Source organism: Aliirhizobium sp. YIM B11859, assembly GCF_057163345.1.
Genome location: NZ_JBXHAY010000005.1, coordinates 56,484 through 114,154 on the forward strand (window position 1 = coordinate 56,484; position 57,671 = coordinate 114,154).

Annotated in this window: 47 protein-coding genes (1 of these 47 only partly in view); 19 read left to right on the top strand and 28 right to left on the bottom strand. The window is 52.9% G+C overall.

Annotated elements, in window-relative coordinates:
- Window positions 1–564 precede the first annotated feature (564 nt).
- From AC2GXZ_RS19810 to AC2GXZ_RS19905, 20 genes are all read right to left on the bottom strand, one after another.
- Window positions 565–1,491, bottom strand: a complete 927-nt coding sequence (locus AC2GXZ_RS19810; RefSeq protein WP_483760929.1) for a glycosyltransferase family 2 protein — start codon at window positions 1,489–1,491, stop codon at window positions 565–567.
- Window positions 1,492–1,521: 30 nt separating this feature from the next.
- A complete protein-coding gene (locus AC2GXZ_RS19815; protein ID WP_483760930.1) occupies window positions 1,522–3,792 on the bottom strand; it encodes a right-handed parallel beta-helix repeat-containing protein in 2,271 nt (756 codons plus the stop codon).
- Window positions 3,782–4,912: a glycosyltransferase gene (locus AC2GXZ_RS19820; protein WP_483760931.1), complete on the bottom strand. Its 1,131-nt coding sequence runs from the start codon at window positions 4,910–4,912 to the stop codon at window positions 3,782–3,784. The genes AC2GXZ_RS19815 and AC2GXZ_RS19820 overlap by 11 nt, the downstream gene beginning before the upstream one ends.
- Window positions 4,913–4,921: 9 nt before the next feature.
- Window positions 4,922–6,286, bottom strand: a complete 1,365-nt coding sequence (locus AC2GXZ_RS19825) for a hypothetical protein (RefSeq protein WP_483760932.1) — start codon at window positions 6,284–6,286, stop codon at window positions 4,922–4,924.
- Between the two features lie 213 nt (window positions 6,287–6,499).
- Window positions 6,500–7,531: a CgeB family protein gene (locus AC2GXZ_RS19830; protein ID WP_483760933.1), complete on the bottom strand. Its 1,032-nt coding sequence runs from the start codon at window positions 7,529–7,531 to the stop codon at window positions 6,500–6,502.
- 3 nt (window positions 7,532–7,534) lie between these two features.
- Window positions 7,535–9,001: a hypothetical protein gene (locus tag AC2GXZ_RS19835; RefSeq protein ID WP_483760934.1), complete on the bottom strand. Its 1,467-nt coding sequence runs from the start codon at window positions 8,999–9,001 to the stop codon at window positions 7,535–7,537.
- On the bottom strand, window positions 8,998–9,603 hold the full coding sequence (locus AC2GXZ_RS19840) for a serine O-acetyltransferase (RefSeq protein ID WP_483760935.1): 606 nt from the start codon (window positions 9,601–9,603) through the stop codon (window positions 8,998–9,000). The genes AC2GXZ_RS19835 and AC2GXZ_RS19840 overlap by 4 nt, the downstream gene beginning before the upstream one ends.
- Window positions 9,600–10,832 carry a WcaI family glycosyltransferase gene (locus tag AC2GXZ_RS19845; RefSeq protein ID WP_483760936.1) on the bottom strand — a complete coding sequence of 411 codons (1,233 nt, stop codon included), beginning with the start codon at window positions 10,830–10,832 and terminating at the stop codon, window positions 9,600–9,602. The genes AC2GXZ_RS19840 and AC2GXZ_RS19845 overlap by 4 nt, the downstream gene beginning before the upstream one ends.
- On the bottom strand, window positions 10,829–11,767 hold the full coding sequence (gene fcl / locus AC2GXZ_RS19850; protein WP_483760937.1) for a GDP-L-fucose synthase: 939 nt from the start codon (window positions 11,765–11,767) through the stop codon (window positions 10,829–10,831). The genes AC2GXZ_RS19845 and fcl overlap by 4 nt, the downstream gene beginning before the upstream one ends.
- A gap of 2 nt (window positions 11,768–11,769) precedes the next feature.
- Complete coding sequence (gmd, locus tag AC2GXZ_RS19855; protein WP_483760938.1) at window positions 11,770–12,900, bottom strand: GDP-mannose 4,6-dehydratase; 1,131 nt, start codon at window positions 12,898–12,900, stop codon at window positions 11,770–11,772.
- Window positions 12,901–12,917: 17 nt separating this feature from the next.
- Window positions 12,918–13,925, bottom strand: a complete 1,008-nt coding sequence (locus tag AC2GXZ_RS19860; protein ID WP_483760939.1) for an NAD-dependent epimerase/dehydratase family protein — start codon at window positions 13,923–13,925, stop codon at window positions 12,918–12,920.
- Between the two features lie 1,095 nt (window positions 13,926–15,020).
- Window positions 15,021–16,382, bottom strand: coding sequence for a TIGR03790 family protein (locus tag AC2GXZ_RS19865; protein WP_483760940.1), 1,362 nt, complete (start codon window positions 16,380–16,382; stop codon window positions 15,021–15,023).
- Between the two features lie 67 nt (window positions 16,383–16,449).
- The gene (locus AC2GXZ_RS19870) at window positions 16,450–18,789 is read right to left on the bottom strand and encodes a Wzz/FepE/Etk N-terminal domain-containing protein (RefSeq protein WP_483760941.1); all 2,340 of its coding nucleotides are present in this window, start codon (window positions 18,787–18,789) and stop codon (window positions 16,450–16,452) included.
- A gap of 127 nt (window positions 18,790–18,916) precedes the next feature.
- Window positions 18,917–20,917: a hypothetical protein gene (locus AC2GXZ_RS19875; RefSeq protein ID WP_483760942.1), complete on the bottom strand. Its 2,001-nt coding sequence runs from the start codon at window positions 20,915–20,917 to the stop codon at window positions 18,917–18,919.
- A 239-nt stretch (window positions 20,918–21,156) separates the two neighbouring features.
- On the bottom strand, window positions 21,157–22,128 hold the full coding sequence (locus tag AC2GXZ_RS19880) for a hypothetical protein (RefSeq protein WP_483760943.1): 972 nt from the start codon (window positions 22,126–22,128) through the stop codon (window positions 21,157–21,159).
- Window positions 22,129–22,628: 500 nt separating this feature from the next.
- A complete protein-coding gene (locus AC2GXZ_RS19885) occupies window positions 22,629–23,234 on the bottom strand; it encodes a transglutaminase-like cysteine peptidase (RefSeq protein ID WP_483760944.1) in 606 nt (201 codons plus the stop codon).
- A gap of 322 nt (window positions 23,235–23,556) precedes the next feature.
- Window positions 23,557–24,753 carry a polysaccharide biosynthesis/export family protein gene (locus tag AC2GXZ_RS19890; RefSeq protein ID WP_483760945.1) on the bottom strand — a complete coding sequence of 399 codons (1,197 nt, stop codon included), beginning with the start codon at window positions 24,751–24,753 and terminating at the stop codon, window positions 23,557–23,559.
- A 283-nt stretch (window positions 24,754–25,036) separates the two neighbouring features.
- Window positions 25,037–25,957 carry a HEPN domain-containing protein gene (locus AC2GXZ_RS19895; RefSeq protein ID WP_483760946.1) on the bottom strand — a complete coding sequence of 307 codons (921 nt, stop codon included), beginning with the start codon at window positions 25,955–25,957 and terminating at the stop codon, window positions 25,037–25,039.
- Window positions 25,958–26,061: 104 nt separating this feature from the next.
- Window positions 26,062–28,140, bottom strand: coding sequence for a hypothetical protein (locus AC2GXZ_RS19900; RefSeq protein WP_483760947.1), 2,079 nt, complete (start codon window positions 28,138–28,140; stop codon window positions 26,062–26,064).
- Complete coding sequence (locus tag AC2GXZ_RS19905; RefSeq protein WP_483760948.1) at window positions 28,133–28,510, bottom strand: plasmid mobilization protein; 378 nt, start codon at window positions 28,508–28,510, stop codon at window positions 28,133–28,135. Before AC2GXZ_RS19905 ends, AC2GXZ_RS19900 begins: the two co-directional genes overlap by 8 nt.
- 686 nt (window positions 28,511–29,196) lie before the next feature.
- Here AC2GXZ_RS19905 and AC2GXZ_RS19910 point away from each other — a divergent pair.
- The 4 genes from AC2GXZ_RS19910 (at window position 29,197) to AC2GXZ_RS19925 (ending at window position 34,311) form a co-directional block, all read left to right on the top strand.
- Window positions 29,197–29,817, top strand: a complete 621-nt coding sequence (locus tag AC2GXZ_RS19910) for a sugar transferase (RefSeq protein WP_483761234.1) — start codon at window positions 29,197–29,199, stop codon at window positions 29,815–29,817.
- A 224-nt stretch (window positions 29,818–30,041) separates the two neighbouring features.
- Window positions 30,042–31,466 carry a phosphomannomutase gene (locus AC2GXZ_RS19915; protein ID WP_483760949.1) on the top strand — a complete coding sequence of 475 codons (1,425 nt, stop codon included), beginning with the start codon at window positions 30,042–30,044 and terminating at the stop codon, window positions 31,464–31,466.
- A 29-nt stretch (window positions 31,467–31,495) separates the two neighbouring features.
- Window positions 31,496–32,923: a mannose-1-phosphate guanylyltransferase/mannose-6-phosphate isomerase gene (locus AC2GXZ_RS19920; RefSeq protein ID WP_483760950.1), complete on the top strand. Its 1,428-nt coding sequence runs from the start codon at window positions 31,496–31,498 to the stop codon at window positions 32,921–32,923.
- A 77-nt stretch (window positions 32,924–33,000) separates the two neighbouring features.
- A complete protein-coding gene (locus tag AC2GXZ_RS19925) occupies window positions 33,001–34,311 on the top strand; it encodes a UDP-glucose dehydrogenase family protein (RefSeq protein ID WP_483760951.1) in 1,311 nt (436 codons plus the stop codon).
- An 89-nt stretch (window positions 34,312–34,400) separates the two neighbouring features.
- On the opposite strand, the gene AC2GXZ_RS19930 is transcribed toward AC2GXZ_RS19925, so the two are convergent.
- A complete protein-coding gene (locus AC2GXZ_RS19930; RefSeq protein ID WP_483760952.1) occupies window positions 34,401–34,826 on the bottom strand; it encodes a hypothetical protein in 426 nt (141 codons plus the stop codon).
- A gap of 485 nt (window positions 34,827–35,311) precedes the next feature.
- Here AC2GXZ_RS19930 and AC2GXZ_RS19935 point away from each other — a divergent pair, with 485 nt between their 5' ends.
- From AC2GXZ_RS19935 to AC2GXZ_RS19975, 9 genes are all read left to right on the top strand, one after another.
- On the top strand, window positions 35,312–35,521 hold the full coding sequence (locus AC2GXZ_RS19935) for a KTSC domain-containing protein (protein ID WP_483760953.1): 210 nt from the start codon (window positions 35,312–35,314) through the stop codon (window positions 35,519–35,521).
- A gap of 482 nt (window positions 35,522–36,003) precedes the next feature.
- The gene (locus AC2GXZ_RS19940; RefSeq protein WP_483760954.1) at window positions 36,004–36,558 is read left to right on the top strand and encodes a hypothetical protein; all 555 of its coding nucleotides are present in this window, start codon (window positions 36,004–36,006) and stop codon (window positions 36,556–36,558) included.
- A 371-nt stretch (window positions 36,559–36,929) separates the two neighbouring features.
- Window positions 36,930–37,721, top strand: coding sequence for a metallophosphoesterase family protein (locus AC2GXZ_RS19945; RefSeq protein ID WP_483760955.1), 792 nt, complete (start codon window positions 36,930–36,932; stop codon window positions 37,719–37,721).
- A 1,120-nt stretch (window positions 37,722–38,841) separates the two neighbouring features.
- On the top strand, window positions 38,842–40,131 hold the full coding sequence (locus tag AC2GXZ_RS19950; protein ID WP_483760956.1) for a DegT/DnrJ/EryC1/StrS family aminotransferase: 1,290 nt from the start codon (window positions 38,842–38,844) through the stop codon (window positions 40,129–40,131).
- A 1-nt stretch (window position 40,132) separates the two neighbouring features.
- Complete coding sequence (locus AC2GXZ_RS19955) at window positions 40,133–40,873, top strand: amino acid kinase family protein (protein WP_483760957.1); 741 nt, start codon at window positions 40,133–40,135, stop codon at window positions 40,871–40,873.
- Window positions 40,866–41,858: a nucleoside-diphosphate kinase gene (locus AC2GXZ_RS19960; protein ID WP_483760958.1), complete on the top strand. Its 993-nt coding sequence runs from the start codon at window positions 40,866–40,868 to the stop codon at window positions 41,856–41,858. Before AC2GXZ_RS19955 ends, AC2GXZ_RS19960 begins: the two co-directional genes overlap by 8 nt.
- A gap of 2 nt (window positions 41,859–41,860) precedes the next feature.
- On the top strand, window positions 41,861–42,556 hold the full coding sequence (locus tag AC2GXZ_RS19965; RefSeq protein ID WP_483760959.1) for a hypothetical protein: 696 nt from the start codon (window positions 41,861–41,863) through the stop codon (window positions 42,554–42,556).
- Window positions 42,549–43,523, top strand: coding sequence for a DMT family transporter (locus AC2GXZ_RS19970; RefSeq protein WP_483760960.1), 975 nt, complete (start codon window positions 42,549–42,551; stop codon window positions 43,521–43,523). The genes AC2GXZ_RS19965 and AC2GXZ_RS19970 overlap by 8 nt, the downstream gene beginning before the upstream one ends.
- 116 nt (window positions 43,524–43,639) lie before the next feature.
- The gene (locus tag AC2GXZ_RS19975; RefSeq protein ID WP_483760961.1) at window positions 43,640–44,449 is read left to right on the top strand and encodes a MurR/RpiR family transcriptional regulator; all 810 of its coding nucleotides are present in this window, start codon (window positions 43,640–43,642) and stop codon (window positions 44,447–44,449) included.
- A gap of 41 nt (window positions 44,450–44,490) precedes the next feature.
- On the opposite strand, the gene AC2GXZ_RS19980 is transcribed toward AC2GXZ_RS19975, so the two are convergent.
- The 7 genes from AC2GXZ_RS19980 to AC2GXZ_RS20010 all read right to left on the bottom strand — a co-directional run bounded on the left by AC2GXZ_RS19980 (window position 44,491) and on the right by AC2GXZ_RS20010 (window position 51,850).
- Window positions 44,491–44,991, bottom strand: coding sequence for an N-acetyltransferase family protein (locus AC2GXZ_RS19980; protein WP_483760962.1), 501 nt, complete (start codon window positions 44,989–44,991; stop codon window positions 44,491–44,493).
- 114 nt (window positions 44,992–45,105) lie between these two features.
- Window positions 45,106–46,884, bottom strand: a complete 1,779-nt coding sequence (locus AC2GXZ_RS19985; RefSeq protein WP_483760963.1) for an HAD-IA family hydrolase — start codon at window positions 46,882–46,884, stop codon at window positions 45,106–45,108.
- Between the two features lie 5 nt (window positions 46,885–46,889).
- Window positions 46,890–47,678 carry a phosphodiesterase gene (locus AC2GXZ_RS19990; protein ID WP_483760964.1) on the bottom strand — a complete coding sequence of 263 codons (789 nt, stop codon included), beginning with the start codon at window positions 47,676–47,678 and terminating at the stop codon, window positions 46,890–46,892.
- A 16-nt stretch (window positions 47,679–47,694) separates the two neighbouring features.
- On the bottom strand, window positions 47,695–48,942 hold the full coding sequence (locus tag AC2GXZ_RS19995; protein ID WP_483760965.1) for an ABC transporter substrate-binding protein: 1,248 nt from the start codon (window positions 48,940–48,942) through the stop codon (window positions 47,695–47,697).
- 24 nt (window positions 48,943–48,966) lie between these two features.
- Entirely contained in the window at window positions 48,967–49,803 is an 837-nt protein-coding gene (locus AC2GXZ_RS20000) for a carbohydrate ABC transporter permease (RefSeq protein WP_483760966.1), read from the bottom strand.
- Window positions 49,800–50,705, bottom strand: a complete 906-nt coding sequence (locus tag AC2GXZ_RS20005) for a carbohydrate ABC transporter permease (RefSeq protein ID WP_483760967.1) — start codon at window positions 50,703–50,705, stop codon at window positions 49,800–49,802. The genes AC2GXZ_RS20000 and AC2GXZ_RS20005 overlap by 4 nt, the downstream gene beginning before the upstream one ends.
- Window positions 50,702–51,850 carry an ABC transporter ATP-binding protein gene (locus AC2GXZ_RS20010; RefSeq protein ID WP_483760968.1) on the bottom strand — a complete coding sequence of 383 codons (1,149 nt, stop codon included), beginning with the start codon at window positions 51,848–51,850 and terminating at the stop codon, window positions 50,702–50,704. Before AC2GXZ_RS20010 ends, AC2GXZ_RS20005 begins: the two co-directional genes overlap by 4 nt.
- 689 nt (window positions 51,851–52,539) lie before the next feature.
- Here AC2GXZ_RS20010 and AC2GXZ_RS20015 point away from each other — a divergent pair.
- The 6 genes from AC2GXZ_RS20015 to AC2GXZ_RS20040 form a co-directional block, all read left to right on the top strand.
- Entirely contained in the window at window positions 52,540–53,325 is a 786-nt protein-coding gene (locus AC2GXZ_RS20015; protein ID WP_483760969.1) for a metallophosphoesterase family protein, read from the top strand.
- 276 nt (window positions 53,326–53,601) lie between these two features.
- Window positions 53,602–54,030, top strand: coding sequence for a helix-turn-helix domain-containing protein (locus AC2GXZ_RS20020; RefSeq protein ID WP_483760970.1), 429 nt, complete (start codon window positions 53,602–53,604; stop codon window positions 54,028–54,030).
- A gap of 53 nt (window positions 54,031–54,083) precedes the next feature.
- Window positions 54,084–55,997, top strand: a complete 1,914-nt coding sequence (locus tag AC2GXZ_RS20025) for a hypothetical protein (protein ID WP_483760971.1) — start codon at window positions 54,084–54,086, stop codon at window positions 55,995–55,997.
- A 30-nt stretch (window positions 55,998–56,027) separates the two neighbouring features.
- The gene (locus AC2GXZ_RS20030) at window positions 56,028–56,246 is read left to right on the top strand and encodes a hypothetical protein (protein ID WP_483760972.1); all 219 of its coding nucleotides are present in this window, start codon (window positions 56,028–56,030) and stop codon (window positions 56,244–56,246) included.
- A 20-nt stretch (window positions 56,247–56,266) separates the two neighbouring features.
- A complete protein-coding gene (locus AC2GXZ_RS20035; protein WP_483760973.1) occupies window positions 56,267–57,460 on the top strand; it encodes a YcaO-like family protein in 1,194 nt (397 codons plus the stop codon).
- Window positions 57,457–57,671: the 5' end (the start) of a TfuA-like protein gene (locus tag AC2GXZ_RS20040; RefSeq protein ID WP_483760974.1), read on the top strand. 493 nt of this gene lie beyond the right edge of the window; only the first 215 of its 708 coding nucleotides appear in the window; the start codon lies at window positions 57,457–57,459; its stop codon lies off the right edge, out of view. The genes AC2GXZ_RS20035 and AC2GXZ_RS20040 overlap by 4 nt, the downstream gene beginning before the upstream one ends.

Consider the following 57,671-nt stretch of genomic DNA (forward strand, 5'->3'; position numbering starts at 1 on the left):
CTACCCTTTGGCGACGCGGGATTTCCAACGTAAACGGTCCATGGATCGAGATCGCGGAAAGTACAGCCGCGGGCTCCCAATACTGCGCCGTCTCCAATAGTTACGCCGGGGCCGACAAAAGCTTCGGCCGCGACCCAAGCTCTCTCGCCAATCCGGATAGGCCGCGCCTGAAGTTGAAAATTCGGATCCTGAATATCATGTGTCCCAGTGCAAAGATGAGCTCCCTGAGAAGCCAACGCGTATGGCTCAAACGAGATCATCGCCATCGAATAGACAGACACACCAGGACCGATACATGCGTACTCGCCCATCTCAAGATTAGCGGGGGACCAAATCCGTGCGGTACCATAAACCCTTGCGGTCGGCGACAACCTGGCACCGAACCGTGCGAGAAGCCATCGCCGCCATCCGTGCATCATTGGAGGCGTCCAGGCCGCAAGTGTCGCCCAGGTTATTGCCCAGGCAAGACGATACATACGGTTCCGAAAAGTAAAACTTGCCGGACCACGCCACGTATCCGTCTCTGTCGCATTGAGAATATCCATGATGCCTCCGCAAGTCTTGCTAGCTCAGACCGGGTACCGAACGCAAGCGGTGTCCAGTTAACTGTTCCAAGCGTTCTAGCCTGCTTTCACTGGTATGACACTCTCGCATAGCGAACTCATATTCACGGACCTTTGCCGCAACAAGGAAGCGATACCAAAAACCCTGTAGCAAATGATAGATAACCCCTTGAGGTCCATCCAAAAAGCCAAGTTGGAAGAAAAACCGGAAAATAAAGTATCCAGCAGGCCCTGCCCAAAACGGTAGTTTGTTGTAGAAATACTCTTTTAAAAAACGCTTCCTAGAAGCTTGGACGGCGGAGTTAGCATTAGTCAGCCGATCCGTTTCGAGAATCCCGTATTTTTGACCTAGAATGTCTATCGCCTCACGCGTGGCGTATTTGTTGTGCTTCTCAGTGAAAAAGGTCAGGTCATTTAGGTTCGCATCGCTGAACCCACCCGAAAGGTGTACCGTAGTCCCGCCGTCTACGATAATGTGCTCGTCCATCCAACGCTGCTCAATCCGTCCGCGGCCATTCCGAAATAGCCGAAGCAACACTAGTGGATATCGTCCCCCATGCCGAATCCACCGGCCCATAAATATGTGTTTTCGGTCGAGTGTGATGGCTGTAACATCGCTCGACAACTTTGGAACTTCCGCTTTAAGACGTTCGGCAAGATCTGGTTCGATGAGCTCATCTGCATCGAGACGCATAATCCAGTCATATTCGAGGGGTATTTTACTTTGCCCCCAGCTGAACTGGTCCGCATAGTTCTTCCAGCTATTCTGATAAATTACCGCCCCTAGATCCTGCGCGATCTGGACAGTGTTGTCTGTCGAGAAGCTATCAACAACGACTACAAGATCAGCAAAGGAAGAAATCGAGCGGATGGCCCTGCCGATATGTCGGCCCTCGTTATGCGTGAGTATTAGTACCGCCATGCTCATTCGTATGCAACCCTTCCTACTGCGTCGGTATTATTTCTGTTGCGGCTTCGAGAAATTATTACGAATGAGCTGCCCCGTAACTCCGTCGTCAGAAACAATATCGACTGGTCCCGCGAATATATTGTCTTCAACGATCACATCGCGCAGACCAGGAAGGCGTCGATTACGTCCAGTCAACTCAATCTGTGCGTCGGCGGCCAACTTATTGTCACGGATGATGATCGACTGCGCGTAAGGCGGCTGACCGGAAGCGTTCGGTAAGCCACGCGCAGCTAAAACGGCCTTGCCTGCAAAGACCGAGTGGTTTGAGCCTGCCCTATAAATACTGCCTTCGACAATTTCATTCCCGAGCAACTGGACGTGCCAATCTGGCTGAAAATGACGATAGTACGATCCTCTTACAATGAATCCTCCCGTCCGAACTGAAGTATTGCCTGCAATGACGTGATCGAGGCCTACCCCATACGTTTGGGCCGCAACACCAGTGTCAACAAAACGATTGTTGATAAAAAGGTAATTTCGCTGCGTTTGGGTAATTGTGATGAGGGTTCTGGCGTTCGGCAAAACGGCAAGAGGAGTTTCCAGAGTCACAGTCCCGCCTCCGGTCAAGCCCGGAGCAGGCGCTTCCCAAGACTTGATCCGCCGCCATTGCCCTTCCCCACGACCACCAACTACGAACATCGTTGCCCCAATCCAATTTGTGAGCGCCGGGTTAGACGGCAATGGAGACGTTAATAAAATCTGATCAGGGCCAATGGATTTTATGCTGCCGAAATAGTAACCAAGTGCTCCGTCTGTCGTTAACGCTTCCCTATCCCAGCCATACATGTCGTGATAATAGTTATTTTTGAAAATAATATTTTCCGAAGTTGAGCAATTATTAGACAAGGTGTTAACGCCACCCCCCGTCCCTTGCAAATCCTGAGAATAGAATTCATTGTTTTCTACTATTACTCTGGAAGAACAGGTTATCGAATACCAACCAAGCCGACCGTTTGCGAGGCGGTTGCCAGAAATATACGCGTCTCTCGCTCCGATGACGACCAAAGAGCCGCCGGAACCGACTACATCGTTGTTAACCACCTCGATGTTGCTTCCGGCAACGCGGATGCTTGATGGCGTCCGAAAAAACCGCTTATTCAACATTTCCGTTCGTTCGGATGCCTCTCTGGGGCTCATATGCCCTCGATAGGCAGATGCGCGAATTCGAACTCCCCGAACCTTAATGTTTTTTGCGCTGACGTTCGGTTGTCTGGCCGACATACCGCCGACGATGATGTCGCCATGATTGGAGGCGTAAATAGTTAAGTTCTCGACAGTGAAATCCGTCTGACCGGTGATTAGTGATTCCAATGGTTCCGGACTATCAGCCCAGACAAGAACTGATTGTGCCGTAGAAGTCCCTCCTAACGTGACACCTGGCGGAACTATCAGCGTGGCGCTAACGAGAAAAATCCCGCTTGGAATCGTGACCCTACTAAAATGCGTCGCTTTCCGTTCACTTTCCGCACCCGCAGCGTTCAGAGCTCTCTGCAGGGCAGCGGTATCGTCAGCAGTTCCGTCACCAACCACACCAAAATTCCGAACGTCGATCGCAGCTCCTGGCGCTGTCACAGATGCTTGACGCACGTCGAAAGACCCAATGTCGATTCCACTACTCGGGCCGTCGCCATTGTCGAGGCGGAGGCTATAGCGGCCCGGCGCGATCTTTTCTGAGAGAGCAATCCTGCCATCCCAAAGATCCCCAGAATTGATCGGTAGTCTTTCTTGTGCCCCACCCGCATCTATTAAGACAACCGCAGCATCCGGTGTCCGCTGGATGTTGCGTCCAAGAATGCGGATCCAACCGCCCGGCGAGGCGGTAGCGCCACCATCACCCGTGATCCAATAAATTGTCGGCTCATTCAGCCTTCCGCCAGCGTTACCGAAAGGCGTCTGTATCTCGTACTGGTAAATTCCCAACGGCAAATCGGACGGAATCGTAAATTTTGCTGATGTCGAAGACAGTTGCAATAAGGGGACTAGCCTACTCGATGTGGGCGAAAGATTATTACGTGGTACCACACTGACCTTCACGCCAGTCGCCGAAAGCAGCTGATCGCCGGTTACTATAACCGACTGATTGGGACCGACCGGATCATTGGCCCAGAATATAGCAGGCCCAGCAACTGCGCTACGCTGTTCCACTGTGAAAACGAGGAGCATTGCTACTAAAAAAGTTACCGCCAGCGAACCTATTCGGTATTCCCACTGCAACACTCGGTGGCAAGTCGCGCCGCAAGTCAAGCAGTCACTCAACATTCAAATTCTCCGGGTATGAGGGAGCGGAAATCGCCGTGCCTTCACGAGTTATCGCTTCGTAGTACCGGCTCATTTGACGCGCAACAGTATCCCAAGCATAGTTCCTCGCTTCATCCTGACATCTTAGCGACATCACTTCGAGTTCGCCCTCGCTAAATTTGGATAGCCGCTGCATCAGGTCAGAGAAATCGCCAAAATCGCGGCGCATTTCGAAAGCGACCAGATGCTTCGCCAATTCAGGAAGGTTGCATTCGGGAGTCAGTATCGGAATACAACCGTGCTGGAGCGCCTCAAGCGCTGCCATAGGAAGCCCTTCACTCAATGAAGGGAGAATGAACCAGCGAGCACCAGAGAGAAGCTCTGATTTCGATTCACCATAGCACGGACCTGCGAACGCGACTTGAACGCCATCGCACAATGCCCTGATCTCCGCCTCATATTGAGGATCGCCCCAACCAGCGACAGTTAGGCGGACACCTGGCAATCCATTTTCTCTCCACGCGCGCACGAGTTCGAGGACCTGTTTCTTGGGATGCAGACGTCCTAGGAAGACTGCACCTTCCTTACCGCGAACCGGTGCAGCAGGATCCACAGCCGGAACGCCGTTCGGCACAATGAAAGTCCGGGCTGCAATCGACGGCATAAAAGCAGTAACCGAGGAAGCCTCAGAATTGTTTAGCGCGTGGACGTTAGCTCTCGCCAAAAGCGGGCGCTCAATCATCGCCCCGTGCAACGCCTTTAATGCTCGCCTCCGGTTAAGTATCCAAGGATCCAGCATGCCTCGCGGCGACACAACGACGCGTACTCCGCGCAAGGCGCTTGCAAGGCCGTAGATTGAAGCGCTGCTCCATATGCCATGGATGTGAAGGATGTCTGGCCGCGACGCTAGAACTTGACGCAGCATTTTGAGATCGAAGCCGTACTCTCCTGCCTGCACTCGATGAGGTAAGAGTGGCATATCTGCCCATATCGCCCGATCTTCGGCAAAATGTGCGTCAGCGCCGCCGGCAACGATCACTTTGTGTCCGAGAGCCGTTAGCCCCTTCGCCAAACCTGAGACGGAGTAATATAGGCCTCCCGCGGATCGTGACAAAGACGACGAGTAGAAAAGGATTTTCATGACGTTAACCTACCCGTGATTATCAAATCGGTACTGGGGGATCGCTCGTCGGCGACTAGCCACCGCCTCGCGCCCACGCCAGAATAGACTAAAGCGGCGCGAGGAGGAGTTTATCGAATCCGCCCCGCCTGAGGAGCGCCGTGCGAAATGGGGCTGAATCAACCTGAAGATCCAATAGATGGCAATTATAATATAAAAATAACGCAAGGAATTTCTGACGGGATACTGCGACGCGTAAGACCACCCGAGCATGAATACCCCGATTAGAACCACCTGAAGCACGCCACTTCTCTGTCCTGCTCTATTAACGAACGCCGCGGCTGTAAAAAGTACTAACCAAAGAAAGAGATAATAGAGCAAGCCGAAGCTCCACGCCTCACCGAAGGCATTGAAGGGGATAATCCACGACACTCTTTGTTCATTTACCCCCAGCACGGCTTGAAATCCGTCAATCCCACCAAAGCTAGGCGCGAAAGAAAGGAGTTTGTAAGTCAGCGAATAGCCATCGGGGGAAGCAGCGTAGACACTCGCAGACATAATAAGTAGACCCGAAACAAAATTGCCTAAAACCCTTTGAACGCTGTCCACCCCAGACAGAGAGGCAAATAGGTATTCAGGTAAATGGCTCAATCCCAGCTCCACGTGACTACGTGCCTCCAAAGAGTACGCAACGCACACAAAGATCATCGCTCCGAAAAAGATGGCTGCCCTTCGGTAACCGGTAGAAAAAAGGCATACCGTAGCGATCGCGCTGTAGATAGCAGCGATGCGGCTTGCTTCTGCCAACCCGATTAAGACACTCAAACTCAATGGTAATGCTGCCAGCAAAGCTAGTCCTGGTTTTCCGGTAACGGCATTCATCACCGTTACGACTATTAGCAGCGCTGTCACAGGACGAAGCATTGGCGCAACTAGGCGACCAACAACATCATCCGCGAAAATTGCGTTAAGATTTTTTATAGCCCCATATCCAGAATAACTGAAGATAGAAGAAATTCCAATTTTATTCAACAGCACAAATGAGGCAACTATACTAAAAAACATAAGCCCCAAAGATATTCCACTATGTATTTCTAGTATTATCTTTTTATTCATGCGCTGCTTCTCATTGTTTCTTTTATAGAAAGCAGAAAATAACGCAAGAAATAGCGTGAATACGGCATTCATCAATTGAGGCGTATCGTCGATCGACGATGTAGGTAGAAAGGACGCTAGAGATAGCAAAAACGTTTCGTCGAAATTATTAGTGGCAACCAATCCATACAGCAAACATGATAAGGACGAATAAAGCGCCATGACTCGGCCCAAGAGAGATAGTTTCGCTGGAAACACACCTAAGGCAAGTGACATTGCAGATATCAGAAAGTAAAACAAACTATTATCCCCACCTGCTCCATCGTCTGTTCGCTATACTCTCTTAGCATATGCTACACCACCGCCGATGGCATCCCCTGCGCTATATATTGTCCGCAAATGACGCAACTTATCTGATGAACCCACATTTACCCTTAGGGTAGGCGAACCAAGATGACGGCACCAATCTCATTCCAAAATATCACCCGTGGGGGGCGACGCTTCCAATTTTTGTTAACGACGTTCACTCGGTAGCGCGATGGTACGCATCAGTATTTTTTCCATTGTCGGTTCAGTCCAGTGACTGCTGGCTAGAACCCGAGTGCGTCCGGCGGCTGCAATTTGAGCGATCCGCTCAGGGTTGCCTAGTAGGTCAAGGCATATGTCCGCACATTCGTCCGCAGACGACCAGAAGACGGCCTCCTCGCCCTCAACATACATGTCAAGATGCTCAAACGTGCGCTCCGCGCAAAGCAAGATTCCCATCGCGGGAATCTCCATTGACCTTGACGTAGCCACGTCTTTATTGCCTTTAGACAACATCGCGATAGCAATTTGGCTGCTACGAACGGCAGCAGAATACTCTTGAGAATTGAGGCGACCGGCAACAAGTGCAACCTTAAGACTGTCGTAATTAGTCGCACGCTCCCATCGGGCACCAACGATCTTTATTGGAACCCCTCGCTCCAAAAGCCTCTGCATAAATGGACCTCGCTCAGGAAACCAGGTGCCAACGAAAGACACGGGCGAGCCGAACCGAGCGAGTTCAACTTCATTAGGCACACAAGGATTATGAAGGGTTTCATCTGCGAAAAAATTGACGGCCAAGACGTTCTTCGCGCCGAATTTAGGAGCAAGTTCAGCGGTGGTAAACCGCGGCGTCGCGAATAAATCGTAATGAGGCAACGCAGCGAGAAACGTGCGCCACCGAGCACCGTCGCGGGCCGCAAATGGATTATCACGATTAAATAGCGCGACCTTTCCGCTGCATCTCCGTAGAAATGCAACGGCCGCCGGGGACACAATCTCACCGTTGTCTACGAAAGCGATGTCGAACTGTCGGCTTCCGACTTCCTTCTGCAAATACTGCATTGATAGCCATGCGACACCAAGCCCACCCGTCCTCCACGCCCACGACGCCAACAGTCTATTTTTCCCCAGCACAGTATAGGGGTTGATCAGGGTGATTTGGTGTCCGGACCTCTCTATCGCCTTAGCCATAAGAAGCGATTGGCCGGTGTCCCTGCCGACGTAGAGCACGCGCATTCTTTATGCTCTCTTCTGAAGCTTGTGTTTCAATAATGATCTCGAAATACCCGAGCGTAAACCGAGAACGTCGAAAACCAAGACGATTGACACATAGGCGACCGCCAATGTCGTAATGATTAAAAACAAGTAGAGGAACTGCAAGCTAGCCGGAGCCAAAAGGCTAATCGTTAGAACGACACCGCTCGAAGAGATTAACCCGATCAAATCGCGCCAGGTCCAAACCAACGCTGAGAGCCGATGCAGTAATGCAAACGCCGCAACAAGACCCGCAAGGCTTCCGACCATAATTTCAAGCCCGACCCAGACCGCCGGCCCGATTGCAATCGGTTGAGGCATCAAAGATATGAGCAGCAATGCGATAATCATCGCGATAGGACCTAGAGGCGCACCGGACGTCCGTCCAAATATCAAGAACAGCGGATCAATCGAATACTGCCGAATTACCATCACCCCTAGCCCAGCAAGCACAAGACCTCCCCCTTCGGTGAAGCTTCCCCGATAAGCTGCGGGCACGGCAAATTCTGCAATGGGGCCAATAGCGAAAGGAAGCGAGCAAAGTGCCGGTAGAATTAAGAGGGATAGGGACAGCATTTGACGGCGGGCATGCTGGCCGCCACCCTGATTAGGATGATAGTCGCGTTCCCGAATTGCTCCCTGAACGAGCGCCACACTCACAGCGCTTCCCAAGGTCGTGAAAATTCGTTGTCCTAGGTCGATTGCGAGAAGAAGACCACCGGCCTCGTTTAGATCCAGACGAGACACTAAGCTGGCCCTTATTACGGCCGGTACAGCGACTGACAAATTACTACCTATCGCAGACATACTACCAAAGCCAAACAGAAACTTAAGTTCCTTCATGTCGAGACGAGCTTCCGTTAAGAACTTGTAGCTAACCCGCACCCCAACCAGCATCGATAGAGGCAATGCCAAAATGAACCCCCAAAGCGCACCCTCTATGTTTTTAAACAGAAAAGCCCCGCCAAGTCCCAGCGTCAACGTGGTTACGGCTCGAAGCAAAACAGAGATACAAAAGCTTCCGTTGTTAAACTCTGCCCGAAGTAGGGCCAATTGCCCGGAAAGCAAACCCTGCAAAAGGGTTGCTATAGCACCTAACGCAATCAAATCTGCATAAGGAACGGAGCTAAAAGCTGTGAGAACCGCAACGACAACCAGAGCGGATGACACCGCAATATAGTAGAAGGCTGCGGTGGCGCGGCTTCTGTCTTTCACTTCAATGTCCGGGCTACCGCTAAAGCGTACGATCCCCACTCGCGCCCACTCGTAGCAAACATTGGCAGCCAGTTGAGAGAAACTTAGAATGATCGAAAACTGCGAATAGTCCGATGCGGATAGTACGAAAGGAAGGGCAAGACTAAACACCAAGCCTATCGCACTGCTGGCTATAATGGCGGTCGATAGAGATGCTCCGCCCGATCCGCGGAGGAAACGGGATCGAATGGTCTTCATGCGACGGAGTTCCGTATTACTCGCGCCGGAACCCCGGCCGCGGTCGCGCCAGGTGGGATATCATGATGCGACAGGAAGGCGTTTGCCCCTAAAATTGCGTGTGCGCCGACGATCGACGAGCCGACAACGACAGCACCGCTATAGATAGTCACGCCTTCCTCAATGGTTGGATACCCGTTCTCGGCACTACTCCCCAGTGTAACGTTCTGAAAGATTGTGACGTTGTCCCCAATCCGCACCCCACGACCTATAACGATGCCAGTTGGGTGGGGCAGTAAAAGGCCTTTACCCAATTGCGACATCACACTGACGTGGCACCCCCATGCTTTAACGTTTGAACGCCAGATAAAGTGCGCCACGATACGTGCGATCTTCCCCTTTTTTTGGAGGGAAACAGCAATCCGATGTCGAACAAGAAAAGCAAAGCCAGAACGGAGAATATAAGTTTTAGAGGCAGCAAAAAAACCCCGGGCTCCTGGATTGTATCTATCCAAATCTGCGGCGAGCACTTCCCACAAGGTTTCCTGCCTTTCAAGGTCGGGTAGCTTGGATGAACACTCACTTTCCAGTACAGCACGGTCTTGCTTTGATGGAGACATCATTTATCAACACTCGCCACCACTTTGAGTTTCGTAAGAAATTCTTGCAGAACCTTATCTCCGCTCCATCGGACGTCACCGCGGCGGCGGGCAGCCTGACCAAGATCGGAACGCAGCTCAGTTTCCGAACACAACGTGTCTATCGCACGCGCGAAGGCCGCGCCGTCTTCAGGGGGTACAATCAGACCGCAACCTTCAACCTCAGCAGCGAGTCCTGTCCCTGGAGCCGCAGTCGCAACCACCGGGCGGCCAGAAGCCAGCATGTTCGTTAGCTTCGACGGTAGGACTAGATCCGCAGCGCTTGCAAGCTGCGGCAACAAGTGAACGGTCGCCAAACCTACGAGTTCGTTGAGCCGTTCTTTCGGCTGAAGGTCGTGGAATTGAATATTCGTCAAGCCAGCAGCTTGTTTTTCTAGGTTGGCTCGGTTTGGCCCCTCGCCGCAAACAACAAATGTCAGATCATTGCGATCCTTCAGTCGACGAGCCGCCTCAACCACGATCTCGATCCCTTGCTTGTTTGCGATATTTCCTGAATAGAGCGCAACATGTGGTGTCGTGATGCCCCATTCGGCTTTGTAAACAGATGGACGAGACATGGGGCGAATTGCATCGAGATCGGCCCAATTTCGGAATTCATATACGGCATTACAAGCAACGCCTTTTTCGATCACCTTTCGGCACATTTGCGGAGAAATCGATGAAACGGTATCAAATAGAGCGATCACAAATCTTTCAACAACTGTAGCAACCCTCGCGAATACGCTGTCCTTTGAAAGAAGCCCAGTGGCAAAGGAGGCCTCGACCTCAAAGTCTTGAATGTGCAGCCATGCCTTAGCTCCCCCGAGCCACGCTGCAAGTCTGGCGTTCGGAGCCGCAATCAGGGAGGGGGCGACTGTCAGCACGACATCTGGCCTCCAGAACAACCCTTGCGTTAACATTGGGAAAAAACTAGACAGCGCGAAACTGGCATGATGAAGCAGACGCCGGGACGTGGTCGGTACCTTCGGTATGTAGTGCGGCGTGCGTGTTACTCGAACGCCTTTCTCGCGACTTGTCTTGTAAGACCAAGCATTTTGACCATCCATAATACGCCAAGACGGATAGTACGGACGGCCGGCAATGACGCGAACATCGATGCCCATACCCGCAAGCCTCTCCGCCATTTCGGCAGTATAGACCGCAATTCCAACCTTCTCCGGCGCGTAGTTAAGACCTAGAATGAGTAATTTCATGGCGCTATGCTATCGAGGAAAAACCGATATGCGTCTTCTATCCCGGTTTCTAGTGGGATGCGCGGTGACCAGCCAAGACCCCGTATCTTTTCGCCACTCATTAACTTCCTAGGCGTGCCGTCCGGCTTCGACAGATCATGGACAATATCTGCATGAAGCCCCACAACCTCACATACCAACCTGGTCAATTCGAGGATTGTAACATCCTCACCCGAACCTACGTTGACGTGTTCGAAATCCGAATAGGACTTCATCAGATGAACGCATGCCTCTGCGCAATCATCTACGTGCAAGAATTCTCGACGTGGAGTTCCAGTGCCCCAGACAGTGATCGTCTGATCACCCCTAACCTTCGCCTCATGCGCCTTGCGTATGAGCGCTGGCATCACGTGACTGGTATTTAAGTCGAAATTGTCACCGGGACCGTACAGGTTGGTGGGCATTGCCGAGATGTAGTCAGCGCCGTACTGCTTGCGATAGCTTTGCGCAAGTTTTATGCCTGCGATTTTGGCGATTGCATACCACTCATTAGTCGGCTCCAGTGGCCCACCAAGGAGCGAGCTCTCTACGATAGGCTGCTCAGCAAGCTTGGGATAGATGCAAGAGGAGCCAAGAAAACAAAGCTTCTCAACACCCGTCCTAAACGACGCCTCAACAATGTTTGCTTCGATCATTAGGTTATCATAGAGGAAATCCGCCGGAAAACTATTGTTGGCTAATATGCCCCCGACCTTGGCTGCCGCTAGGAACACAGCGTCCGGCTTCTCCCGCGCAAACCATCCTCTAACCGCAGCTTGGTCCTTTAGATCTACCTCTGCCCGCGGGACAGTAAGAATCTCGCAGTTTTCATAAGCAAGTCGACGGACTAAAGCAGCACCGACCATCCCACGATGACCTGCCACCCAAACTCTTTTGTTCTCCAGAGAATAGGTCACGCTCAGCCCTCCACACCCACTGGAAGATCGAGGCCGTGCTTCTTTAGAAGGGAATAGCGGCGTGCCGACTTGTGATCTTCGGCAACCATCTCGCGGCACATGTCGCGAGCGGAGATTTCCGGTACCCAGCCCAGCTTCTCCTTCGCCTTAGTGGGATCGCCGAGCAACGTTTCGACTTCTGAGGGTCGAAAATATCGGACATCGATACGAACAATGACGTCACCGACCTTTAGCGCCGGCGCCATGCCACCTTCGATCGCAGCTACAATCCCTACTTCATCAGTCCCCGTACCCTTGAACTCTATCGTTATACCGAGATCAGATGCGGCCCACGCGATAAACTCGCGTACCGATTGCTGCACGCCAGTGGCGATAACGAAATCCTCCGGCGTGTCTTGTTGGAGCATCATCCACTGCATTCGAACGTAGTCGCGAGCGTGCCCCCAATCTCGTAGGCTGTCGATATTTCCCATATAGAGGCAAGGTTCTAGCCCCATGGCAATGTTGGCAAGCCCCCGCGTAATCTTGCGAGTTACAAAGGTCTCGCCGCGACGCGGCGACTCATGGTTGAAGAGGATGCCATTGCAGGCATACATGCCATAAGCCTCTCGGTAATTCACAGTGATCCAGTAGGCGTACAGTTTGGCTGCAGCATAGGGCGATCGAGGATAGAAAGGCGTCGTCTCGCGTTGCGGCGACTCCTGCACCAAACCATAAAGCTCTGACGTAGACGCCTGATAGAAGCGCGTTTTATGTGTTAGACCTAGAAACCGTATCGCCTCTAGTAGGCGCAGCGTACCGAGAGCATCAACATCGGCGGTATATTCTGGCGCCTCGAACGACACCGCAACGTGCGACTGGGCTCCGAGATTATATACTTCGTCCGGCTGGATGTCTTGAATAATCCTGGTTAGGTTTGAAGTGTCGCTGAGATCGCCGTAATGCAGTCTGAAGTGCGCATTGTTGACATGAGGATCTTGATAAATGTGATCTACGCGTTGCGTGTTGAATAATGAAGCGCGGCGTTTTATCCCATGGACCTCATATCCCTTCCCAAGCAACAATTCTGCAAGGTAAGATCCATCCTGCCCAGTAACGCCAGTGATAAGTGCGACTTTATTTCTATCGGTCATGAACTGGTTTCCATTACTCAACGGGTATATTTCCCATACCACTCCACAAATGCGCTAACGCCTTCTTTGACAGAGACCGATGGAGTGAAATTCGTTAGGGCGTTGAGAAGCGCAGCGTCTGCAAAGGTTTCGGCTACGTCGCCGGTCTGCATCGGCATCAGATTACGGATTGCCTTTTTGCCGACTGCAACCTCAACTATCTCGATGAACTCTAGAAGGCCTACAGGCTGGCCGCCGGCAATATTGACTACACGCCAAGGTGCGACTGGCGAGAGGCTGTCGTCGACATCGGCGACGGTAACAGGCTTTCCCATTTCGGGAGGAACGGCCATCAACCGAACTATTCCTTCGACAATATCATCGACGTAAGTGAAATCTCGCCGCATCTCACCGCCGCCATAGATATCGATCGGCTCGTTGTTGGAGATGGCCTTCACGAACTTAAAGAGCGCCATATCCGGCCGGCCCCACGGCCCATAGACAGTGAAGAAACGAAATGCAGTTGTAGGAATTTGCCAAAGATGCGCATAGGAATGCGTCATCGCTTCGTTAGCCTTCTTTGTCGCGGCATAGATTGTCAGTGGCCAGTCCGCGGAGTGCGTCTCTTTGAACGGCATCACTGAGTTCCCGCCGTATACCGAGGAGGTGGACGCGGTGAGAAAATGCTTTGGCTTGCAAAGGCGCGCGATCTCCATCAAATTAAACGTACCGTCAAGATTGGAAGACACGTAGCTTCTTGGCTCTTCGAGGCTGTAGCGAACGCCAGCTTGAGCCGCCAAATGAATGATAATTTCCGGGTCACAGTCTTCGGCAGCCTTCGCCAAGGTGTCACGATCCTCCAGCATCCCACAATGGAAACGAAAGCCATTAGAAGCGTGCAGCCTGCTGAGCCGTGCCTGCTTGAGTTTTGGGTCGTAATAATTCGTCATCCCGTCATAGCCGACTACGAGGTGCCCCTCATTTATCAGGCGGAGAGCAAGATGATAGCCGATAAACCCAGCGGCCCCGGTTACTAGAATACGCATTGGTCTAGTTTTTCCTTCAACTTGTCTATTAGATACATAGCGCCCCACACCCACTCATAATAATCTACTAATAATCTACGTTCTAAACGCCGTTATCGAATATGTTCAGAACTCACAAATTACTTCAGAGCCACTCGATCACTAGTTTACCCTCGAAATGTTCCTACCCTCCAAAATCAAACTGCAGAAACACATCGAGGCATGAAATGATCACAAACAAAGCCCGATCTTGCCCCCCCGGCTAGTGACCGGCATCAAAACCATACTCCCGCCATAAAAGAATATTGAGTAGCAAGGCTTAAGAAGACAAAGCAAACCGAATTCACTTTTTGTCCGCCCCCTCCTGCCGAAAGCCCTTGCTAGTCCCATCCCTCCGCAAGAGTCTCACGCCCTCCGCAACTCCGATCATTGACTAGCCTCTCGCCGCTTTCATATCCGTCACCAATTCCATTGAAAACGAACACCCGCGGCAATTGACTTAATCCAAACGCGTGATGATCTTTTTTCAAAGCCAATGTTCCGCGAGGACTTTTGGGGACGACGCGGCTACACTGCCAGACCGCCCTGCTATATCCGCATCAAACCAATACCCACTCCAATCAACGCTCTCCTTATAAAACTTCAACCAAAACAGACTGCTTTGGCACAGCCTGCCGCAACGTTTAACGGAGGAAACCAAATATAACTGGGCAGTTGTTGCGCTGCACTATACCCAATTCCACATACCGCACAACCGTCCGTTCATCCGTTCGCAAAGCAAAAGCATCAATATCGCTTCCCGATTTATTTCGTGGTAAAGATTTAAACTTTACGAGAAAGCATGCATCAAACGCTGATTTTATGTTTCCGAAGCACTTTTAACGCCCAATTAACGCGCCTTTCCTAAATAAATCTCCCGCTAACCTTGACATTTCGCAGTGCTGGTCAGCATCCCAGCAATACCATCCTCCTAAACCATTGGCCGATTATATGTAGACTCCTAGGTGCCAATTGGTCATCCAAGGCAAGAACCTCGTCATGCCTCCTGCGGTTATCATTTCGATGATATCGGCAGCTATACTCCCTGCAAAATACAAAATAAATACAATTAATATTTTACTTGCGAAACAAAACACCAAACATAATATTGTTCGCTGTATTAGGTATCGAAATTTTTGCGAATACATCACCTGGCTTTGAGTTGCTTGGGATGCAAATATCTTGAATGAACTCAGGGCGCCCTCTTTGGACGAAAAAAAGACCTGCAGGGTAACCAGCGCCTGACGATGAGGTTAGGCATCTTGAAGCGGATAGATCGGATGGATTTGGACTTATCAAAAGTAGTGTTTGCCGGTTAATGCTTAAATCAACGACATCATCGTTATAGTGGGCATCTAAAACAGGAAATGGGCGAGCAAGCGGCTCCCCCACGAAGAGACCTTCCGTGGCCCATGAAACGCTCTTCCAGTATGCCTCAAGCAACGAATCACCACTCAGATAATTTTGTGCTATCAGTTCCGGATCCGGAAATTTGGCTGCAAAGTTGCAAGGCTCGCGGACATTTCCAAAAGAAGCTGTAGCTCCTGCGGCCATGATTTCCGTCACTGTGGTCTGACCCCGCCCATCGTAAAGCGCTCCGCCATACGATGTCAGATGATCAACATACGCCCCTGGCAAAAAGATGAAGCTGTCAAGACCAGTGAGCTTTGCTGCCCCGGTTTGCAGGCCTATCAGCGGCCTTCGGCTCTGAGGTAATCGATCCGCAAAATTAACTAAGTCGACATAGCCTCCAAACCGCATCGAGGCACGCTCCATGGAAGCCACCCGAGGCAACGAACGAGCCTTATCTGACGTGATCGCGAGCAGTATATCTCCATCAGGCTCACTGTTATCCGAAGCAATTCCACGCTTCACCAATTCAATACTGCTATCAAGTCCGGCACCGCCGTTTAATAAGAAAGAAGGCTTTTGGCTCAACTGCTGACCTGCCCGCGCTCCTCTGTCCGGATTCTCGACTGTTTCGTTGCAGTTGCCTTTCCATTTTAAACCTGCAACATCCTGCGAGAACGCTGACGTAATTGATTGATTTGCATCCACTCTATAGGGCTTGTCGAACGCGAGTACTAAGCCGACAAAGGAGGAATATTTCGGATGCGCCTTCAAAATTGATAACTGCCTTCTAAAAAGGCTTGAAGGAATAAAATTATACTTTGGAAGGTGAATCCAAACAATGTTGTCGGTAGGAATGCCCCGAGCTTCTGCATAGTAGTTTGCGAGAGAAACCGAGTCTGGATCATCCAGGTTCGCCAGAATTCCTAAGGTGGCCGGCACGAGCACCCGCTGATTTTCAGAAACAAGCGGAACTACGGCAAGCCGGTCCCGGCCTTCGGCTCGAAGTGGAGCAACATTCCACCCAAGGTACGCCATAAGCAGGATCATGAAGGAAGCCTGCAGCTTTGCCGACGTTCTGATATTCATTGTCCAGCCTAAAAACACCGATCCAGCTAATACCTAGTACGGCCAAATTCTCTGAATTAAACTCTTCTTATCTTTCCGTTTTTGGAAAATATTTCTCAGCGTATTTTCCATAGCTCGCGGTACCTAACGTTGATCCGTAGCGATTCAAACTCTTCATATCGACTTTATTCAGAGCAAGGCCGATAGTTTTTTCATGAAACGTTGGATTATTGTCAAAGAACTCCTGCAAGCTTTTACGCGGCGTACTTCCCCAATGGGCGACAAAAACGTAGCCATCGACTGTATTACTCGCGGCGATAGCGTCCGTCAAAGCAGCGACAGGTGGGAAGTCAATAATGATCACCTCAAATCGTTGCCGTAATTTCGAAATGAACTGGTGGGTGCGCGGGTTGCTGAATACATCACTTCCTTGCTGACCTCGAGTTGCTCCAGCCAAAAATGCCAAGCCACTTCTTTCTTCGATCGCCAGGGCATTCGTCAAATCAATGCGTTCTTGGATCACGTCGATGAGCCCGAACTTCGGTGATCCGATCAAACTTCTAGTGAGACTAGGATTGCGGAGGTCACCGTCAATCAAAAGTGTTTTTGTGCCTTGGAATGCGAGAGAAGACGCCAAATTTTTCGCGATTGTCGACTTCCCTTCATCGGGGAACATCGAGGCAAGCCCCACCACCATCCCCTTGTGCGCCAACAACCCGAGATCAATTTTGATCTTCAAAGCGCGTATCGCCTCCGAGAACTGAGACAGAGGCTGATTTACAACCTCGCACAGTACGCCCGCATCGAAATTCGTCCTCAATGTAGCCGGAACTGGCGAACGCATGTAGTCGTGCGATTCACGAGGTGATATCGCACCATTTTTTTTGTTCCTGCCTCCGTCGATTGTCGGCACATTCGCCAGAAACTCTATACCTAGCTCTTCCCGAACTTGTGTAGCTGTTCGAATCCCTCGATCGCGCCACTCGCGAAGCCCACCCACACCCGCCCCTGCAGCTCCTCCCATGAACATGAAGGCAATCAATAGAACCATTTTGCTTGGAGCACTCGGGACAATTGGAAGAGATGGCTGGCTAATGATTCGCGCGTCAGTAACTGGAAATGATTGCTGCTGCTGCATCTCCTGCGATTTTTGTAGGAATGTGGAATAAAGAGTTTTCAGCGCATCAGACTCTTGCTCCAATCCTCGAAGCTTGACCATAGCGCTGTCATTGGAAACGGAACGTCCACGAAGGTCTGAGATTGTCTGCTGAATGCTATTGACTCGGCTCTGGGCAATAGAGACATCGCTTTGATATCCAGGCAGCAGGTTCTTTAGCTCCTCAAATATTAGCCGCTGGTACTCCGACATGTCCTTCTGCGCTCGGATTACGACGCTATGATTATCCCCATATCTCGACTTCATATCGCTGTATAATTTAGCCGCTTCGAGATACTTGTTACGAAGTTGGGAAACATTAGGGTTCTCGGCTGTCTCCGTGAGACTTGCGGTCGAATCCTGTTTATCGAATATTTCTTTTAGACGCTGATATCGCGCACTAGCACCGTCCAGGGACAACCTAGCGGCTGAAAGCTGAGTAGTAGCATCCGTCAAAGCCTGCTCATCGACCAACCGTCCGGACGCTTCAATCAGATTGTTGTCAGCTCTGTAACGCTGAACAGCTTGATCTGCCGCCAGTGAACGTGATCTGAGTTCCCGGATCCGATCTTCCATCCAATTCGTTGCCCGTCTTGTCGAATCAAACTTTGAATCTAGCTGATCTTCCAAGTAGGCATTGACATATTGCCCAGTGATAGCTTGAGCCAAATTTGGATCACGGTCCGAATATTCCAAAGACAATACATACGTCCTGCCCACCCTTGCAACCTTAAGGTTGTTTTGCAACCTCACGCTCGCGACGAGGAGCCTTATATCTTCCGGAAGGTCACGGATTTCGGTCGGCGGTGGCGCGTTGGTGGCAAAACGCAGGATTGAACTGAAGGTACCTCTGACCTTGCCAAAAAGGCTTCCCAGAAAAGATGGCTGTGGTGAAAGAAAGTTGTAATTGTTCTGAAGTCCTAATCCTTGGACGACCGAAACTGCTAGCTTGTCCGACTGCATAATTTGCAATTGACTGTCAATTGCACCAGCTTCGAATGCGAGAGATCCTTCCAAGGCGGTGGTAGCGGCCATTCCAACATTTTTCGCGTCGATCAGGATACTCGCAGACGACGAGTAAGTCGGTGTAACTTGGACGATATATCCAATACCTAGCAACGCTCCAACGATTACAGATCCGACAAGAATCCAGAGCTGCCGACGGAAAGCGCCAAGCAGATCAAATCCGACAAGTGAGCGCCGGAATAGGCCCTTACTTGTTTCGGTCTCGCCGTTCGGGCTTTCAAATTGCGACTGGCTCAAAATGTTCATCGAATACCTCACCATGGTGAATAGATGCGACGTTAGTGGTTAGCAGAAATTCGATTAATCAGTTAGAGAACTAGCATAATTCATGCCAGATAACCGACAGAACCAATTCATCGCATTTTTTACACGATTATCGACGATTGTTTGCACTAACCTCGATATTAAGTAGCGACGGCAATCTTGATGGGTCCATTACCCCATCTGCCACATCTTTGAATGAAACGACGCCGACAGGCGTCGCCCCAAAGGTCAAAACCTGCGGACTGTTCAGAAAAGCAATTGCGGCGAAAATGAATTTATTCCTTACGTCAGCAGGGTTGATGGCCGCAAACATATTTGGCACGTTTCTTGAGAGAAGTTTCTTAATCTCATCGACACTTTTACCATTTGCCGAAGCGAGTTTGGTCACGAAGCGTTCGAACAACGAGTCGTTTTGGAACGTTAACCGGAGATTCCTTATTCCGGCTTTTGCAAAGTCCTGCGGGAGAACCAATGTGGGAGACCCGAGCCCTGCACGAGTGATCCCGGCAAATGCTCCAGAGACAGACAATGTCCCTATATCCGTTCCGACAAGGCTCAGATCGTCGATCAAAATTGACGAAGACGAGTCATCCCAAACACCCGAAAAGGTGAGTGACAAATCAATGTTATTGTAACCAAGATCGGCCAGCGATTGCCGGATCGAAGGATTGGCGACTTGATCCGCCAAGAACCTCAGATGACCAAGCTTCAGCTTCACATTTGTCGGCGTTGCGCCGATAAAATAGGCCATTGACAGATCAAGACTGTCCAAACTTGCCGACATTTGTTGAAGTTTGAGTGAGAGCCCATCAGCTTTGATGGAGGCAATGGCCGGCACAATCACTGCATTGGCGGTTTCGCCTGTTCTTGAGGTTTTTTCTCCACCGACTTGAACAGGGACGAGATTTATGTTGCCGACATCCAGGCTGGAAAGCTTCATCTCCCCGGTCGTATCTGCCACTGTCAGCCCGTTGGCGACAACCCGCGATATGCTGTTTGCGGTGAAACTTTCGATCGCAGCTTTGTCCAGACTGAGGGTAACCGCTCCACTTTGATTCTTGCCCTGGACGGTCAGCCCATCAGCCGCCATCGCTTCGATTGCAAAAGCATCACGAACGGCTTGAGCGACTTTTTCAGCATCTTGCGGATTCGCGACAAGAAAGCCTGGATCAAGAGCAGATCGATCGAAAATATCGGTTAGACTCTGGTTAAATTGCTTAACCTTCAGAGGGCCGGCTTTGCCTGTTGCGAGACCAAAATTGATCGCGCCATTGTCGACTTTGAGCCCATGTACCGTCAAGCTCTCGATCATATTTGCCCAAGGACGGGCAGAGCCGCTATCGAGATAGGCACTTGTCTCAAACAAACGGAAATAGGGATCGAAATCGATATTTGTAAATTCGATGTCTTCGGCCGAGACGCTGCCGACGGTTTGTGATGTGGCATCAACCGGCGCAATTTCGGTCTTCAACGCCGACATCTTCACTGACCGCGCCTTAGCGCCAGAGAGATCTTCAAGGCTAACCTGGTTTACGAGCGCTTTGCCGCCGATGTCGACGGTATTGGCGGAAACGCTGCCGATCTTTGCGCTAGCCAGCAATCGCATCAATCGAATCTGCGTCGTAAACGGCTTGGTCGGGTCGGCAACAAAAGATGCAAGGCTTGGGATTTGCCCGTTGGCCGCCTCAAACCGCGCGACCTTCAATGCCGACTGCGGTGCTGCCGGCGAGATCATGGTGAGGCCATCCGCGGTCAAGGACTGAAATGCCAAACCCTGGCTGTTGGATTGGAACGACTTTATCGTGAGGTTTTCGATGCCAAATTGAAAACTTCCAGACGGGTTGCCCGTGTTATCGGCTTGCAGCCAGGACACTGCCAGCCCCTCGACAGACAGTGTGTCGGTCGCCGCATCGTAGCGCGTCTTTATCGGAGCAAGCTTGGCGCCACTTTTTTCAAACGATGATAGCCAATTGCGGAAACCGGCTTCTGCCACGCTTTGCTGGGCAGCGGAGGTGGTCTTTTGCTGCGCATTGGCCGGTGACGACAAGATCGGTGCGAATACAAAAGCTGACATTACGCTCGCAATTGCAAGCTTACGGCTGAATGACATGCAAAGAACCCCGGTTAGCACGACTACTGCTGCACTATTTTTGCTAACTTATTGTGTATCGCAGCAGTTCTTCTCTGCGGCTACACATATCAGATTCAAATATGCCAAATCTTGGATACGATCATGCTACTGCATGGCTAGGTTTATGCGTCGATCTTCGACAGATCGAACATGTCAAATCTAAATCCACATCGCCGTGACCAACCTCAGACCATGTCTGATACTGGATCAATCGCCTGCTACTTCAATGCCAAGCCACGATTGCGGCGCCGCAACCAGTAGAAGGCCCCGCCCATCAGAAGCGCACCAATACCGGCGCCGGCTTCAGGTCCCGGGACAGGATTGATGACTGTGTTGGTGATGTTAAAAGTGCGCGCTCCGTCGCCTGCAAAGGAGTAACCTCCTCCACCTGAACCGGAACCCGAAGGACCGGACTGGGCGACTGAGGAATCGCCGCTGCTTGGGCCACCAAGCGGGCCGGCCGCGCCGCCTGCGATGTTGCCGCCACCAGCTGCTGCACCAGCCGCGGCAGCAGGCGCTGCGGTTTGAACGAAGTTGTCCGTGAAAGCTTTTGTGAGTTCCGCCGGCGCGCTTGGCGAGGTAGCCTGCGTTTGAATGCCGGAAGCAGCACCCGTATTACCTTCAGAGCGGCGCGTATTGGCAGCAAGAGCCAGACCTTCGCCCATCACCTGCGAGAAGGTCGGGGCCTCTGCCGTTCGAGCAATAGAAACGATCGCGGCTGCGTTGGCGGGATTTGAGAGCGCATAAGCGGACGCCTGCTGCGCCGCTGTCACCGGGTTTTGCGCTGACTGAGCCAACCCGCGAACAGCTTCAGTTGCAATTGCCGGTGGCGTGTTCGCATCTGAAGCAAATGCTGCAACGGCCGCAAACTCCGTTGGGGTCGTCTGAACGATCTGAGCGACCAGACCGGAGACGCTTGTCGGATCCGCCTCGCCTGCCCGCGCCAAATAGCTTGCAACGCTTTCGCCGTCATTTCTGGACAGTGGAGAGCTCGACGCCGTTTGTACCTGTGCCGCATCCGGCTCAGTGGTCTGAGCGTTGACTGCTGCGGAGGCAAGAAGGACGCCAGCAAAGGCAATTCCTGCGACACTCAGTACTCTTACATTGCAATACATCTGGGCAAACTCCCCTCGTTCCTTATGCGTTTCATTACATGCCTGTAGAATGTATTCAAGTGCCGGGGATTGCATGTATTAGCATAACCCTTCGTACAAAAGCATATTGTAATATTATATTGACGGAAAGCCAGCACAAATCCGTCCATTTTCCAAGCTTTAACAGAGCATTAACAATTTTAAGCAGTGCGTGCAATGCAGTTTGACGTATTAACCTTATATCAATGTCACAGGACAACGAGGTCGGGAAACAGATCAAGAATTCGATGATCATCGATCAAAAGGGCGATTGGCAATCGAATCTGACGTCGAAAGCCGTAAAGAGCTCCAGTCGGCGGCACTTTCGATTGGCATGGAAGGCCAGAACATTCGGTCATCGAATTCGGCGTGCAAGAGCGCTCAGGAAAAGGCGGCGTCGCACGTCCATACCCTGAAAGAAGACAGGTCAACGAGTCGGGAGGAATTCCATGTTACTACGTAAGGGCCGCTATTCAGCTGGGCGCCTGCCTGGAGCTTAATAAGGGCAGACCGCACGATCTAGCGCAATCGAAGTCGATCTGGAGTGCTGTTTCGAATTAGAATGTCAGCCATTTTCGCGGATCATCCTGGGATTGGATTTTGATCCAATGCAGGCGCGCCGCATACCAAGGCTTCATCACGTTGGTACGGTTATCAAGTACAAAGTCGCCTTCAACGGTGCTGACGACCAGGACTGCATGTCCAATTCCCTCTTCTGTGCGCGCTGTCGCAACACGTAGAGCACTTGAGGGCCATCCGGCATCAAGGAGACGCTGGCGTTTGGTCAACGCATAATCATCGCAGTCACCCGCAGTTACGCCTGCGCGCCACGAGTCCACATTCGAGGGATCATCGGTGTAGCGTATATCGTGATTGACTTGGACATTGATCTTTTGAAGGGCTAGGCGCCTTTCTTTCGTCAGCAAAACTGGGGCTTGGCCTCCCCTGATCTCACACTGGTCCGCCTGATCAGCACAAAACTTGGCGAAGGCAAACGGCGGGATGGTTTCCCGCACGGTCGCCAAATGAATTTGAGCGCGACTTGCCGGGATTGAGCGATTCAGTTCGGCGCGTGGAAGAGCGAACGCGTCGACCGCGCCCGCCAGGACTGCGGTCGCCATCAATGCGCTGACAAATGCGAACCGACGTGCCTTCATGCTCATAACTGCCACTCCTCATCATGGAGATATTTGATGAGGAGACGCTAACACGGGCTGTTTTCTGGGCATTTAAATGGATTGTTCGGATTTTACCGACCTTCCATTTTGATACGGTTGGTTGTCAGTCGCGTTATCTGCAGGGACGAAAGGCTGAAATTTTTCCTAGACCATTTTAAACACCCGGTTCCGGCCCGCTGATAAGGCATCCCGCCGCAGCGCGCCCATCGCCTTGGCTATAAGCGGAAAACGGTTCTCTTTATTGAAAAAGGCCCCGATTGGGGCCTTTTTTGATCCTGATGAAATGCGATAAGGAACACGCCTTCCCTTAGAAAGCTTTGACCGCATCCCGCGTCGACAGTGCATTTCCTGTGATATTTGCGGTTCCAGCTGGTCCAGTGTTGAGCAAGTCGAAAAATTTGCTGAGTTCCGCAGCATCGGAGTTCGTGACGTATAGTACGTCCTTGTCCTGCATCGGGAACTTCGTCGCGGCAAAAAACATCGACGGATCGCGCAGATTTGCTCTGAAGATGACAGGCACATTTTCCGCCGGGAAGCGGGATGTGTCGACACCCAATTGACGAAGGAAATCCTTAGCGACAATGCGATATAGGAAGACTTGGCCGGGATCTGCGCGCGAATCAAGCAGACCGCCAGATTTTGCTAAAGCCTCTGAAAGCGTCAAGTTGGACTCTTCGAAATCGAAACGGCCGTTGAGACCGGCCGCGCCGAAAGCGGTGTAGGTACGGCGTTCACGGTCGATCAAGAGCGTGTCGCCCGGGATCGCGAAGATATTCTCAGTCGGCTTATCGACGAGCGTGTTGTAACGCACTCGAGCTGAGCGCCCTCGACGCTGAAGGGTGATATAACTTTCTTCACCTGAAGCACTTAGACCGCCGGCTTTGGCAATGACATCCAAAATACGATCGCCAGCCTCAGTAATCTGTATTTTTTGCGGTGAATTAACGTCGCCAAGAACTGCAACCTGCGCTGACACGCTGGAAACAATCGAGATCACAACCTGAGGTTCGATTGCGCGATTAGCAAGCCGATCTTCGATATCCACACGGACTTCTTCAGTAGTGCGCCCTGCCGCTGGAACCTTGCCTGCGTAAGGAACCGAAATGAAACCATCCCGATCGACGGTCTGGGCCGGCAAGGTGATATAGTTGCCGGGACGGCTTCCAGCGTCCCCGGGGATAAACAGGCCACCAGCCTGCGATTCGAAAATCGCGACCTGGATAATGTCGCCTCGCCCTAAAGGCAGCGTTGGGACTGGCCCCTTGCCACCACCAAAACCACTGGCCAGGCCCTCGGCACCGACATTGGGTACATATTTGAGGACAGCCGAGCTGATGTCGACCAAAGCGTAGTCGACACCCGCTTTGGCTTTTTCTTTGGCAGGAGCGACTTTGACGCTCGCTTCTGAATCAATGCTTCGTGCCGAAGGTCCGGATGCGGACATTGCGGTGCAACCGGTTAAGGCTGTTGCCGCCAGCAGAATGGATAAATTCAAAGAACGCATACTACCCCTCAAGTGCCCCTCGCTCCCTTTAACGGAGCTTTCTCTTCTAACCGCAATATAAAAATGAAACCTACAATTTTTTCCCTGAATGACTGTTTATGAGACAATGTTGCAGTTGAAACACATGAAGATCGTCCGCAGCAATATAAGACTCAAACAAATATAGAAGCAAATCTCTGCGATCTCTTTTCTATATTAACTATCTATTCCACTGCAATTGCTGACCATTCGCATTCTCATACTGGTGAGGAAGCCCGTCCCTTACTCGTTGATTATTTCTGCATCAACCATGTGCGAGCATTGCCTCGCAAATCTCCTTAACGGTGTTTTCTAAATTTTCTACGCGCTTGACAAGCCATTCAAGCTCATCCGAAGAAATTGTAAAATGAGGAGAGTAACGCGCCTCGACGTAAGCGCGATCAAGCCGCTCAAACGCCCGCCGCGCCAACCGTGTGTCTCGTGGCCAAACTTCGATAAGACGGGGCTCAACCCCTTCAGCTGCCGACCGCAAGACTTTAAGCCTGTGAGACTTGGGGCTGTATAGTGTTTTTACGAGTAAAACGCAGTGATAAAATCGCTCGCTGGCCTGATGGAGGCTGAACGCACTGAGACTATAATTAGACCTTTGGCGGTAAAAATCCGCACCAAGTACAAACTCGTGAGCGTTGGGAAACCATTGGTCAAAATGCAGTTGCGCCTCCGCATGCGTCTCAGTCGCGTCCAGTGGCCTTGGCTTTGCCAATGAGTAGCCGCCATCGTCGTAGAGAACCACTCCATCGCGAACTATGTCGATAAAAAAGGGCTTTCCTCTAACAAGTTGGTCGTTGACATCATGAAGAGTGTGAACAATCACATTGACGGGCGTTTGAATCCCTCTGGTGATCGTAAACTCACGAAGAAAATGTTCCGAGACTTTATGCCAGAGGTCGTTTTCTTCTCCGACGCTTTCTATATTGACCACGACAAGGATATCGTAATCGGACCGGTATCCGCTTTTTCGATCCTCAACCCAGTCGCCTCGCGCGTAAGAGCCGAACAATATTACCTTTAATATCCGCCCAGCGCGCTTCTTCTCAGACAGTTTCGTCTGTTGCGCCGCGTCAAATTCATCAAAGATGATCTTTAAAACCCGAGACAGCTCGCGCCGCTTTCGAAGGGGAAGATGGCTTAGGGCTTCGTCCAGGTGCTCAGCGACCGTTTCCACAATATGTTTTCCCAAAATCCACGATCGTTTAAGCGGCTGGCAATTCGAGGTTCCAGTTTTATGCCGCACGCAATTCTTAAGCTCAGGTATGAGTCGCAACGATTTTATCTATCATAAAAACGATCATGCCGATCATCCCGCTCCCGGTCCTCGTCTCTTTGGACGCTGTGATGCTTTTTTAGAGCTTGCGGCTGATCGGTTGGCCGTTGATCGGCGCGGCGGTTGTCGTCCGCCTCCTGTCTCTCCTCCATTTTACTCCCCAACGTCGCTGCCCCATCATAATGCAGAAGCTGGTCTAATTCCCGAGAGTTATCTTTGGCGGAAACGTCGTGTTCCCAGCGCGAATTGCGGGTAATGCCAGCCTCAAGCTCTTGCCTTGCCTTCAGTCGATCACCTTCGCGAGAGACACTTCCCTTCTCGCGCTCATCCCGCCATGAACGAGCTGCATTTGCCATTTCTGACAAAGCTACACCAATGTTTTTGGCAAATTGCGTCGCTTGAGATCTGGTTAAGTTCGACGACGCCGGCGCGGTTTGGCGTGCGTCATCATCACTCACGCGCTCCTGGCGACTTGAATGCAAATCGGATCTGTCCATGTGGATCTCCAAGTGTTGCAATTCTACCTTTTCCAAACGCTCAGCGACGGCCTCGGTCGGCGAAGAAACGCCATGACGCGTCTCGACCGGAGATATCGGGTGGTGAACAGGCGCCCAGCCAGCAACATTTTCGCGGCCGGTCTCATCAAATCTCAGCAGCATCTGGCCCGCAGCATCTCTGCCCTTTACGGTCGAGCTTTGTTTTGCAATCTCCTGCCATATCTGTCGCGCCATTGACGCTTGCCCTTTGGCCCATGCCGTATCGTCAATATGCGGGCGATCTGACCGTTTGGCGTCATAACGGCGCTGAGCCGGCGGGCTCGTCCCCTCATGTTGGGTGCGCCCGATCGCAGACACTGGACGGACATGTGTATGGCTGTATGCGGGTGCAGCAGCCGTTTCGTGGCGACGCGTGAATTCAAGCGCGATGCCTTGACTGCGTGCGCATTCGGCAAAAGACGCCCGCCAACGATTGAGATCCGTTATCCACACGGTCAAACGCTCACCGTAATCGGAGCGCGTGGCAATCACGGCATGGGCATGGAGATGCGGGCGTTTGCCGCCTTCAGCCTGGCTTTTCGGGTCACTTACCGGGTCATGTATGGCAAAGAGATAACGGTGACCGCCAAACTCCGTTGATAAAAACTGCCTGACAGCGGCCTCAAAGGCATCCGGTCTTGCCGTTGACGGAGCGGCCACTAATAAATGCATAAAGTCGCGTGGTGCGCGGCTTTCAAGCTTTGGTCGCCAAACCTGCTGAGCAAGCCGGTTGGCCGCCTGAAGGCTGTCGATGGGAACGGCTTTTTCGTCAAAAACCTGACCGGCATGATGTTCAACCAGCTTGCGAAGTTGTGACGCTGCAAACCTTACACCATGCCCCTGGCGCCCAAAACGCAAGGCTACCGCATCGATCTCATTGCCCGATAACTTATAGAGCCGATCTTCCAATTGCGCTTTTGTATCCGGTCCCGTCTCGAGGCGCCCTTTGCCGGCTTGATTGAGAACGACCACACCGTCCAGTTTGGCACTGTTGCCCTTGTCTTCAACCGCGAGCGCGAAGGAACGTCCACCAAAAAGATCATTTAGCCTTTTGACCTCCATCTCGGCGGAGATCGGTTTTCCATCTCGCCAGGTCATATCGATCTGGAACAGGGCAAGATCCTTGCTTTTTTCTCCCCCGACAAACAAAGGGGCCCATTCTTTGATCACGTCGGCTGCGGCTTGCCGCCCCAAAACATCGATACCACCTTCATTTTCAAGGCGGAGCTGGCCATCACGGGAAATGTAGGAGACCGCCGCTTTTGTCATTGTGGCGCCGCCACCAAAACCGAGAACTTTGGTGACCGACGGCTGCGCACCGCCTGCAAGCCGTGCAAACCGTTGCCGCATGTCGGATGTGGCCTCTGGGTCCAAGCCTGCCGATCGGAGCCCTCGCCGGCCAATACCCTCACCCGTGCGTTCAGGCCCGCGCCGCCGACGTTTCCACCACTCGTCATCCAGCCCATGCGAACTGGCCTTCAGCAACAAAAGCCGGTCGGTTCGGTGGGCTGACCATTCGTCGATCAATGGCTGGAGTGTCTCAAACATCCTTGCTCCCACCCCGGTAGCTTCTCGGTGGATTGGTCCGGTGTAAGAGCTCGACGCTTAACCCAGCGATCGCGCGTTGCATTGCTAAAATGCTGGCTTTGATCTCGGCATCGTCGAAAATTTTGCTGCGGTTCAAGGCAATCAGCAAGGCAGTGAGGTTTGAACCTTCGCGTTTCAGCTCTTGCCTTAAATAAGCGATCAAAAGCCGATCATCGTCGGTAAAAAACGGACGGATTTCCGCACACTCACACATCGCAGCTCTTAAGAAGGCCGAAACGGACAGATGATGGCGCTTGGCTGCCGCGTTAATTTCGGCCAACTCGTTTTCAGTGGTAAAGGCCGACACGTGCTTTTCGCGGGTTTTTGCCATATCCCTCTCCGTAGCTGTAGACGGAACCAGGTCTCCCCGGGGACTAATGCAACACATTATCACATATTCTTGCTGCAACAATCTGTGATTGCGCATTATTTGCTATGCGTTTTCGATTGAGGTCCGCAAATATCGGTAGAATATCGCTGATATTGTGGATCAATCCGCTACTCCGCCCAAAGGCACTATCCTCACCCGGTTACTATTTTTGTGCGACTAGAAGCAGTTTTGCCGCAACCGGCGGTGACCCAGGCAACCCTGATCGCTGCCTTAGCCTTACGCCCGGTCCTCCAGGACGAATCCCCTTAATTTGGGGCGTCATCCGGCTTTAAAGCAGGAAACAGGTCAACGCCTCAAACAAGGCAAATCTCAACCCTGAATAGATTCATATGCCCAATACTGAATGTATATCGGATGAAAAACCGCGCCGCCCGTGAGTAAAAAGGCGGCAAGACATGTATCATCTGCACTCAATAGGTGCATAACAACCCGAACGACTGTTCCCCAAAATGATATTTAACCAATTATTAAATTCAACGCTGACAAAGTTCTGATTGTGCGCTAATAGGAAGTTTATAGTCTATCTGAATTATAGGTCGACCATGGTTTCTTTGAGTATCTTACGGGCGGAAGATGCCGACATGCCAGCGTCAGTTGATTCTGGCAAAGGGCGTGATTTTTTTAGCATGAAGGCCGGACAATCTTGGCAATTTGCATCGAAGAGGGCCTTCGACGTGGTGATGGCGGCGATGGCGCTGATCATATTGGCGCCACTGCTCCTGATTACTGCAGCCGCAATCAAGCTCGACAGCAAGGGACCCGTTCTGTTTTATCAGAAACGTTGGGGCAAAGGCTGCAACCAGATCAAGGTCTACAAATTCAGGTCGATGTATGTCGATCTTGGTGATGAAAGCGGCATTGCACAGACGATTGCTGATGATCCGAGGGTAACCCGGGTTGGGCGTCTGATCCGTCGCTTAAACGTTGACGAGCTGCCTCAGCTTCTGAACGTTCTCAAAGGTGATATGTCTCTGGTTGGTCCGCGCTGCCATGCCGTCGGTATGCTTGCTGCAGGGGTTCTTTATGAGGAGCTCGTACCAGAATATCACCTTCGCCATACGGTGCGCCCGGGCATGACCGGTCTTGCCCAGATGCGCGGTCTTCGCGGCCCGACAGACCGGGCTTCCAAGGCGCGCGCTCGTATCGCTTGCGACCTTCATTATGTTTCGAACTTTTCATTGCGGCTTGATCTTCTCATCATTGTCGGAACGATCAATTCCGAGCTACGTGGTGGCAAGGGATTTTGACGGCTGGCGCGCGCCATCATCTTTCGTCGATGTTTCCGCATACGCATAGCCACCAAATCCGTTTTATAATTCTGCGAACCTCATAGTCGCGGTGGTTGGTCTTCGACCGACTGTCAGGCCGATCCCAAGATTAAGATTAAATCGAGAATTGGCTATGGTTCCGATGAAGATCATTTAAACAAGACAAATCAGATCATTTGAGCAGATCAGTCGGAAGGTCATTCATGAAGTTCGGCACGAGTGGCCTCAGGGGCCTGGTTACAGATCTCGAAGGTCGAGCATCATCCTTGTATACGCAGGCGTTTGTTCAGCACCTCGTCCAGGCCGGGCTGCTTCAGCCCGGTGGGGACGTTCTTGTCGGCCGTGATCTTCGTCCTTCAAGCCCGTCGATCTCCGCAACTTGTATCGGCGCGATCAGAAAGGCCGGATTTAACCCGATCGATTGTGGTGCGGTTGCAACCCCGGTACTTGCTCTTTACGGCCTGCATATCGGTGCACCGTCGTTGATGATCACCGGATCGCATATTCCAGGCGACCGCAACGGCATTAAATTTTACCGCGCTGACGGCGAAATCGACAAAACCGATGAGGTTCAGATTTCAGCGATCGCCGCTCAGCTTGACCAAGGCGTAGTTGATGATGCGCCAGACGACGCTCCTTCCTGCGCAGAGGATGCAATCGCCCTATTTCGCCAGCGCATACAGTCTATCCTGCCAAGCCACGCGCTTTCAGGTCTGAAGATCGGGGTTTATCAACATTCGACAGTCGCGCGTGACCTGCTTGTCGAAACCGTTCAATATTACGGTGGAGATGTCGTTGAGCTCGGCTATTCTGAGATTTTTATTCCGGTCGATACGGAAGCTGTCTCGCCAGACACGATTGGCCTTCTCAAAACCTGGGCGACCCAGCATCATCTGGATGCAATTATATCTGCCGATGGTGACGGCGACCGACCGCTTGTTGCCGATGAGACCGGCACTCCTTTACGGGGCGATTTACTCGGACTTATCGCTGCCAAAGCACTTGATGCCCAGGTTGTTGTCACACCGGTCACATCCAATTCGGCTATCGAAGCAAATGGTGGGTTCGAGGTTTTCAGAACGAAAGTGGGTTCACCCTTTGTAATCGCCGGTATGCAGCAAGCGCTTGATGCGGGAAAAACAAAGGTGATGGGTTTTGAGGCAAATGGTGGGCTGCTGACGGGGTCGGCCTTTGATCTGTCGAGTGGCACCCTTTCACCTTTGCCGACACGCGATAGCTTTTTGCCGATCCTTGCGGTGCTTTCTTTGTCGGCAAAAGCCAAGCGGCCTTTGTCGCAGGTCGCCAGCGAATTTAATCTTAGCTATGCAGCAGCGGATCGGTTGGAAAATTTTCCAGTCGAGACCAGCGGCGCGTTGATGGCACATCTGCGGCAATCGCCAGCGCAGCTCTCTGAGTTTCTTTCATCCGTTGGATCGCCGCAGCAGACGAGCGACATTGATGGATTGCGGGTGACTTTAACCGATGGCGCGGTGGTTCACTTGCGCCCTTCCGGCAACGCCCCCGAAATGCGGTGTTATGTCGAAGCCGATAGCGAAGAAGCAGCCGATCGGCTGCTCCACCAGAGCCTTGACCTTGTTCGCCGCTTTGCGGCCGATGTCAAACATTGAATGTGCGTAGCGCGTATATGGAGAGTGTGATGAGTGACAAAATCATTCCAGTGATCATGGCCGGTGGGAAGGGAACTCGCCTTTGGCCGCTTTCCAGAGCAAGCGCGCCTAAGCAGTTTATCCAGTTTGTCGGCGATCGTACGTTGTTCCAGGCGACGCTTGAACGGGTTTCCGACGCCAAAATCTATGAAGCGCCGATCGTCATCACCAATGAGGATTTCCGCTTTCTTGTCGCTGAACAGGCACGCGAATTTGGCATTGCCCTTTCCGGCGTTCTGCTTGAGCCATCGGCGCGCAATACGGCACCGGCCGTTGCCGCTGCAGCAAGTTATGCGCTGAAGACTTTTGGCGACGGTGCCGTCATTCAGGTTTTGGCCTCTGATCATGAGATCGTTGCGGATGAGAGTTATTTCAAGGCGATCGAGACGGCACATAAAACGGCACGGGCCGGCAAGCTTGTGACCTTCGGGATCACGCCAACGGAAGCTGCGACAGGCTACGGTTATATCGAGGTCGGCGGTTCGCTTGCGTCGGGCGCTAGTTCTGTCAAACGATTTGTCGAAAAGCCCGATGAAGCCAATGCAAAAAAGATGCTCGATACTGGCGGCTTTGTCTGGAATTCGGGGATTTTCATGTTTGGCGCCCAGCAGGTGATGGACGAGATCAAAGATCTGGCGCCTGACGTTTATAGCGCGGCGATCGACGCTGTCGCTCTGGCCAAGGGCGACCTTGATTTCGTGCGGCTGGATGCGTCAGCCTTTGATAAAGCTCCCAATATCTCGATCGATTATGCGATCATGGAGAAAACCAAAAACGCAGCCGTCGTGCCGGCTTCGTTCACATGGTCTGACATGGGGAGTTGGGACGCCGTATGGAAGCTTGGCTCCCAAGACCCGGCCGGCAACGTGGTTCTTGGTCAGACCACGCTGGTTGATACCCGCAATTCGCTGGTTGTGTCCCGCCATAGCCACCTTGCCGTTCAAGGGCTTGAAGGCGTCGCGGTGATTGCCTCGGAAGATGCCGTTTATGTCGGCCGGCTGGACGACAGCCAAAATGTCGGCGCTTTGGTCAAACATCTGGCTGCAAGCAAGACGACTGCGGCGCTCACCCAGACCCATCCGACGTCCTATCGTCCTTGGGGCGGTTATACATCGATCCTCAATGGCGATCGTTTCCAGGTGAAACGTCTTTTTGTTACGCCTGGCAAAAAACTTTCTTTGCAGAAACATCATCATCGCTCGGAACACTGGATCTGCGTTAAGGGGACGGCCGAGGTGACGGTTGGTGAGGAGATCAAGACGGTGCGCGAAAACGAGTCCGTTTATATCCCTCAGGGCGAAGTGCATCGCCTCGCCAATCCGGGCAAGATCATGCTTGAAATGATCGAAGTCCAGACAGGCTCCTATCTTGGTGAAGACGATATCATTCGTATTGTCGATGAGTTCGGACGAAATTAACGCAACAGTAATGTCATTGGTTTGCGGCCTTGACGTACAGCACACCAAGACAAGGATTTAAAGAGGAAAATGATTAAATGCGTATTGTGATGGTCGGGTCCGGTTATGTCGGCCTTGTTTCCGGTGCATGTTTTGCAGATTTCGGTCATACCGTGGTTTGCGTTGATAAAGCCGCTGAAAAAATCGAGGCCCTGAAAAACGGCATTATGCCGATTTTCGAGCCGGGTCTCGACCAGTTGGTTGAGAGCAATGTGAAGGCCAATCGCCTGTCATTCACCACCGATCTTGCCGACGAAGTGGCAGATGCGGATGTGGTTTTCATCGCCGTCGGCACGCCGTCGCGTCGCGGTGACGGTCATGCAGATCTCGGTTATGTTTATGCCGCTGCAAAAGAAATCGCCGCAGCGCTTAAGGGCTTTACCATCATTGTGACCAAATCGACCGTGCCGGTTGGCACCGGAGATGAGGTCGAGCGGATCATTCGCGAAGCCGACCCGGAGGCGGATTTCGCGGTTGTCTCCAATCCGGAATTCCTGCGCGAAGGTGCAGCGATCGACGATTTCAAACGTCCCGATCGTATCGTCGTTGGATTGACGGATGAGCGTGCGCGCTCAGTGATGACGGAAGTGTATCGGCCGCTTTATCTCAATCAGTCCCCTCTCCTGTTTACCGGTCGCAGAACCTCAGAACTGATCAAATACGCGGCCAACGGTTTTCTGGCGATGAAGATCACATTCATCAATGAAATCGCCGACCTTTGCGAACGTGTTGGTGCAGATGTTCAAGATGTTTCAAGAGGCATTGGCCTTGATGGCCGTATCGGCGCCAAGTTCCTGCATGCAGGTCCCGGATATGGCGGGTCGTGTTTTCCGAAAGATACGCTGGCTTTGGCCAAAACGGCTCAGGACAATGAAAGCCCAGTGCGCCTGATCGAAACGACGATTGCCGTTAACGACAGCCGCAAACGTGCGATGGGGCGCAAAGTGATTGCCGCGGTGGGCGGCGATGTGCGCGGCAAAAAGATCGCGGTCTTCGGGCTGACATTTAAGCCGAATACCGATGACATGCGTGACAGCCCTGCTATTTCGGTGATCCAGACCTTAAAAGACGCGGGCGCAATCGTTGCCGGTTACGATCCAGAAGGTATGGAAAACGCCAAGCAGCTTCTCGATATCGAGTTTACAAATGGGCCCTATGAGGCCGCCGACGGCGCCGATGCGGCCGTGCTTGTCACTGAATGGAACGAGTTTCGCGCCCTTGACCTTGAACGGCTAAAGTCGGTCATGCGGGCGCCGATCCTTGTCGATCTGCGCAATGTCTATCGCAAATCCGAGCTCGAGGCGCATGGCTTTAGCTACACGAGTATCGGAAAACCCTCCGACCTCTAAGAACAGCGCGGCTTTTGTTTTTATTTACAGCTATTGCGATCAGCAGCAAAAAGGGGCCTCTTGCGAGGCCCCTTTTCAGTTTAATTGCTTTAGGCAGCGATGGACTGCTCATTGCGGCGACGTTTTGCCCAATAGGCAACGCCAAGCATGGCAAGGGCGCCAAGCCCTGCACCAGCCTCTGGTCCAGGGACAGCGACGGCTGGCAGGTTGTAGTCGGCAAACTGGGAACCGGAAGTCCACAGGAACGACTGCGTAGTACCAGGCACAGGATTAACGCCAACAGTCTGAAAAATCTGTCCAAAAACAGACCTTCTCGTGCTCGACGAATCGAAGTCCCAATTATCCAAGTAGGTCGCCTGATAGACCTCTGACCATGCAGCCAGCCATTGGTTATATAGGTTGGTAGCCACGGTAGCATTAGCGGCCGTCTGGCCTGCAGGTACAGATGCCGGAGCAGCAAGAGCAGGCGTCGAAAACGCCAACGCTGCCACTACGGCGAGATGCTTAAGTTTCATGATCGTCTCCTTTCGGAAATTATGCTTACGGCATTGTAAACTATCTATCAGAAGTCAAACTCTGTCTAGAGGTCAAGCCGAAACAGAATACGAAAAAGGTCAGAATTTCTATGCCAAGCGCTAGAAATTCCGGTGCAACAATCACATTAGAAAGTACAATAAGCCTAGAATGCATTTCTATTAAAGTAAACATGACAAAAAGGCAGAATATTACCCCGTATTTTTAACAGTCATGGTCACCGGCAACATTCATCGTTGCATATTTGATACATCCGCAAAACTTCAATGGGCTCATTCGACAGAAAAACCTATTTCGGCCCGGCCACGATAACAAAACAACGCAAAGCGAGACGGCTTTGCGGGATATGCGCCATTCCGACACACCACGTTTGACCGGTTCGTTTTAACAGATCTATCACCAAATCTTTTGACCAAATCCTAGACGTTTCGCTTGTACCCCTATTGCCGAGAAGAAGGAGTAAGACGTGCAGAACTTACCTGTCACATCACGGATGATCGAAAGCGTCTATTTCAGCCAGGAAGACGGAGACCTGTATATCCGTTTTAAAAATGGCGAGACACGTCGTTTCACCGGTGTCCCGGAAGACGAAGCGCAAGCGCTTTGCGCATCGGCCTCCCCCGGCCAACATTATCTTGAACACATCCGCCGGCAATTTCGTCGTCTGGCAGCGTAATGGCTGGTTGGATAAGGCGGATATACCGCTTCCAGAATTAAACTGTCGCGACACAGCGCTCCTGCGACCTTGACCTTTGCTTGCGCGCAGACGCCTCTCTCCCGCGTTGGGCACCGCTGGCGGGCATCACAGCGCACATATTTTTCAGATTGGCACCTCGAGGCTTCAAAAGGCCATAGCGCCTGACCGCACCGCGCCGACCGTTTTTAGTGATCGACAAAGCGACACAGGATGCATCTTGCGTATATATGGTGCATCGCAAAACACTCTTTAAATATTACTTCTCGCCACAAGAACCTAGATCAAATTCCCTCAGTCGTATTTATCCATAAAATGCGCCTGACTTGTGCGTCATAATGATACATATTTCCATTATCTTGCCTCAATTAATCTTGTTACTCATCAATACATCGCCAGCAATAGACAAATACAACTTCTCGTGTTTATTTACACTTCGTTAATGATTTCAGGAGGGAGAAACCATGATCATTAAGAAGTATCTCGTCGCAGCAGCACTTTGTGTTGGCCTCTCATCGCAGGCTTTCGCAGCTGAATCTGTCACCAATGGTGGGTTTAATGGTCCGCTCACTGCCTGGAACTTTTCCAGCGTGGTCAACCGGATCGCATCGAATGTCAGCAATACCGGCATTGTCGACACGATTTTGCCCGGCAGCAACTCTATCAGCCAGTCGCTTTCGCTTGCTGCGGGAACCTACAAGCTGGTGTTTGACGGCCTGTTTTCCGGCAACAACACGACGCTCAGCTATTCTATCGCAGGCCTTACCGGCACATTGACCGGCTCGCAGATTTCTGCGCCGCACGGCTACGAGTTCACTGTTGGGGGCGGCAATTACACTCTCTTGTTCGAAGGCATGGCGCGCGGCAGGCTCTCGAGCTTCGTTTCGGTCGACAACGTCTCCGTGACCAACGTCACAGCCGTTCCAGGCCCAGAAGCGGGCGCCGGCCTTGGCGCGCTTGCAATGGGCGGCATGGCCATGTGGGCACGCCGTCGCCGGCTGGCACAGGCAAACGCCTGATCACGGCCTGACGTAAAAAGGGGCTTCCAGTGCTTTTCCGGTTGAAAGGCGGCTGGAGGCCCCACTTCGTCCAAATACCCACTGCTTGCCACGCGACAACACGCCCCTGCCGTCAAAAACCTCAGCGACAAACACGTTCGCGGCTCAATCGAGACGTTCGAACCGAGCGATGATTTGCTCTTACAGTGCGGCTGATCAAAGCCGCCTCTTTGGTTTATCGCCAAACATGCCTTTCCCGATTGCGCGGACTAAGGTAAGCTTAATCTTTATTTAGAAGATGTTTGCGCATCTATCGCTGTCCCAAGATGATTTGGGACGACTGTCTTGGTGTCGATATTGTCGGTTAGGACGGATGTGACGGGTCCGCGTGCATGAACAAAATCCTCCGCCGTCTGATGGGCGGGCGCCGAACACCGTCGAGGACATACCCTTCCCGACGGCGCATCGATCTGGGCGAAAGGCATCCCAATTACTCCATCTACGCAATTGGCGACGTTCATGGCTGTCTCGACCAGTTGCAACAGGCAGAGGACAAAATTGCCCGTGACATAGCCGCGGTCGGCAAACCTGGCCTCACCATTTTGCTTGGCGACTATGTTAATCGAGGCCCCCATTCCTCACAGGTGATTGAACATCTGGTGAAGCCCAGCAAGCTTGGACTGAGGCGGATCTCGCTTTGCGGCAATCACGACGACCTGTTTGGTAAGTTTGTCCGCGACCCGGATGCCCATCTGGACTGGATCGACATGGGTGGCCATCGAACCCTGTTATCTTATGGGATCGATCTGCATCATATCGGTCTGAAGCGTAAGGGTAAAAACAGCGATCTGAAGGCGCTGATGGCGCGGCATGTACCTTCGGATCACCTGCAATTTCTCGACGATCTACCGATCAGCTTAAGGATCGGTCAGCTTTTTTTCGTCCATGCCGGTATCCGTCCAGGGATTGCGCTCGAGGCACAAAAGGACCGGGATATGCTCTGGATCCGCGAGCCTTTTCTGTCGCAAGGCGCAGGCCTCAAATCTGTTTTTGTCGTCCATGGCCATACGCCCAACCCGACCCCTTCGACCGGGCCGCAAAGGATCGGCATAGATACCGGGGTGTTTTATTCGGGTAAGCTTGCCGTTTTGAAAATTGATGGCAACAGAACCCAGTTTCTGTGACGCTCACATACACCGGTATCGGTTTGGGCCATGCCTCACCTCACTGAAATCTCAGCGCATTCAGCTTAATCCTATCGATATGCCTTGCGGGCGTCAGCACCGGGTTCAAGGAAACAGGTGGTGGATGTTTAGACAAATACCCTGCCCCGCCCAAAAAACCGAAGCAAACTCTAATTTTATCTCTGATCGGTTGCGCGACGCGTCTTAACACCGGGCGACGATAAAAGCGGACCTGGTGGTCTTTACGCCTCATCATTTGTTCGCCTTGAGGCCGCGTGGCGACTGTCCATCATCAAGAAAGAACAGCCGCCGATTGGAAGCCGAGGGGGTAATAGCTTCCAGCGTGTCTTCTAGAATAATTCCACGTCAGAATTGTGGCGTCGCAAACTAGTTTAGGATTTGATCGGTGAAGGTGAGCAAGCTACCCCTAGCCCGCTCGAACCTTCACCTTGTCGACGCACATCTTTTGAAGTTAAGACGGTTCGACGGTGCGTAAGTAGGCAATAATCCTTACAGTTCCATAACTTTGTCCAAATAAAAAGAGCTCAATGACAGCGAGACATTGAGCTCTTTTATCGCAACAGTGCAAACAGTTACAACAAACTCAGCCTCACCTCATTTCAGACTAAAGTAAAGCGTGAAATTTGTACGATATCGTACGAAGGTGGATAAGAGCGATCCGCCTTCATCGGCCAGACCTCCCCACCTTAGGCGACTTTCCCAAGATTACGATGGTTCGCGTGCCGAAGCGATTTTCGAGCGGCGCCGATAGTTCAAAAACACACTCGCGTTTTTTTTAACACGCCCCCGTTTTGCGCGCGCGGTGACGCCCCTGCCAGCCGTTTGATTTCCCATCGATAACAAAGTCGATCTCGTCCTGCATTGGCTGATCGAACCCGTTCAAACGCCGTGGAGCGCGAGCGCAGCGTGAGCCTTGATAAAGGCACGGCTCGTGCACCATCCCCAAAAACAAAATACACGTTTAGATGGTATTTTTCTTGACGGTTTTATGACGCCGCGTTAGGTGTAAGGACAGCCCACACACGCTTATGACGAAAATACGCCGCGCAGATCCACGCGCTTTGGCGATCGGTTTTTTGCGCCTAGGATGGAGATCGATATGCGAAATATCGTCGATATATCAACGGATATGACGCCGCATGCTCATGTCTTGATTCAACAGGGTCAGCTGGCGCTCCATGGCGGATCGCCACGTGTGTTAAGCGACCGGATCACGCCCTGGCCGGCCGCCGAGGACGGACACATATTTCCTCTTAAAGTTGTAATTGATAGTGGTCGGTATCATCGGGTCAATCACCCGGTAGTTGTCGCGCTGGAGCGTCATATATCGGAGTTTGCCGGCGGCCGCAGAGCCCGAGCGGTCGGCAGCGGCACGGCCGCGATCCACATCGCCGTCGACTATTTTAAGTGCCGGGGACAAAAAATCGTCACGGCAGCGCTGAACTGGCCAGGTGCCGTCGGGCCGATCGGCGTTGCGGGCGTGGAGCCTGAATTTGTCGATGTTAATCTCACCGATGCCGGACTGGATGAAGAGGCAAGCCTTGAGCGGATCGATGCGCGAACGGGTTCTGTGTTGATCACCCATTTATTCGGTGGGGCGATAAAAAGCCCGACGCTGCGGCAGACGGCCCGGCGCAAGGGCGTGGCGTTGATCGATGACGTTTGCCAATCGATCGGGGCGCTGCAACCTGTCTGCGGCGTGACGCTCGACAGCGATGCTTTTGCCCTTTCGGGCAATGGCGCCAAACATTTGGGAGCCGGCGAACTTGGCCTTTTGATTACCAACAATGACGATCTGATTGACCATGTCGATCGGGTTTCATTGACCAGTTCGTCGCGCAATGGCGAGCGGTGTTTTTCCCCAGACACGCTCGGCTTAAACTACCGTCCGAATGTGTTTTCGGCCTCGCTTGCCGATGCGCGCCTTTCTGGCATGCAAGATCAGCTCGCAGCCCGCCGCAAAAATGCAGCCAGCCTTTGGCGCATTTTAAGCGATTGCGATGGTCTGGTTCCTGTGTTTGACCCGCATGATGATCAGCATTCCTTCCTCAATGTGCCCCTCAGACTTGATCTTGCAGCACTCGATCTGCCCAAAGGACCGGCCGCACGAGATCTGATTGTCGAGGCGCTTCGCGCAGAAGGCGTGCCGGTCTGGGTGTGGTTGACGAAACCCGTGTTTGAATATCTTCCGGCATTTCGCGGCAAATGGTCGGCAAACCAGTTCCCCAACACAATGATGCTGCTCGATACGATGTTTTACGTGTCGGAGATCGCTCCACCCAATGATCAATCGCTGATGCGCGCTTACGCCGACGCGTTTTGCAAAGTCTGGGCGGCTCTGCCTCAGTTGCGCCCAGCGATACGCCTTTCCGCGTCAGATCGAGGTTGAGATGGGCAAGGCAATCGATGGTTTTCCGCCATTTGACATCGATGCGGTGATCAAATTCGGCGGCAGTCTGACCTTTGATCTTAACGCCACACGGTTGATGATTTTGGAGATCGCCGCCATTGCTGCACGTGGTCATCGGCTGATCATTGTTCCAGGCGGCGGACGCCCCGACAAGGTGATCGAGGCGATTGATCACGATATGCCGCTTGAGGCGCAGACCGCGCATGAGGCGACGGCTTTGGCGCAAGATCAGACTGGACTGATCTTAAGCGATCCTGCCTTTTGCCGATCGCTTCGGGCCTGCCGAACGCTTCGCCAATGCCGTGCAGCCCTTGACCAGCATCTTGTGCCGGTTCTTTTGCCCTTTCGGATTTTGATGGATCTCGATCCGGTTTCGATGAGCTTTGACGTGACATCTGATGCCGTGACTGCGTGGTTTGCCTGGCTTGTCGATGCCCCACGGCTTGCCATCTTAACCAATGTCGACGGCGTGTTTGAGAAAGGCCAGATCGGCATCGGTGATGCCTTGATCCGAAAAATTGCAGCGGATGATCTTATCCGCATGGGCCATACATCGATTGATCGCTGCGCCGTCGCCTTTCTTGCAGACAAGGGCATCGAGGCGGCGGTGATCAACGGGCTGCATCCACAAAGACTGACCGAGTGGCTGAGCGGATCGGCGTTTATCGGCACCCATATTTCCCGTGTCTTTTCAAAAACGAAGGGGGCGCGCGATGTTTGACCAACAGGCGCAAGCGCTGAGCGTTTATGGGCCCGAAGTGATGGTGTCGGGGCTGATGCCATCACTTGACAGGTTTATTTCATCGGCGGGCAACCTGGTTTTATGCCATCGTTTTTATGCGGTGCATGACGCAGGCTCGATCACCGCCTTTTATGATCTTACCGCATCGACATGCGGCGCTCATTTCCCGCTGGTGGTCGATCTTTTCGAGGCGCGACCGTGTTGCGTGTCTCTTTGGGCAAACGGGGATGGCAAAGGTGATGCCCTTTTAAAACTGCAGGCGCTTAAAGGCGCAACACAACCTTGCAACGCTCTTTCGAACACCGTTCGCTCCAGTTTTTGGTGCGATAATCCGGTCACCAACCTCTTGCATGTAAGCGACAGCCATGAGCTTGCCGCAGAGGAATACACGATATTGGAAAGACGGTGGTTGTCGGGATGCGGCAAGCCGGCAGAGGTTCTTCCAAATTCGATCCGCCAAGCTCCTCTTCATAATGGCCTCTTCCAGTTTCTCTTGGCGATGTGCAAGATCGATCCGGTCGCGACGAGGCTTGTTAGTGGTGCTTTTGACCGCAGTCTTTCTCCGCTCCACGACCGCTGTGGCGTCTTGGATCTTGACCAGGATGCGACGCGATGTGCGATCACCCTGATCAGGCGGCTGCTGAGCCTATCGGAAACCGTACCGAATGCGCTGCAGCATCTCATCCATGCTTTTTTGTCGGGTGACGCTGCGTTTTTCGACAGCAATCTTTTCCGTCTCGGCCAGCTACCAGCATGGCAAGTCCTGATGATCAAAAGCGCGCTTTATTCCAACCCGCTCTGGTTGGGCAAGATCACCGATTGCGCCGACCTTCATCAAGCCCGGAGGGCGTCCACACCAGGCTCTGCAAAGGTCCCCATGGGCGCGACGACAAAAGCCACACGAGAAGTGACAACGGGGGCAGCAATGGGTTCGACCGTGGAGGGGATCATCAAGGGGAGATGACGATGGACAACACGATAAGGCAAAGCTCAAGGGATGCGATGGGCATGTCAAACCTGCAAAACGCGATCGTTTTGGTGCTTGCCGCTACGCGGGGACCGACCCAGTTTTTCAGCGGGTCGGTTGTTCTTCGCAACTATCTTCAGCGCCCGGTCGGCGATCTGGACATCCATTGTGTCGGCGCAAACGCCTATGCGTCATGCCTTGTTGCCGATCTTGATCGATTGCAATGGGCTGGCATCGTTGCCGGCTGCGACAACCGATCTGAGAGAGAAACCGAAATCACGTTCCATCGTGGAGATGAAACAAGCACTGTCAATTGGGTGGTCACGGGCGAGCCGCGGTTATGCCAAACGCGTTATGACCAAACGCTTGGATGGCGGGTGGCTGTAGCGGACGCCGTTTTTGAAAAGCTGCTGATGGCGAACAGTACCAGCGACCGTGACAGTGATGAAGGTGAAAGTGAAGGTCAAAGTGACGACCAATCGAAACACTGGAATGATCTTGCCAGCTGCGTCAATGCCGGCATTTGCGGACAAGAGCTGATCCTTTTGGCGGCACATAACCTTGGACCTTTCGCGGTTTTTGCCACCGCAGAGGCGATGATGGACAAGCTCATAACAACCGAAAAGCTAAATCTGGACGCGGCAAGGGTCATCGACTTGGCGCGGTCGTATCTGACGCAGATCGGTAATGTCTGATCGTGATGACGACCATCGGCGCTTTTTACAAATGGGTATTGGCCTTGGTTGTCTGTCGTCGCTTTTAAGTGGCGCGACGATGGTCGCTGCCAAGCAAGTGTCACAAGAGATGGACGGATTGCTGCTGACCACGTTTCGGGTCGGCATCGGGATCTTGTGCGTCTTTCCGTTTGCTGCAAGCGGTTTATGCCGGGTGTCTGTTTCATCGGCGGTCAAGATCATTTTAATCGGCAGCGTCATATCTGGGCTGGTGCCATTGATGATCACAGAAGGGCTGATTTTCACCGATGCCTCGACCACATCTGTGGTGTTGTGCTTGACCCCGATCTTCACACTGGTTGTCGCTCGGGCAAGCGGCCGAGAGATTGCCTCCGGTTGGCGATGGTTAGGGGCGGCAATCGCAGTGCTTGGGCTTGGTATTTGTATGTCGCCCGATTTTTGCTGGGACATGACGGGCATGACATTGAGAATGACCGGAATCGGTCTTCTTTTATCGGCAGCGGTTATCAGTGGGATCTATAATGTCGCGGCGCGGCCTTTGGTCGAAAAAGCCGGCGCCTATGTGGTGACCTGTCTGACCCTGCTGGGGGGATGGATCGTTTTATCTTTATCGATGGTGATCAACAATCAGGACCTCAACCTTTCCGCGGTGATGGGGACGACGGCTTTATTGTTGGTTTTTGTCGGTGGCGGTGGGGCGGCCCAATCGCTGTTATGGCTAATGGCAATGCGCCGAGCGCCATCGGGGCAGATCTCCGTGTTGATGACGCTCAGCCCAATGTCGGCGCTGTTGCTGGAAGCCGGTTTGTTTCATCGCTCGGTTTCGCTTTATGTGGCAGTCGGCGGTGCGGTGATCATCAGCGGGGCGATTTTGGCGTTGAGTGCCAATGGCCAATTGACGGGAAGACAGAAACGCCGAACCGATCAGCGGTGTTTCTCTGATAATGACCGATCCGTTTACCGTTGATTGGTCGAACCTCTCCACTCTCCGGTTCACGGCGAAAGCCAAGCCGATTATATATTTCGGGTGCGCCGCGCATGTCGATCAGCGCTCAAACATGATGTGGTACGAAAGTGGTGACAATGAATTCTCAACGCTCTGTCTTGCCGATGATCCGGGCGCATATGCCGCAACTTCCCATGGCGCTCCGGCGGATCGGCAAATATGTGGTCGAAAATCCCGACCTGATCGTCAAGCAGACGGCAGATCAGGTTGCCACCTTGTCGGGAAGCGGCAAGGCAAGTGTCGTGCGGTTTTGCCACCTGATCGGGTTTGAAGGTTTTCAGGATTTCAAATTTGCCCTTGCCGGAGAACTTGCGACCCGACCGGTGCAGGCCTCAGACACTCCTTCTGCCAGCCGTCAATTGTCGCAACAGTTGAGCGAAACGCTTTCGGGCGCGTTGCGGGACAATGCGACTTTGCTTGATTACGCCAATGTCGAGACATTGGCTGTCCGTCTGATTGAGGCCAGACGCGTGGATATCTATGGTGCAGGTGCGTCGGGAATTCTGGCGGGACTGTTGGCGATGCGGCTGCTTCGGCTTGGTATCATGGCGTTTGCTTTCAGTGATCCTAAAATTGGCGCCGAGATGGCACACGGGCTTGATGATCGCTGTGTTGCGATCGGCCTTTCGGAGACCGGCATTACGGCCGAGACGGTTCAGGCATTACGCCGCGCGCGCAGTGGCGGGGTGTTTACGGCAGCGATTACGGCAAGACCCGACAGTCCGATCGTCGCCCAAGCGCAAACGGTTCTTCTCGCCGCGGCTGCTGAAACACCGTTGACGGGCGGGGCCTTGACGGTCGCTTTCACCCAGCTTTTTGTCATTGAGGTTCTCGTGTCGGCCGTTGCGATCGAAATCAACCGCCGAACAGGGTCTACAAAGACCTGACGCAGACCATGCTGGACGATCATAAGCGCGCGCGTCTTGGATTACGACGGACAAAGTGCCATTAAAAACTCGTCACAATAGCTGTCGCCAATCTTCAAAGCGCGCGGTTCGCGGCCATATTCGCGAAAACCGAGATCGACATAAAGGCGATAGGCAGAGGGGTTGTCCGTGGATACGGTCAAGCGGAATTCGCTTACGGTCTTTTGAGCCTCATTTATGAGCGCGGCCAATAGGCGACGTGCCAGGCCTTTGCCGCGAGTGTCAGGGGCAAGATAAACGCCCCAAACCATCCCCTTGTGCCGGGTTTTTAACAGCGGTTCTTGAGAGACGGCCGCGATGCCCTTTAATGTCGCCCCTTGGAAAACACCGAAAACGATATTGGTGGCAAGGCGGTGTTTAAAAAAGGCGGTTGGTTTTTCGAATTCTTCCTCGAAGGAAAAGCCGAAATGGCGTGGTGTGGTCTGCAGGCCTTCAAGCCGCACTGACCTGAATTGATCCACGTCATCGACAGTTAATTGGCGGATGGAAAATGGCAGGGGCATTTGCACAAACTTCCGGTGAGAGACTTGGTTGTCGCAAAGTTTAGAGCCAATGCGGGCCACCAAAAATAGAGTCAAAATTCCACATCAGGCACCTCATGGCGGATCAATGGTCCATCATGGGGAAAATTTTTTAAAGTCGGTTTCGTCGATGCCATCGGACAACACCTCGTCCAACAAAACGGGCCGGCCTTCGGTGATGCTTTTGATCGTCGCCTGGATCATTGCGGTGACAATCAAGCCATCGCGGCCGGTTGCCTCATGTTCTTCACCCGATTGGATACAGTCGATGAAATATTTGATCGGCTCATATTGGAAACCCCATGCCTTGCCGTAACGGGTCAAAGCTTCTGAAGAAAATGGCGTATGGAAGCGATCGGTATAGACCCATAAATTGGGTTCGTTGCGCAGATCAAGGCCGCCTTCGGTTCCATAAAAGGTCAGCCGCTGGTCAACAACATTGGAGTAAGATTCGGGCAGGATCCAGGAGCTTTCCAGGGTAAAAACAGCATCGTTTTCGAAGGTGAACATGGCCTGGATTGTGTCGAAACAATCGATACCGCTGGCGCTCAGGACGCCTTTTGATCCTTTGGCGTAAACCTCACGCGGTTCGGACTGGAGGAGCCAGCGAACAATGTCTGCCATATGCGGCATAAGGAACCATTCAGGACCCGATCGCGCGCCCCAGCCCAACATTTTGGTCGGCACCCAGATTGTGTCACTCAAACGGGCATAACCCATGACCGGTTTTCCCAAGCGACCAGTCTCAATATAGGATTTTGCGCTCATAAAAAGCGGGTGCCAGCGCGCATGGAAATCAACCATGAGGCGCCCTCCCCCTGCCTGTGCTGCGGCAAGGATCGCATTTGCATCGGCAACCGTGGTTGCGATCGGTTTTTCGATCAGCACATGTTTTTTCGCCAGCAAAGCGGCAACGGCTGGATCACGATGCAGATGGTCCGGGGTGGCGATGGTGACGGCCTCGATATCGGAGGACAAAACCGCATCAAGGTCTGTCGACCAATCGCAACCGAAACGCTCGCCGGCTGCTCTTGCCCGCGTCTCATCGAGATCGCAAATGACACAAAGCTCGGCTGATGGGTGCGATTTTAATGCCAAAGCGTGATTGGCCCCCCATATACCGGCCCCGACAATGGCGGTTTTGACCGGTTTTTCCTTAAACGACATGCTGGTCTTCTCCTTTTGTGTTCGGGCAGGATTTCGCGTTATGCGCAGATGGTCGACAATTTCGGTCAGGTCGAAGATGATCGCATCGGCACCGGCCTCTTTAAGGCGGTCTGGATGTGTCGGGCCGCAATGGCTGCCACCGCAAAAACCAATCACATACATTCCCGCGCGCACGGCTGCCGTGACACCGGCTACGCTGTCTTCAACAACCACGACGTCTTCCGGATCGACCTGCATTTTATCTGCGGCGTAAAGGAAGATGTCGGGGGCGGGTTTGCCATTTTCGACCATAACGGCGCTGAAAATATGCGGCTCAAAGAGCGGCAGAAGATTGGTCGTTGCAAGATTACGCCGCAGCTTGTCTGGAGCACTGCTGGAGGCAATACAGATCGGCATGTCGAGATTTTCAATCAGCCTCGCTACTCCTTTGATCGGGCGCAGCGCCGAGCGAAAGACCAGTTCGGTTTGACGTTTGACCCGCCCTTCCAGATCTGGTGGAAGCTCAAAATCGTAATCTGCGCGCAAGATGCGCGCCATTTCGGTAAAATTGATGCCGCTGAAGCGCAGGATGACCTCGTTTAAGGTGATGCCGCAGCCGACCGACTGCAGCGCATCACACAGGATCTGGCATCCGAGATATTCGCTGTCGATCAAAACACCATCGCAGTCGAAGATGATGAGCTTCAAGTGCCGGGACGACAGTGCCATCAGTGTCAAACTCCCTTGGAGATCGCCAGAACGGGATGGGTCAAAGCCTCGACCTTAAAGACCAAAACCCCATCACGATCGATTGCGGCAATGTCGAACTGCGGTGCCATGGCGACGAAGCTGACATCGCTATTTTCGAGATCGGGTACGATATGGTGGCCGGTCCCTGAGGAGACGGAAAAGGGAATGCCATCCCATTGTCCCGACATGGCAACATGGGCATGGCCGCAAAAAATATGGCGGACACGACCATGCGCCGTGAGAAGGCGCATGACCGGATCCGGATCGGCAAGCAGCATTTTATCGAAATGCGGCAATCCTAGAGATCTGAACGGATAGTGGGTGAAGACGACGACATCCCTGTCGCGTGCCCCCTCGAGCACGCCCGATAACCAGGAGAGCCGACGATCGCACAACCGCCCTTGCGGGGCACCTTTTTCGAGCGTGTCGAGATAGATGATCCGCAGCCCGAAAAAATCGTCAAACCCTTGAACAAATCCATTGGGATCAACGATCGCCTCGGGGAATACGGAGCGGAAAACATCGCGATCGTCATGGTTGCCAAGCATGAGACGTGTGGGGATTGGGAAGGCCGCCAATCTCTGTTGCAACAGCCGATAGGCCTGGCTTTCCGCACCATCGGCAAGGTCGCCACTGATCACGCATAATCGCGCCGCGGAAAAGTCTTTTTCGATTTTCTGCAGGACCTGATCGAGCCGTTTCATCGGATCGATGTCGAACAAGGTTTGGCCGGGGCAAACGAGATGCGGATCGGTGACGTGTGCGATGATCATGGCAAAAGCCGCCGGTTCACTTTGGCAACATGGCGCGCGTCTCTTGCGCCATGCGTGACAGGGTTTGGTCCGCGTCAGCGCCTTCGGCAATCCGCGTCATCCCGTCGACGAGGTTTCGGGCAATTTTCACCCCGTTTTGGCCAGGCCAGGGAGCCCATTTGCGGGCCAGCGCAATTTGGCTCGAACTTGTCTGCCAATTGGGATGTTTTTCGAAATAATCGCCGAGAAAAGCAGGCTCCAAAGCCAATGTGTTGGCGGGCATGTAACCGGTGGCCTTTGCAACGATGGTTTGACCGATCGGACCAGTGGCAAACATCAGATAGTCATAGGCTGCTTTCTGCTTGTTTTTGTCGGTGGTGATAATCACGCCGGCCATTCCACCCGTTGGCACGCCGGCCTGTTGCGGATTGGCGAGTGGCATCTTTGTTGTCTGCATGACGAATTTTCCGCCAATCTGACTTTCAAAGGTGCTGATGATGGATGGCGAGGTGAAATAGATACCAAGTGTTCCGGCGGCGAATTGTTGTCTGGCGGCCCGTTGTTCAATCGGCTTTTGTCCGGCCTCGGTGAAAAACCGCTTGTAGAGATGGAAGGCGGCTTTGCCTTGAGGGCCATCAAAGGCGACATCCTTGCCGTCGGCTGACATCAGCTCACCGCCCTGATTGTAGATCAGGTTCTGGAACATCCAGTCGTCGGTCCCGACATCGTAATACATCCCGTCTATCCCGGCGCCCAGGCCATCGATCGCATGGGCAAGAGCGATCACCCCGTCCCAGTCGGTCGGAAGTTTCTGGGGATCACCACCGGCCTGTTTGACGAGGTCGAGATTGTAAAACACAATCGGTGTCGAGGTCGCATAAGCGAGCGCATATTGAACCCCGTTAACCTGCCCAAGCGACAACAGCCGTTGCGAATAACCAAGGCTTGTCAGGTTTTGATCGGCCAAAAACGGCGTCAACGGTACGGCAAGATTTTTGGCCGCCAAGTCGGGGACCTTTTGCAGGCCCGATAACACGATGTCTGGCAGGTCTTTGGTGATCGACTGGCGCAAGACCGTTTGTAAGGCCTCGTCATAATCGGGTGCTGCGGCGCGGAAGCTAATCTTCACATCCGGATTTTGTGCCATAAAGGCATCGGCAACCGCCTGGTGGAAGGCCTGGTGGGAGGGATAGGCGTATTGGATCGCCAATTTGGTCTCGGCGAAGGCGGAACTTGCAAACACGAAAGATGCAAGAGCTGCTGGAATGAGGCTGCGATACTGCATGTCAGTGACCTCTTTTTTGGGTGGTTATTTCAGACCGGTGACCGTCAGTCCCCGGATGAACTGGGCTTGTGCAAACAAGAAGGCGAGTACGAGGGGGGCAATCACAATGGTGCCGGCCGCCATCAGTGCGCCGATATTTCCGCCGGCCTGGCTTGATTGGCGAAACATCATCAAACCGAGTGGTGGCGTGGCAAGGTTCGGATCGGTGACGACGATCAGCGGCCAATAAAGGTCGTTCCAATGGGCGATCACCGAAAATATCGAAAAAGCGGCAATCGCTGGAAAGGCACTTGGGACAACGATCAGCCAAACGATACCGAGCTCGGAATAGCCGTCGAGCCTTGCCGCCTCGATGATCTCGTGGGGAAAGGTCTTGAAATACTGACGCAGCAGAAAAATACAAAAAACCGAGATCGAAAACGGCATGATGAGGCCGGTGTAACTGTTGAGCATGCCGAAATAGGCAAAGGCGATATAGATCGGCAGAGCCGGGACCTGGATTGGGATCATCAATCCCAAAAGCACCAAACCCATCAGCAGAGAGCTTCCCCGAAAGGGGATTTTGGCCAAAGCGTAAGCGCAGGGCGCCGCGATGATCACCTGGATGATCAAGATGGCTAAGGACACAAACGTGCCATTGAGCATGAGCCTCAACAAAGGTGCCTGGGTGAACGCGGCGATATAATTGTCCGTGCCGCCCCATTTGGTCGGCAAGAACTGGAAATCGGCCAAAAACACCTCATCCGGCGTTTTGATGGAGGTCAACACCATCCAGATGAAGGGGGTCAACATGAAGACAGCCCCAAGGCCCAGGATCAGGTGTGCAAAAGCGCTTTTGATGCGTGAGCGACGGCGGATCATGAATAATGCACCCTTTTATCACCCAGCCGCATTTGCACGATGATCAAAGTGACGGTTGCGGCCAAAAAAACGACGGTGAGCGCCGAGGCATATCCGGTGCGGAAATACTGGAAGGCTTCCAGATAGATCGAAAAGAGGATGACCTCTGTCGATTTGTCCGGTCCACCTTGGGTGATCACGGCAACCAGTTCGAACACCCGGATTGCGTTAATGGCGCTTGTCAGTGTGACGAACAGGGTGGTTGGTCCCAGCAAAGGCCAGGTGACGACAAAAAAACGGTCCAAGCCACCTTCTGCGCCATCGAGTGCGGCGGCCTCGTCGATTTCTTTGGGTATGGCGGCAAGGCCTGCGAGAAATAAGATGAGATTAAAACCAACGGATTGCCAGATACCGATGATCGCCAGGGAGATCATCGCCCAGTCTGGATCTGACAAAAACCGAATAGGAGCGATGCCAATGGCGCCGAGGAGATGATTGGCAAGGCCGATATTGGGGTGGAGAATGAATTCCCAGACCGTTGCCATGGCAACCAGGGTGGCGGTCACCGGAAGAAAATAGGCTATCTTGTAAAACCGCGTGAACCGGCTGCGTCGCTCGATCAGCAATGCGGCAAAAAGAGCGATCAGGATCGATCCGGGGACAACCAGCACGACATAAAAGGCAGTGTTGCGGATCGACAGCCAGAATGCCCTGTCGTTGATCATGTCGCCATAGTTGGAAAGGCCGACGAGATGAAACGACGGCATGCCGAGCTCATAATCGGTGAAGGATAAAAACAGCACCATCCCCGAGGGGATCAGAAGGAACGCCAGGAGCAGCAGTGTGGCGGGCAGGACCAGAACATAAAGCGTGTACCAACTATATTGCCTGACCGGTTGTTCAAGGGCTGTGATGGTCATCATGCCACCGCCCTCGTCTTGAGGGTGATACGCGCACCATCGGCCGCAAAGAGAAACAGTTTCGTTGTGTCGAACCGCAATCGAACGGTTTGATCGGGACAAAGATTAGTGGCAGTGGTCGGGTCTATTCTTGCGATAATCGGCGCCTTCACGTGCTCTGTCGCAATATGCGCGAAGGCTTCGGCCCCAAACCGCTCGCAATAGATAAGTCGACCCGACAGGTCAGCATGATCGCGTGCGGATGCCAGGCTGCAGGCTTCTGGCCTGAACCCGACGATGGAATTGTCTGTCGCATGAGCGTCCTTGACGCCGATTTGACGTGCCCAGATCGTGTTGGCAAGCGCAGAAAACGGCAGCGTGTTTAGTCCCGGATTGGAAATGAAGCGTGCCACGGTCAGGTGCTGAGGGTTGTCGTAGACCTCATCGGGCGCACCGACTTGAAGGATTTCGCCGGCAGACATGACAGCAATGCGGCTGGACATGGTCATTGCCTCTGCCTGGTCGTGGGTCACATAAATGAGTGTGACACCCAGCCTGCGATGGAGCTGTACAAGTTCGCTGCGCATATGAACACGCAGTTGCGCGTCGAGATTGGAAAGCGGTTCATCGAGAAGAAATACGCGTGGTTTGCGGACGATGGCACGCCCAAGAGCCACCCTTTGTCTCTGCCCACCTGAAAGCTGCGCGGGTTTTCGAGACAAAAGCTGATCTATTCCAAGCGCTCTGGCGGCGGCTTCAACATCCTGGCCGATCTGATCCAAGATGCCGGTGGTCTTGGGCAAACACGCGCCGATGATCGGAAGGCGCTGGGCGAGCGACAGGCGGCGCATTCTCAACGGCACCGCCATATTTTGCGCGACCGTCAGATGCGGATAAAGCGCGTAGTTTTGAAACACCATCGCCACGTCCCTCTGGCTCGGTGGCATGTCGGTTATCAATCGGCCAGCAATTTTGATCGCACCGCTTGTTGCCGTTTCAAGCCCGGCGATCAGGCGCAAAAGCGTCGATTTCCCACAGCCCGAAGGCCCGACCAATGTCAGGAATTCTCCAGGACGAACCGACAGATTTATGCCTTTGAGGATGTGTTGCGTGCCGAATTGTTTCACCAGGCCGAGTGCCTCGATTGCGGCATTGTCCAAATCACTCACGCTGCCCCTCCAGAATTAAAGTCCGCATATCGTCCATATAGTGGACCATGGTTCCATTTTTATGACAAGCGTTAATTTTTGATAAGGCCTTGGTTTATCTGACATTGTATCTTCTTTTGAGCCGCAGAGCCGCTACAATGTTCTTTTTACGTTCTCATTTTCGTCTGCGGATTAATCGCTGAAATTGAAACGCTGGAGCATGCGCCTTTAAATACACGCCTGGATTTCATCCGTTAAAATTGCTTTTTTTCCTGCCGCAACCGTTGCGACCTGGGATTGGCCGCCCTTTTGCCAAGTTTGCTGGCGACGATCATCGTTTGGCGCGCCAAGGGAAGGATCAACGGATTAGATAGGCCGTGTGACCAGCGGCTTTGGCACCGCAGACGCGACGTGCACGCACGCGTGGCCGCGTTTCAAACGCTTTCGGCAAAAGCGCTGCAGGAGATCTAAGACGTCGCATCGTTTCGGCAGTCAGCGGGCAGCAACGCGGCAAGCTTGTTTGGACCTGCCTCAGATGCGCACACTCACCCTCGATCGAAACACCGACAGTCCCGCATCGCAACATTTCCTTCATAACACGGGGAAGAAATGGGGCAATTGCATCATCTGACCTTGGCGATTAACCCTCCGTTATCCAGCAGGTTCGCATTGTCATTCCATCAAAACAAAAAGCCGAAACGGGCAAATCGATGCGAAATTTAATCGGCTGGGTGAAGCGACGGCAGGAGCGTGTAGTGGTCGCGCCGTCATCCCGCCGACGGATCGCGCTGGGCGATACACCTCCCCCCTATCCCATTTATGCAATCGGGGACGTCCATGGTTGCCTCAAAGAATTGCGCGAGGCGGAGGCTCGAATTGCAAAAGATGTCGCTCGTAACGCACGACCGGGCCTTGTCATTTTGTTGGGCGACTATGTCGACCGGGGGCCGAAATCGGCCCAAGTTCTTGAGCACCTCATTCAGCCAAGTGCAATCGGGTTGAGACGGGTGGCGCTTTGTGGGAACCATGACGATATATTCGGCAAGTTCATTGCCGAGCCGGAGCTTTACATGGAATGGCTTGACATGGGCGGCCAGCAGACGCTGACCTCCTATGGGATCAATGTTCACCATTTTGATCTGAGGCGGCCAGGACGTGAGGGGCTCAAACCGATCCTCTCAAATGCTATTCCAGCAAGACATATCGACTTTCTGTCGAACCTACCGATCTCTCTGTCAATCGGGGATATGGTGTTTGTTCACGCAGGCCTGCGCCCCAAAATCAGCTTTAATGAGCAGGCCGATGAAGACCTGATGTGGATCCGTGAGCCATTTTTGTCGTCCGGTTGGGGTGGACCGGGGCTGGTTGTTCACGGCCACACACCCTCTCCGACCCCAAATATCGGACCGGGGCGGGTCGGTATCGATACGGGCGCATTTTACACCGGAAAGCTGACCGTTCTGAAGATAGACGGTGGCGAAAAAAGCTTCATCTGATTAATGATCGCAGCGGGTGATACAATGAGATGACCATCGTCAATCCGCTTTCTGGACACTGCCATCTGGAGTGGGGGAACCCACGTTAAATCGCCTAACCACGCTCCGGCATCGGTCTGAGCGAGATCACGATTATCGACCCGAACGACGATCGTAGTCGGGCATACGAGCGGGCGACAATTCGCTAGCGACTTTCAAATCACCAAAACTTTTGGTTGCATTAACCTCAGCCTTACGTCACATTTGCATGTATAAGGGACGACGGGGGAGATTAAAATGGCAACCGTCAAACATCCAAGCGAGATCGACGTTCAAGTTGGTTTAAAAATCAGGTTCCGCCGAAAATTATTGAGATTAACCCAAACGCAATTGGCAGAAGGGTTGGGCGTAACCTTTCAGCAGGTTCAAAAATACGAACGCGGTACCAACCGCGTTGGCGCCAGCCGCCTTTTGATGCTGGCCAACATTTTGCAAGTAAAGCCTGCTTTCTTTTTTGATCAAGACCGCAATGTCGGCGCGTCAGGCGCAGTCACCATTCTCAACGACCCCTATGGTCTCACATCATTTCTGGCAACAAAAGACGGGCTAGAGATTAATCGCGCTTTCGCAAATATTCGAAATCCCAAGACACGTCGATCGATCGTCGCTCTGGCCGCCGCATTGGCCGACAGCGCTGAAGACGCCACCGATTTCCCGAGCAATTAGCAAGACACAGGCCTTCCAAAACTATCACGCCGATCTGTAGAGGCTGATGAACAATGGCTTATCATCTGCAAACAATGGGCCAATTGCGCCTTCTTGATAAGGCCGGTCATCGCGTTGTTTTCCCCGAAAAGGGCCTTTTGATCCTGGCATTCCTATTTACCGAAGATGTAAGCGAGACCTCACGGCGACGACTGGCGGGCCTCTTATGGGCCGATAGTCCTGCAGAAACCGCTTTTTCCAATTTACGCCAGACGATTTTACGGATTTCGGCGCGCCAGACGCAGGCTGGCACCCATGTTTTGACGTTTCTTGCGAACTCGGTGGGCTTGGACAAACATCAGATCAGTTGTGATTTTACGATCATTCAGGAGCGTCATACCGCACATAGTCCGTTTTTTGATCTTCAATGCATCCTTGATGTTTTCTCCGGTGCTTTCCTGGAACATATTGATGTGGCCAGCGGCCCGTTATCCCTCTGGCGCGATCTCCAAAGACGCAAGGCGAATAACCGTCTTGCCGATGCCATCGCTTCCTGTTTACCGCTTGCCAAAACGATCGAAGAAAACAGGCTGATCAAAGACGCCACCCGACATTTATTCCAACATGATCCTGGCAATGCCACGGCCCAACTCCTGCATAACTCGTGCGATCCCGGCACGTCACTCAGCGTGTTGCAATGTTTGTTCGATCTGAACAAACCCGATGATGGGCATGGTGCAATATCAGCGGTCCGCGCCGCCCGCCAGATCTTCGATACGCAATACAGCCAGGCCAAGATGTCGGATAAGCCAGTGTTTGGAGAGGTATATGCGGGGCCTTTGCCGCGGGTCGCGCTGCTCCCGCCTGAGGTCATCCCTCACGCTCGTGACGCAGTGATTGCACAGTCTCTGGTTGAAGATATTACGATTGCGCTGGCGGCGTCGCGCGATCTTCAGGTGATGGCTCCTTATACATCAGCAAAGATTGGAATTGCGTCCGACAAGGCAATTCTTTTTGAGAAACATCGCATCTCCTACGTCATGGACACGCGTCATTCGACGGACGGGACGCAGCCATGTCTTTTCGTGCAGCTTATCCATTTTGCCAATGATGAGGTCATCTGGGCCGAACGCGTTCCGCTTGGAGACACAACGCTTGCCATTAGGCGTGGGGATCTTGCCTTGCGGCTTTCGGTCACGATAACCGATCAGATTGGCCGAGCCGAGCGAACACGAGAATATTTCGAACGCTCGCCCAAGGCCTATTATCATTACCTTCTTGGACAACGTTACCTTGGCCATTTGACATTGCCGAACCTGAGGCGAGCGCGGCGTGAATTTCGGGCTGCCCTTGGGCAGGCTGTGGACTTTGCTCCGGCATTAAGCGGTATTGCACGGACCCTGACCAAAGAATGGCTGTTGACGGCACGCGGGGATCAAGACCTCTTAAAAGCTGCCGAAAGCCATGCAAGCCAAGCGATCAAGCTGGGCCAGGACCTTCCCGCAGGTTACAGAGAGTTCGGTGTTGCCCGGCTCCTTCGCGGCGCCATCGACGAAAGTGTTGACGCACTCAATCTAGCCGAGGCGATGAGCCCGCATTATGCCGATGTGATCGCGGATCTGGCTGACACACTCGTTCACGCATCGCGTCCCCAGCGTGCGCTCGAAAAGATCAAATCTGCCATCGATCTTAATCCGATCAGCCCGGATTCTTACCTCTGGACTGCCGCTGGCGCATCCTATTGCTTGCAGCATTATGACGATGCTCTCGGTTATGTCGGCCAGATGCAAGACAATCAGCTCGCAACGCGTCTGGCCGCGGCATCATGGGCGATGCTGGGCAATAGCAAAAAGGCAACGAGCCTGGTTGCCAAAGCGCGTGAAACCCATCCGGATTTTGACCTCGAACGATGGCTTTCTGTCGTGCCCATGCAAGAGCAATGGCAGAAGGATCATTACCGGGAAGGACTACGAAAAGCAGGATTCTAGAGCTTTTACCGCCAGCAAAGGAGAAAACCGATGGCGCAAGTCGTGGTGATAGGAAAACAGGGTGATGACAATCTTTGGATTGCCGATTTCGACAATGGGACATTGGCGCCCATGTCGGCTGCAATGACCGGCACATTCAAAGATATCAACGCTCAAAGGGCATCCGGTTCGGGGCCAATCACGGGTATAGATTTCGCCGTTCCGATGTCGGCAACGACCGCCGTTGCTGCCGGCCATCTTGACGGCTGACTTCAAAGATTGGTCGATCCGTGATTGCCAGGGCGCCGATATCTTACAGTGACCGCAGTTTGGCACCCTCTGAAACGTGGGAGCGGATAAAACCGCTCCTGCTCCCTTTGGGGATTACAAGATTGTCTCGTTTGACAGGACTGGATCGCATCGGGATCCCGGTCTGGAATGCCGTGACGCCGAACGCGAAATCAATTGTGATCAGCCAGGGCAAGGGCATTGAGGATATCGATGCGAAGGTTTCCGCAGCAATGGAAGCGATTGAAAGAGCGGTTGCGGGTGCGCCCCTCATCAAGACTGTGAGGGCCACACGAAGTGACCTCTTGGCTCAGGGATTGCGGGCTTTTGCGCTCGACGACCTTATTGCGCGGGGGGCCCGCGATATTTCAGACGAAGACATGATCGATTGGGTTGAAGCCTATGATTTTGGACAGGATGAGATCTGTCTGCTTCCCTATCACGCTGTGGCCTTGGACCGGACCTCAACTGAACCGCGATTTTGGCAATCCTCAGACGGGCTTGCTTCGGGCAATAATCGAGACGAGGCGATATTGCACGGTCTTCTGGAGCGCATTGAGCGGGATGCCTATACGCTTTGGCAACTCACGCCGCTGCATTTGCGCCGCGCGATTGATCCAGCAAGCCTTGACGATCCGGTGATTGACGCGCTCGTCGCAAAAATTACCGCGGCGGGCTTCGTGATCAGGCTGTTCGACATGACAACCGATCTTGATGTGCCCTGTTTCACCGCGTTACTTGCACCCGCCAATTTTGCCGACAGACGCGCGATAAAGTTTTTCGAAATCAACATGGGCAGTGGCGCCCACCCGATTGCCACACGCGCCGCGATCCGGGCGATTACCGAAGCGGCACAATCAAGAATGACCTTTGTCAGTGGGGCGCGCGACGATATCCCTGACAGCGCATTTGAGCAGGCTTGTCCCCATGAAACGCTGGCTTGTTTGACCCTTGCGACGGGTGCTTTGTCCTTGCGCGCGCAATTGGTCGGTGCAACCGTGCCTTTTTATCTGTCGTGGGTGATGGGAAAACTGAAGGACGTCGGCATCACGGCAGTCTTTTCGGTCGAAATCAGTGGCACACGATTGCCGGTGTCGGTCGTCAAGGTGATCGTTCCGGCGCTCGAAAACCCGGAGGGCGACCGCAAACGGCGTTTTGGCCAGCGGGCTTTGGCGCATGTGTTGGCCATCCGATGAAGGTGATTTTTGTCGGCCCAAGCCTGCCGGATGCAGCCGACCACGTGACGGGTTCGGTTGAGGTGAGGCCGCCTGCAAAAAAAGGGGATATATTGCGCGCCGTCAATGACGGTGCCACCGCGATTGGGCTGATCGATGGGTATTTCGAGCAGACCGCTCCTGTTTGGCACAAGGAGATCATTTACGCGCTGTCGCGTGACATCGCCGTTCT

Excerpts from the sequence above, each read along its gene's own strand:
- AC2GXZ_RS19810 (WP_483760929.1), bottom strand. The coding sequence starts at position 1,491 with ATGAGCATGGCGGTACTAATACTCACGCATAACGAGGGCCGACATATC.
- AC2GXZ_RS19815 (WP_483760930.1), bottom strand. The coding sequence starts at position 3,792 with ATGTTGAGTGACTGCTTGACTTGCGGCGCGACTTGCCACCGAGTGTTG.
- AC2GXZ_RS19820 (WP_483760931.1), bottom strand. The coding sequence starts at position 4,912 with ATGAAAATCCTTTTCTACTCGTCGTCTTTGTCACGATCCGCGGGAGGC.
- AC2GXZ_RS19830 (WP_483760933.1), bottom strand. The coding sequence starts at position 7,531 with ATGCGCGTGCTCTACGTCGGCAGGGACACCGGCCAATCGCTTCTTATG.
- AC2GXZ_RS19835 (WP_483760934.1), bottom strand. The coding sequence starts at position 9,001 with ATGAAGACCATTCGATCCCGTTTCCTCCGCGGATCGGGCGGAGCATCT.
- AC2GXZ_RS19840 (WP_483760935.1), bottom strand. The coding sequence starts at position 9,603 with ATGATGTCTCCATCAAAGCAAGACCGTGCTGTACTGGAAAGTGAGTGT.
- AC2GXZ_RS19845 (WP_483760936.1), bottom strand. The coding sequence starts at position 10,832 with ATGAAATTACTCATTCTAGGTCTTAACTACGCGCCGGAGAAGGTTGGA.
- gmd (WP_483760938.1), bottom strand. The coding sequence starts at position 12,900 with ATGACCGATAGAAATAAAGTCGCACTTATCACTGGCGTTACTGGGCAG.
- AC2GXZ_RS19860 (WP_483760939.1), bottom strand. The coding sequence starts at position 13,925 with ATGCGTATTCTAGTAACCGGGGCCGCTGGGTTTATCGGCTATCATCTT.
- AC2GXZ_RS19865 (WP_483760940.1), bottom strand. The coding sequence starts at position 16,382 with ATGAATATCAGAACGTCGGCAAAGCTGCAGGCTTCCTTCATGATCCTG.
- AC2GXZ_RS19870 (WP_483760941.1), bottom strand. The coding sequence starts at position 18,789 with ATGAACATTTTGAGCCAGTCGCAATTTGAAAGCCCGAACGGCGAGACC.
- AC2GXZ_RS19875 (WP_483760942.1), bottom strand. The coding sequence starts at position 20,917 with ATGTCATTCAGCCGTAAGCTTGCAATTGCGAGCGTAATGTCAGCTTTT.
- AC2GXZ_RS19880 (WP_483760943.1), bottom strand. The coding sequence starts at position 22,128 with ATGCAATCCCCGGCACTTGAATACATTCTACAGGCATGTAATGAAACG.
- AC2GXZ_RS19885 (WP_483760944.1), bottom strand. The coding sequence starts at position 23,234 with ATGAGCATGAAGGCACGTCGGTTCGCATTTGTCAGCGCATTGATGGCG.
- AC2GXZ_RS19890 (WP_483760945.1), bottom strand. The coding sequence starts at position 24,753 with ATGCGTTCTTTGAATTTATCCATTCTGCTGGCGGCAACAGCCTTAACC.
- AC2GXZ_RS19900 (WP_483760947.1), bottom strand. The coding sequence starts at position 28,140 with ATGTTTGAGACACTCCAGCCATTGATCGACGAATGGTCAGCCCACCGA.
- AC2GXZ_RS19905 (WP_483760948.1), bottom strand. The coding sequence starts at position 28,510 with ATGGCAAAAACCCGCGAAAAGCACGTGTCGGCCTTTACCACTGAAAAC.
- AC2GXZ_RS19910 (WP_483761234.1), top strand. The coding sequence starts at position 29,197 with ATGAAGGCCGGACAATCTTGGCAATTTGCATCGAAGAGGGCCTTCGAC.
- AC2GXZ_RS19915 (WP_483760949.1), top strand. The coding sequence starts at position 30,042 with ATGAAGTTCGGCACGAGTGGCCTCAGGGGCCTGGTTACAGATCTCGAA.
- AC2GXZ_RS19920 (WP_483760950.1), top strand. The coding sequence starts at position 31,496 with ATGAGTGACAAAATCATTCCAGTGATCATGGCCGGTGGGAAGGGAACT.
- AC2GXZ_RS19925 (WP_483760951.1), top strand. The coding sequence starts at position 33,001 with ATGCGTATTGTGATGGTCGGGTCCGGTTATGTCGGCCTTGTTTCCGGT.
- AC2GXZ_RS19930 (WP_483760952.1), bottom strand. The coding sequence starts at position 34,826 with ATGAAACTTAAGCATCTCGCCGTAGTGGCAGCGTTGGCGTTTTCGACG.
- AC2GXZ_RS19940 (WP_483760954.1), top strand. The coding sequence starts at position 36,004 with ATGATCATTAAGAAGTATCTCGTCGCAGCAGCACTTTGTGTTGGCCTC.
- AC2GXZ_RS19945 (WP_483760955.1), top strand. The coding sequence starts at position 36,930 with ATGAACAAAATCCTCCGCCGTCTGATGGGCGGGCGCCGAACACCGTCG.
- AC2GXZ_RS19950 (WP_483760956.1), top strand. The coding sequence starts at position 38,842 with ATGCGAAATATCGTCGATATATCAACGGATATGACGCCGCATGCTCAT.
- AC2GXZ_RS19955 (WP_483760957.1), top strand. The coding sequence starts at position 40,133 with ATGGGCAAGGCAATCGATGGTTTTCCGCCATTTGACATCGATGCGGTG.
- AC2GXZ_RS19960 (WP_483760958.1), top strand. The coding sequence starts at position 40,866 with ATGTTTGACCAACAGGCGCAAGCGCTGAGCGTTTATGGGCCCGAAGTG.
- AC2GXZ_RS19965 (WP_483760959.1), top strand. The coding sequence starts at position 41,861 with ATGGACAACACGATAAGGCAAAGCTCAAGGGATGCGATGGGCATGTCA.
- AC2GXZ_RS19970 (WP_483760960.1), top strand. The coding sequence starts at position 42,549 with ATGTCTGATCGTGATGACGACCATCGGCGCTTTTTACAAATGGGTATT.
- AC2GXZ_RS19975 (WP_483760961.1), top strand. The coding sequence starts at position 43,640 with ATGAATTCTCAACGCTCTGTCTTGCCGATGATCCGGGCGCATATGCCG.
- AC2GXZ_RS19980 (WP_483760962.1), bottom strand. The coding sequence starts at position 44,991 with ATGCCCCTGCCATTTTCCATCCGCCAATTAACTGTCGATGACGTGGAT.
- AC2GXZ_RS19985 (WP_483760963.1), bottom strand. The coding sequence starts at position 46,884 with ATGGCACTGTCGTCCCGGCACTTGAAGCTCATCATCTTCGACTGCGAT.
- AC2GXZ_RS19990 (WP_483760964.1), bottom strand. The coding sequence starts at position 47,678 with ATGATCATCGCACACGTCACCGATCCGCATCTCGTTTGCCCCGGCCAA.
- AC2GXZ_RS19995 (WP_483760965.1), bottom strand. The coding sequence starts at position 48,942 with ATGCAGTATCGCAGCCTCATTCCAGCAGCTCTTGCATCTTTCGTGTTT.
- AC2GXZ_RS20000 (WP_483760966.1), bottom strand. The coding sequence starts at position 49,803 with ATGATCCGCCGTCGCTCACGCATCAAAAGCGCTTTTGCACACCTGATC.
- AC2GXZ_RS20005 (WP_483760967.1), bottom strand. The coding sequence starts at position 50,705 with ATGATGACCATCACAGCCCTTGAACAACCGGTCAGGCAATATAGTTGG.
- AC2GXZ_RS20015 (WP_483760969.1), top strand. The coding sequence starts at position 52,540 with ATGCGAAATTTAATCGGCTGGGTGAAGCGACGGCAGGAGCGTGTAGTG.
- AC2GXZ_RS20020 (WP_483760970.1), top strand. The coding sequence starts at position 53,602 with ATGGCAACCGTCAAACATCCAAGCGAGATCGACGTTCAAGTTGGTTTA.
- AC2GXZ_RS20025 (WP_483760971.1), top strand. The coding sequence starts at position 54,084 with ATGGCTTATCATCTGCAAACAATGGGCCAATTGCGCCTTCTTGATAAG.
- AC2GXZ_RS20030 (WP_483760972.1), top strand. The coding sequence starts at position 56,028 with ATGGCGCAAGTCGTGGTGATAGGAAAACAGGGTGATGACAATCTTTGG.